Raw genomic sequence first — 41,329 nt, forward strand, 5'->3', positions numbered from 1 at the left:
ATCCAGCGATTTCGCGCGAAGGAGGGGGTCCGGTGATGCAAGGTTGATCAGATAGCTGTCGTGAGCGCACGTTTCGGCAACCAGGGTCTCGGCGAGCGCAGCGACGAAGTCCGTGCACTCACCGGGCTCACAGTCCCGCTCGGCCCAGCGATTTGCCATCTTGGTGAAAACCTGCATCGCGGTGGCGCCAACGGCGCTAGCTCGCGGAGGTGCGAGGCGGGTTCCTCCAGCGATGGATATGTGAGCGCCAAGTGGTGCCGCCGCGGCCGTGGGATCGTCTGCCTTTGAGGTGCGCCCCGCTCTGCTACCGGCTTTTCTAGCGCGAGCCACGCAACCAGGTAAGCGGATCGACCGCCGGTCCCCCGCGCCGGATTTCGAAGTGCAGATGTGGCGGGAGAGACGGATCATTGGCGCCTATCGTTCCGAGAATCTGCCCCTTGGCAATGCGTGCTCCCTTGCTGACCGCCATCCGGTTGAGCGAGCCGTAAACGGAGTAATCGCCCCCGCCATGCTCGAGGATGACCGTGTTCCCGTATGTTCCCATGACATCGGCAAGCACTACCTCCCCACTCGAAACGGATTTTACTTCCGTGCCCGTGCCCGCGGCGATGCCGATTCCATTCCACCGCGTTGTCGTGTTGTTCGCATTGACGACTCTCCCAAATCGATAGATGATCGAGCCTTCGAGCGGCCAGTCGAGACGACCCAGATCACTGGTTCGGATGGTGCTTGGAGCCGATGGCCTGGCATTCGGGCGCGATGCCGCGCGTCGGCGCGCCGCCTCGAAGCTGGCGATAACACTATTCAGTCGGGCCTCGCTGCGCGCGAGTTGGGCGAGGCGGCCCTTGGCTTTTTTCGCATCCTGCCTAACGCGCACGAGGCTTCTTTCGCGTGAGGTTTCCAATATTTCGAGACGCTCGGCCTCACGTGATTTTTCGCCCCGGTTCTGCGCGACTCCACTCTGAAGTGAAATGAGCTGGCGGCGCTGTCCGATGATCATCGTTCTCAGCTGATCGACTCGGCGCACCACCGCGCGATCGCGTTGTGCCAGGATATGCAGATACTTGTACCGCGCCACGAGATCGCCAAACGTTTTCGCCGAGAGCATCACCTCGAATGTAAAAAGCGGTCCGCGTTTGTAGATCTCCACGAGGCGTTTCTGGAGCACGGCACGCTTGAGCTGAACCTCGTCCTGCGCGCGAACAAGGTTCGCCGTCGTATTCTCCACTTCCCCATTCAGAGTGGTGAGCTGCTGATCGAGGGAACGGACGACTCGCACGGTGGCATTGTGCTGCCGATTGATGTTATCCACCTCTTCCGAGATATCGTGGGCTCTCGTCTGAAGACCCTTCATCCGGCGCTGCAGCTCGTCGCGCTCCCGCTTGATGCGCGCAAGCTCCTGTTGCTGAGTCCGGATTCTGGCATCACCCGACTCTTGAGCCGCCAGCGCCGCTCCGGCGAATAACATCATGCCGAGAACGAGCGCGCCGGATTTCAGATTCGGCGTAGGTGACTCCATACAGAAGTTGCACTTCCCGCAACACCGATCAACGCGCCGCTCAGGATTCCGAGCAGCACAAGGCGTATATCGAAGAAGACAAGCTCCATGAAGCGCTGGTCGATCGCTCGATATGCTAGCCACGTAAGCAACAGCGCGAGCAGACCCCCCACAATTCCCTTGGCGAACCCGTCGATCAGAAAGGGTGCCCGTATGAACGAGTCCGTGGCTCCCACCAATCGCATAATGGAGATCTCCCGCTCGCGCGCCAGAACTGAAACACGGATTGTCGCGCCGATGATGATGATCGAGACTGCCGCGAACGCCAGGCCCAGGCCCAGCCCCGTGCCAGCGGCGATAGTGCGAAGCTGATGCAGCTTCTCCACCCATTCCTCTCCGTATCGCACGTCGTCCACGAACTGATACGATTTGACGCGTTCCGCTACCTCCCTGACTGTGGCAGGGTCGCGCAGACCTGCGCGGAGATGCACGTCCAGAGATGCGGGAAGCATTGCTTCCTCGAACACGTCGGTGAACTCGCCGAGGTCTTCTCGCGCGCGTGCAAGTGCACCTTCCTGAGTGACATACTCTACTTTCGCCACCTCGGGAAATGCACGGATGTCGCCCATCGCAGTCGCGATGGCATCCGCTGGAGTGCCATCAGAAACAAATGCGCGAACCTCTACACGTTCCTCCACTCCGCGTAAGGCGTGACGGATATTGAGCGCGACGAGTGCGAAAAGTCCGAACGCAAACAGAGAGAAGGCGATCGTTGTGACGCCGAGCAGGCTCAGCAATGGAGCCCGGCGCGATGCATTGACGGCTTCGCGAACCGCCAGCACTTACTGTCTTGCCGCGGGAAGTGGCGGCCAGTTGCCTTCGTTCGGACCGCCGATGGCAGGCTGCCCAAGTAGCGGCGTGTACCGCGTTTCCGGCGGCGGGGTTTCCGCGGAATCGAAGACTACTCTTCCGTGATTCAACTCAATCGTTCGGCCGCCCTCGGCTTTTCGCACCATTTCGAGATCGTGAGTTGCCATGATTACCGAGGTGCCGGTGGCGTTGATCTCGCGTAGAAGCTGAAAAACGCTTCGGGTTGCACGCTCGTCGAGGTTACCCGTTGGCTCGTCAGCAAGAAGAAAATAGGGATCGTTGACGAGTGCGCGGGCGATCGCCACGCGCTGCTGCTCGCCGCCGGAAAGCTGGCGGGGACGTTGAGTCGCCTTGGACGACAGACCAACCTGCGTCAGCACCCTTCCCACGCGCGCCGGGATAGTCGACGGTGATGCACCGGTTACTTCAAGCGCAAACGCCACGTTCTGCTCGGCAGTCCTGTCTTCCAGCAGCCGAAAATCCTGGAAGATGATTCCAAGCTTCCGGCGCAGTTGCGAGATCTCGGTGCGCCGTGCGGTGTTGCCATGGACCTCGTTGACCCAGACGTCGCCGTGACTTGGCTTTTCCTCCATGTACAGCAGCTTGAGGATGGTTGTCTTTCCCGAGCCGCTGGGCCCGATGAGAAATACGAACTCTCCGCGCCGTACCTGGAAATTGACGTGGCTGAGCGCGACACGCGTGTGCGTGTACTCCTTGGCGACGTCTTCCAGTCTTATCATTATCTCTGCTACCTCTTAAGCGCCTGTTCGATATCGGCGATGATGTCATCCGCATTCTCGATGCCGATGCTGAGCCTCAGAAATCCATCCGGGATGCCGATGGCGGCGCGTTCCTCGCTCGTCATGTGGGCATGCGAGCTGTAACGCGGCTCACTCACAAGCGTGTCCACGCCGCCGAGGCTCGCGGCGTAGGTGATCATTTTTACGCTGCGAACGAAGCTGTCGGCCGCAGCGGCACCGCCGCTCAGCTCGATTGCCAACAGACCCCCGAATCCGTCCAGCATTTTTTTCGCGACACCGTGGTCCGGATGGGCGGGCAGTCCCGCGTAATGCACCTTGCTGATCTCCGGTCGCGCGGACGACCACTGCGCGACGCGCATTGCATTCTCGTTCGAGCGCCTGACGCGGACATCCAGCGTCTTGAGGCCGCGCTCGAGCAGCCAGCAGGCGAATGGGTCAGGCGCCTGGCCCCATACGATCATCTTGCGCCGGACTTCGTCTATATAGGACGCGGTGCCGGCGACGACGCCACACAGAATGTCGTGATGCCCATTGAGATATTTGGTAGCAGAATGAATGACGACCTCGGCGCCGTGCTCCATTGGCCGGGCGTTGATCGGGCTCGCGAGGGTGGAATCCACAACAAGTGCGACACCCTTGAGCTTTGCAAGGATTGCTGGCTGTGTAAGATCCAGCACACGACCTGTCGGGTTTACCGGAGATTCCACGAAAATCGCCCGCGTGTTCTGCCGGATGGTGTTTCGCCAGACCCGGCGCTCGTCGGGGTCCGCGAAGCTGACCTCGATGCCCATGGACGCAAACTCTTCCGTAAACAGCCGCCTGGTACCGCCGTAAATCCACGCGCTCGAGAGCAGGTGATCACCAGGCCGCAGGAGTGCCAGCATCGCGCAGGCGGTTGCTCCCATACCGCTCGACAAAACCAGCGCCGCTTCTGCCCCTTCCAGCATTGCGATCCGCTTCTGAACGACTGTTTCGTTGGGCGTATTACCGTATCGCGTGTAAAGCAGCCCGTCAGCAGTACCAAAAGGCTGGGCGTAGTTGACCGACTGGATGAGTGGCTGTGCAACAGGATCACCCGCAGCCCGGTGTTCCGATCCACCATGCACCGCAATCGTGGAGCGTCCTCGCACGGGAGGCTTGGCCCTGGGCGCCATCACCCTACCTGGCGATTGTTCGGGGTATCGAGATCGGGTTTGATCACGGTCACGGACTCCGATACTGCGACCCCGGCGATGTCGCGCAAAATGGCGCTGCCCTCTGCAATCGTGTCATCAATAATCAGGATCGCAAGGTCCTGTCGTCGCGGGCCGACCACCCACACCAGCTCGCCGTTGTCGATGAGACGAACTCTCGCCTCCGAAGCTCGCAGGCGAATCATCGGACCACGCTCGGCATCGCCCCGACAGGTGGATATGTATTCGACGACGTTCAGGCTGGGCCGATAGTTCCTGCCCATGCTGATCCGCACATCCGGAAGCCGAAGGTGCTTCACGAAACTTCCATCCCCCGACCGGGGGTGCCGGCAGCCGTCGCATTGAACATGGCTGCCGGAGGAACACGACCGGCGTATCCGCTTCGGATTGCGATGTACCCGCTCTCCTGCCGGATCACCAGGCGGCGCTGCCAGAGCGTCTCCAGCATCCGGGCGGCAAGCTCGTGCGGCATGCCGGTGGCATCCGCGACGTCGGATGCGTGAGCGATGCCGAGTCTTCCGATCGTGTCCCACGCTCGCCGCTGGTCACCGTCGACGTTACCGACGAGCTGCACCACGCCGCCTTCCAGCTGCGTCACCAGCGCCAGGTCGTGACGTTCGAGAACTGCCTCGATTGCATCCATGTGCGACTCGCTCATCCCGTAAAACACGAAATACACTTCGCGGCGCGGAAGGTCCAGGCTTACATACTGAAGCAGCAGTTTCGCTACGATCTCATCTGCGCATGAGAAATCGAGAAGGCCCACGTGAGAAAAATCGAGGACAGCCAGCGCCTTGTCGCCGATTTCGTCCAGATGGTGTTCGATACCGATTCTGACGGCAGCCCCGGTGGGCCGTGTAACGAGGTTCGAATAGAGATCGCAGACGCTTCGCCTGAGAACTGTGCTGACATCGATGTGGCTGATCAAGGCAGTCCTATCCTTTCAGGAATCGTAATCTGAACCTGGGCGCCGGGGAAAAATGGCAATCCTTCGCCAAGAGGCACACCCTGGCCCCACTCTGGCACAATCGCGATGCGTGCCGTGCCGCTTCGCACGCTCATCATCCCGTCCCATTTGCCGGTGAACTTGCGAACGCCTGCCAGGCCCTGTCCCCGCCCTGGATCCCGAAACCGGGTGGCTCCCTTGATCACCGTCTCCTCGAGGGCCTTGCCGTCGTCCCATACGTCGCTGGCACGCGCACCCTGAGACTGTTCCAGCGATTTCCGAAATCCCATGCCTGCGTCGCAGACGGCGATCACTACGACCCATCTGCCCAGCCGTTGCTGAAACTTGTAGGCGTGTACGGAAACCCACCCTCCGTAACCGGCATGCTCGATGACGTTCTGGCAGATTTCCGACAGCACCATCGTAAACCGCATGGTGACACTCGCCTCAAGGTTCAATTTTTCCTGGAGGATTGCCTGGGCACGATGCTGAATGTTGTCGACTACGGTGTGAACGTCCTCGGTGCCGTTGATCGGCGTAACCTCGAGCAGCACACTGTTTTCAGATTTGCTTCGCCGCGGCACCCTTCCGGAAATTTCGTAGAGGGAATCTGCATAGGTGAAAAAGCTTGCTTTCGACCAGTAGGATGCCGTGTCCTCGGCTTCCGGAACCGTCAACCCCGGCCGTTCGAGACGCGTCTGGGCCAGCGAGAGCAGTGCAGTGAAGCCGAAAGGCGACGCCCAGCGTGTACGCCTTGCGTCGAGGAGGATTTTTTCTTCAGGAGGCAGCAGTGCTACCTGAGCGAAGATCTGTTCAAATGACTGGTCGTCGAGTGACGGGGGAACGTTGATAATGGTCGTCACCTGATGCTCAGTTCTCCCCGGAGGTGTTGCGCGAGACCCGTGGCCCCGCGATGATCGACGTTACGCGCCGCGGCTGCCGACGCAGCGCCCATTGCGGCTTCGAGACTGTCGCCAGCCAGCATGCGCGAGAAATATGTCGCGCCCCACACGTCGCCGCACCCCGTTGGATCGCCGCCACCGAGATCGCGAGTGGGTGCCGCCGGGTGTAATGCAGTTCGAACTGCGCCCGACGATGTACCGAGTGAATCTCGATTCAGGTCTGCCAGAGTGTCGAAGCCGGGAGCGGCGAAATAGGCGACTCCCCTCGCACCCATCGTGACATTGAGCACGCTCACGCCAGCCCCCATTGCGATTGCCGCAAGCGCGAGCGGATCGGTGGCCATCATCTGCATCTCATCCTCGTTCACCTGAATGATGTCGAAGCATCGGCACCACGCTGCGGGATTCGGCAACGGTTGCAGCGTCCGTGCGCCGTCGGGCTGTACAGCCAGCAGAAGCGAATGCAGGTCGCAGTATATCGGACCATAAAAGTGGGCTCTGATCAACTGGGCGGTTTCCAGGTCGAGCTCAAAACCACTGATAAGGTTGATGTAGAGAGCGTCGACTCCAGCGAGCAGCGGCTTGAGTCCGAGCCAGTTCCATCCTGGAACCCCGCCCGTCAGATGCTCGCAACGCCGCTCGGCGCTCTGATAGTGCAGGGTAACCCGGTTATTCGGATGCGGCACTTCGATGGGACCCGCGTCAGCGGCAACCCGGCGCAGCCCGGTAGTGAAGTTGCGGGCCTGTGGGGCGAGGTCGTATCCGACTTTGACCATCGGGACCATTTGCCAGTCGTCACCCAGCGAAGCGTCGAAGGCACCAAGTGCATAGGTGATTCCCCCCCATTCCTCGACCGGATGCTGCATGGGATCGCGACCGTGAATGATGTCCCAGACAAAGCTGCCGATTACGCCTACACGCCGGCCCGCCATCAAAGATCGCCGAGGGTCTGGGCCTTGAATGTTGCGATTGCCCCCACGACACCTGCAGAGCCCGGCAGCGCTCCCGGCACGATGCGGCAGGCGTCGACCGCCGGCTTGAACGCGCGCCGCCTGACTTCGGCGCGGAGCGGGTCAAACAGCAGATCACCCGCCTGGGTAACACCACCCGCAACGACGAAAATGTCGGGATTGAAAATGTTGATGAGGTTGGAAATTCCAACCCCGAGGAAATGGGCCGTATCGCGCACCACCTCCTGCGCTACGGCATCGCCGCGCTTCGAGGCGTCGAACACGGTCTGGGCGGTGATGCGAGAAAGGTCTCCGTCAACCATCGAGGGGAGCACAGAGTTCTCATCTCCTTCGAGAACTTCGCGCGCACGTTCAGCGATAGCGGGCCCTGACGTGTATGCCTCCAGGCAGCCGTAGTTGCCGCACTTGCAGCGCCTCCCTGTCGAGTCGATCGTCGTATGACCAATTTCGCCGGCTGCGTCGGATGCGCCGTGATACAACCGGCCGTCCAGTATGAGCCCGCCTCCGATGCCGGTACCAATGGTGAGACCGACGACGTTGCGGCCACCTTTCGCGGCGCCGCACCACCATTCGCCGAGGGTTGCGCAATTGGCATCATTATCGAGTGTCGCGGGGAGCCCGACCCGGTTCGACACCTCATCGCGAAGCGGGAAGTCCCGCCAGCCCAGGTTGGGCGTGACAATCACCACTCCACGGGCGCGGTCGAGCGGTCCGGGCGAACCAATGCCCACGCCGAGAAAATCTCCGCGTTCGGCTCCGGTTTCCGCCCGCGTCCGGGTTATCACTTCTTCTACCAGCCCGGCGATACGATCCATCACGTCGCTGGCGCCGTTCTGAGAAAGAGTCGGTATCGTCTTCATCGCCAGCTCGCGAGTACCGTCGGTCGGCATTGCGCCGGCAACGATGTTGGTACCTCCGAGATCGACACCGATGATGAATTTTTCTCTGATCGTCACCGTCCGTTCGCTTGCGAGAGGGTTTGAGCGAGAAGCGCGAACACGCTGCCAGAGGAAAGTTCGCGCATGCATCGCCAATGTCCAAGCGGACACCGATGGGGGCCGTGGCTGTCGCAAGGCCTGCAGGCAAGGCCTTCGTGTCCGGCAGTCGACGATGCCGGACCGAGTGGGCCAAATCCGAATTCCGGCACGGTTGGGCCGAATACGGTTACAGTGGGCGTGCCCATGGCCGATGCAATGTGTTGCGGTGCCGAATCATTGGTGACGAGCGCGGCAGCGCGGCGGATCAGCTCGGCCGATGCAAGAAGACCAGTCCTGCCAGCGGCGTTGATGCCGGTACCTTTCGGGAGGCCGGCAATTATCGTCTCGCCAAGCGCCGCGTCTTCCGAGCCGCCGAGCACCACGATGTCATGGGTTTCGGCGAGCAAAGCTGCGAGATCCTGAAAATAGGGCCAGCGTTTTGTGCCCCACGCACTTCCTGGCGCGAGCGCGACGAAAGGACGCGGCGTGGCGTTGCTTAAAGTGCGAAGCAGGTCTTCAGCCGATTCGATGTCAGCCGCCGATGGGTATAGCCTCGGCATTACCTGCCACGGCTGCGGCTCATCCGCGCATTCACTCATCGACAGCCACCAGAGCCGCTCGGCATGATGACGATCCGCCCTGTAGGCGACACGCGAAGTGTAGAAAGCGCTGCCGGAAGATGTATGGAACCCAATACGATTTGAGATGCCGGCAGCGCGCACGAGTGCCGCGCTGCGGATCGAGCCTTGCGCCAGGTACGCGGCTTCGAACGTGCTCCCGGCCTCAGGAATTCCGGGTGATCGCGGCAATGTATCGAGACCGGCAGCCCGGATGCGATTGACGGTCCGTCTGAAACCGCCTACACCCCGGTCCGCGCCGCGCTTGTCGTACACGACCACGTTCCGTATGCCTGGGTTGTTGGCAAGCACAGCTGCGCTTTCCGGTGTCGTGACGACATCTACCGGGCCTCGCCGCGCCAGCTCAGCGATCAGCGGCGTAGTAAGAATGACATCGCCAAGGAAGCTCGTCTGCACAACGAGCGACGACATCGGTCAGTCTACCTGCAGAACTGCGAGGAACGCCTCCTGCGGGATTTCGACAGCACCAACCTGCTTCATCCGTTTTTTGCCTTCCTTTTGTTTCTCGAGAAGCTTGCGTTTGCGGCTGATGTCGCCCCCGTAACATTTCGCGAGAACATCCTTCCGGAGTGGCTTGACTGTCTGGCGCGCGATGATCTTCTGCCCGATCGCCGCCTGAATGGCGACCTCGAAGAGCTGTCTCGGAATCAGCTCGCGCAGCTTGTCGGCGATTTTCCGCCCCCATTCGTATGCCTTGTCCCGGTGAATGATCACCGAGAACGCATCGACCGGATCGCCGTTGATGAGCATGTCCAGCTTCACCAGATCGCTGCGGCGATATTCCAGCATCTCGTAGTCGAGAGATGCGTATCCACGGCTGATCGTTTTCAGACGGTCGAAAAAATCGAGGATGATTTCACCGAGGGGGAACTCGAAGTCGAATTCCACGCGTGCCTGGTCGAGATACGTCATGTTCCGGTAAACGCCGCGCCGCTCGGTACCCAGCGTCATGATTGGCCCGATGTATTCTGCGGGAGCCATGATCCGCGCCTTGACGTAAGGCTCTTCGACGTAGTCGATCACCGCTGCGAGCGGCATGAGTGAAGGATTCTCGATCAGCTGCATGGTTGCATCCGTCCGATAAACCTTGTATTCGACGCTCGGCACTGTAGTGACCAGCTCGAGCTCATATTCACGGGAGAGTCGCTCCTGCACGATCTCCATATGCAGCAGCCCTAGAAATCCGCAGCGAAAGCCGAAGCCAAGAGCGGTGGAAGTTTCGGGCTCATACTGCAGGGAGGCATCGTTGAGCTGCAGCTTCTCCAGTGCGTCGCGAAGCGTCTCGTACTGGGTGGTATCGGTTGGATACATTCCCGCGAATACGAAAGACCGGACTTCCTGATATCCGGGCAAGGCGGTTGAAGCTTTGTTCAGGGCGTCGAAGATCGTGTCGCCGGCACGGGTCTCCTTTACCGAGCGCACATTCGCGACGACGTAGCCGACTTCACCAGGTCCGAGCTGATCCGCCTTTACCTGGCGAAGCTGGTTATAGCCGACTTCGGCCACTTCGTAGACGGAGTCGCTTGCACCGAACGTGATTTTGGTGCCGGGGCGAAGGATTCCGTCGACGACACGAACGCTGGGCACAGCGCCCCGATACCGGTCGTAATAGGAGTCGTAGATAAGTGCCCGAAGCGGACCATCAGGATCGCCCTGGGGAGGCGGTACCTTCCTGATGATCTGTTCGAGGAGCTCGGGTATACCGAGCCCTTCCTTGGCGCTCACGAGCAGGATGTCGTCAGAATCCACCCCCAGCAGATCATGTACTTCCTGCTTGCGGCGTTCCGGCTCAGCGCCGGGAAGGTCGATTTTATTGAGGACAGGTACGATCTCCAGTCCGGCATCGAGGGCTAGAAACAGATTGGAAAGCGTTTGCGCCTGGATCCCCTGTGATGCATCGACGACGAGAACGGCACCTTCGCAGGCAGCGAGTGAGCGCGAAACTTCGTATGTGAAGTCGACGTGTCCCGGCGTATCGATGAGGTTCAGCTCATACAGATCACCGTTCCCCGCCTCGTAACTCATGCGGACAGCGTTCAGCTTGATGGTGATTCCGCGCTCCCGTTCCAGGTCGAGGGTGTCGAGAACCTGGGCTTTCATCTCGCGTTTCTGCAGCATGCCGGTTGCTTCGATCAGACGGTCCGCGAGCGTGGACTTGCCATGATCGATGTGGGCGACAATGCAGAAGTTGCGGATGTGATCGAGCTTCAAGACGCGGACCGGAATGATTGTCCCGTCGATTCGGGAACAGCCTCCAAATCTAACGGCAAGGCTGTTCTCGCATCCTACGCCTTTCTACAGGACCCTTACTGTCGTTCCCCGGGCGGATCAATACGTTGTGGCGCAGCGCGCGCCGGCGGCGGCCGGCTCTCCGCGCGTGGCTCGCTCTGCGTCTCAACTCGCGGCTCGCTTCGTGTCTCCACTCGCGGCTCGCTTCGTGTCTCCACTCGCTCAACCCGCGGCTCCGCGCGTGTCCGCATTGGCGGCTCATACCGCGGCTCAGCGCGTGTCTGTACCGGCGGCTCGTACCTGGGTTGCGCGCGGGGCTCTATCCGCGGCTCGCGATCAATCAGCCGCGGACTCTCCACACGCGTCGGAGGCTGACCCCGGTCCCGCGGAATGTCACGGATCGATGGGCGTTCGCGGCGCATTTCCTGCTCGCGTCTCGCGGCGGATCGCATCACAGCGTCGTCACTGCGTCCGTTGTCGCCAAATCGCCCCTCTGCTGGAGACGGCAGTGGTGCATCAGGCCGACGCGGATCGGGAGCGATCGGATCTGGCGTGAGAGGCCGCGGCCTCAGACCCACTCGGGGCGTTGGATTCGCCGGTCGCACCGGACTCTGAGGCCGGCTACCGACCACGGGCCCATAACCACGTCCGAAGTGACCGCCGTAATAGGCGCTTCGGCCATAATAACCGTCACGAAAGCCGTTATAGCCATCGCAGTAGTAGTAGTCGTAACGCAGCGCGAATGAAGACAGGCAGCTCTGGTAGTAATCGTCATGCGTGTAGAAGCGATAATTGCTCGCGTACCTTGTCCGGCCCCGAGAATTTCCGCTTACTTCATATGACATGTAATCGATCGAAAACTGCGACCGTGTCGATAACGTGCGGGAAATGAACTGGTCGACGATTCTGAAGGGATCCCCGTACCGTGAACCTGCCAGGCGCGCGACGCTCCATTGCGAGCCGCTGGTGTAGCTGCGAAAGTCGAAGCGCGCGTAGGAAGCAATAGCAAAGACAAATCCCGTACCGCTGGACTCATACAGTCTGAAAGCTCGATCTTCGACATAGGGAACACGTTCGTTGGCCAGGCTTCCCGTCCGGAGCGCGCGCTGCTCCAGTGGAAGCCGCGGGTAAAGCACTCTGATCTCCCCGTCGGTGGTCACCCTGACGACAGTGACATACGCACCGGGCTCCGATGCGAAGAACGGGCGGATCGGATCGCCGAAATCAAAATCCAGCCGGTCGAGCCACAGGTCCACGGCCGGCGCCTCGGCCGCGCGCTGGCGACTGTCGTATGGGCGCGCGCGACCAACGCTCTGCGCAACGGCTATCTCCGCAAATGCCGCGACCAGCGCGACCGAACCAGCTACTACTCTGGTGACCTGCATCGCTGCTCCGTTGTCGCAGTAAACACGCTACCCCGCAACCCGCAACTACTATACCTTGCTCGCAGTGTCGCTGCCAGCACTTCTGGAGGCCATTGAGGGAATCCCCGAATTCGGGCGCCTCATCTCGGTCCTCCCACCCCTGACCACTCGCGTACACGCCTCCGGCCTTCCTGGTTCCAGCGATGCCGTTGCCGTGGCCGCGCTCGCGCGCGCCACTCCGGGAAGGTTCTTCGTCGTGATCGCCGAAAGTGTCGCCGGCTCGGAACGCTGGCTGGCGGATCTCGAATCGCTCGGCGATGCACGGCAGGTCGCTTTTTATCCACCACGCGAGGGGTTCGGCGAAGCGGAGCCGCATGCAGAGGTAGCCGGAGAGCGGGTGGAAACGCTAGAGCGGATCGGGCGCGGGGAAATCCGGGTTCTGCTCACCACAGCGCGGGCGCTGCTCGAGCGCACTCAGCTTCCGCGCGCGCTTGCTTTCACGCGTCTGGAGCTGCGCAAGGGCGACACGCGCAGGCCGGAAGATCTTGCATTGCACCTCGAGTCCATTGGATTCGAGCGTGTATCGATGGTTGAAGATGTCGCTCAATTCAGCATGCGCGGCGGCATCTTCGACATCTACAGCTTTGGAATGGCCGACCCGGTCCGTCTTGAGTTCTGGGGCGACGAGATATCGGAGCTGCGGCATTTCGAGCTCGTCAGCCAGAGGTCGACCCGCGACGCCGAGCTGGCGCTGGTGCTGCCGGTTGATGGTCAACTTACCGGCGTTGCTCACGAAACCGAACGTGTTTCAGTTGTCGCGCTTCTGCCGCCAGACACGATAATCGTGGTTCCGGAAGACAGCCGGATTGGCCCCGAGCTGCGTCGAACGTGGGACGAGGCTCAGCATCATATCGACCTTGCCCGCCGAAGAGGAGAAGACACACCGGGACGGAGTGAACTCTACACCTCTCCGGAGCAGGCTATCGCCGCAATTTCCGGCTTCGGAGTAATCGAGATTTTTGCGGGGGATGCGGTTTCCCTGCACGAGGAGCTTGCACTTCCCGGTGGCGCGGCGCCCGCAGCGGTGCGTTTCCCCCTTGTTCCGCCCGAGCCGATTCAGCGTGACATGAGGCGGCTCCGGGAAGTGGTCGATGATGGCGTGCCCACGATCGTCCTGTGCGACAATGCCGGGCAGGCGGAGCGTCTGGAAGAACTGCTTGCAGAGGGCGGGCGCGTCACGCGGGCGGCGCTCGCGATTGGCGTGCTGAACGGCGGATTCATTATTCCGCCGTGGGGGATGCAGTCAGCCGGTCTGCGCGTTCTCACCGACCATGAGATCTTCAGGCGGGAGCGCCGCATCCGCCGCGCCCGCCGCTACACCACCGGCACATCCATCGAGACCCTCACCGCTCTCACGCCGGGTGACTACGTCGTGCATCTCGAGCACGGGGTGGGGATATACCGCGGGATCGAAAAGGTGTTTTTTCGGGAAGCGACCGTCGAAGTCGCGGTAATCGAGTACGAAGGAGGCTCACGGCTCAATGTGCCGCTGTATCGGATCGACCAGATTGAACGGTACCGGTCGGCATCGGACATAACCGCCGAGTCGGCCCCACCGAGGTTACACACGCTCGGTGGCAAGCGGTGGGGTCAGCAGCGCGATCGCACCCGCGCTGCAATTCAGGAGATGACGGTTGAGCTGCTCGATCTCTACGCACGCCGAAGGGTAGCGACCCGGCCTCCGCATGTCCCCGATACTCCATGGCAACGCCAGCTCGAATCGTCGTTTCTGTTCGAAGACACGCCTGACCAGCGAACGGCAACGACTGATGTAAAAGGTGACATGGAAAAATCCCGGCCGATGGACCGGCTGCTGGTTGGCGATGTCGGCTATGGCAAGACGGAGATTGCAGTCAGAGCTGCGTTCAAGGCGGTGCAGTCCGGGCGGCAGGTTGCGGTGCTCGTCCCGACGACGATCCTCGCCGACCAGCATGCTCGCACATTCGGCGACCGGCTTGCGGACTTCCCGGTGACGATCCGCACCCTGAGCCGCTTCCAGACTCTAAAGGAACAAGCTGAAATCATCGTCGATCTTGCGGCGGGTAAAATAGACGTCGTGATCGGAACTCACCGCCTGCTGAGCAAGGATGTCGTATTCAGGAATCTCGGCGTCATAGTCGTTGACGAAGAGCACCGCTTTGGAGTGAAGCACAAGGAGCGATTGAAGCAGCTCAAGCTCGACACCGATGTATTGACGCTGACCGCGACGCCGATTCCGCGCACGCTGCATCTGTCGCTTGCTGGCCTGAGGGACATGACACTGATGCAGACACCGCCACGTGACAGATCGCCCGTGCTCACTTTTGTCGAGCCTTGGGACCCGGGCCTTATCGAAGAAGGCATTACGCGGGAACTCGACCGCGGCGGACAGGTCTTTTTCGTACACAACCGGGTTGAGACTATCAACGCGATCGCCGATTCCATCCGCCGTCTCGTTCCGCGTGCCCGTGTTGGTGTCGGGCACGGCCAAATGGGAGAGCGGGATCTCGAACAGGTCATGCGGGACTTCGTCGATGGCGAGACCGATGTGCTGGTCTCGACAATGATCGTGGAATCGGGCCTCGACGTTCCAAACGCAAACACGATGTTCGTGAATTACGCACACCACTTCGGGCTGGCGCAGCTGTACCAGCTTCGCGGGCGCGTGGGACGGTCGCACCGGCGCGCCAACTGCTACCTGCTGGTTCCGGATACTGATATCGACGAGGATGCGAATCGCCGCCTGAGGATTCTCGAGCACCACACCGAGCTTGGCGCGGGATATCGCATTGCCCTCAAGGACCTCGAGCTCCGCGGCGCGGGCAATCTCCTCGGCTCGGAGCAGTCAGGCTTCGTGCACGCGGTCGGCTTCGACATGTACATGCGGATGCTCGATGAGACCGTCACCCGGGTCATGAGAGGTGATGCCGCGCCCAGGCTTCAGCCCGCCGACGTATCTGTCGATCTGCCGTCATACATCCCGGATGATTACGTCGCCAGCCAGGACGCAAAGCTCGATATCTACCGGCGCCTTACACACATGATCGATCCGGCGGACGTCGAGGCACTTCGGTCGGAAGTCCGGGACAGATTCGGGCCGGTGCCCGCCCCGGCCATGACTTTTTTCGCGGTCGCCCTCCTCAGGATTCTCGGCGGCGCTTCGCAAATAGAATCGATGCTGCTGCGCGGAAACGAGGCACGTATTACTTTTCGCGAGCACGCCGTTCCCCGCATGAAGGGGATCTCGGCGGCATTTCACGAGGTACAGTTCCAAGCGGAGGTGCGGCGCGCGCATCCGCTTTCGCTCAAACTGACCCGGCTTGGCGGCGCGGAGCTGCTCGATGGCCTGGTTCGCGCCCTCGCTACGCTGCGAGCCTGATACCGGCTTCAGGCACACACCGACTTACTTGAAACCATGAAAAAATCTCTCCTTGCCGTACTCGCGGCATCAATTGCGCTCACCGGCTGCGATTCCCTGAAAGACGCGATGTCAGCGCATGTGGATGTTGTTGCCAAGGCGGCCGATCAGGAATTGACGGTCACCCGGATGTCCACCCTCCTCGGCAATTCCAAGGCGCCACTGCGCAAGGATGTGGCTAATGCCGTTGTCGACGCGTGGGTCAATTATCATCTCGTGGCCGAAGCTGCCGTCAAGAACGATTCGCTGAGCGACGTCGCCGGTATCGACAAGGCCATGTGGGCGGTTCTAGCCAACGTAAAGGCGAAGAAGTGGTATGATCAGGTCTCGAAGACATGGAAGGCGCCAGACCCATCCACTGCCGATTTGCGATATAACAATGGAGAGGTACTCGCAGCGAGTCACATTCTCCTGCTCACGCAGGATACTGCTCCCGCGGCGAAGGCCGCAGTAAAAAAGAAAGCCGACGCACTCCGGACTCGTGTCACTACCGCCAATTTTGCGGAGCTCGCGCGGACCAACAGTCAGGACCCGGGTTCGGCTCCGGCAGGCGGCTCGCTTGGAGTATTTGCCTCCAAGGCAATGGTTCCGCAGTTCGAGCAGGCCTTGAAAGCCCTCAAGCCGGGTGACATCTCGCCTGTAATCGAGACTCAGTATGGGTATCACATTATCCGCCGGCCGTTGCTTGACGAGGTTCGCACCCAGGTAATTCAGGCCAGCCAAGCGGGCGGGATGCAGGCCGCCGAAAGCACATATCTGGCGACGCTCGAGTCGTCGTCGAGGCTCGAGGTCAAGCCGGGAATCGCCGCCACGGTTCGCGCGGTGGTCGAAAGTCCCAACGCGCATTTGAAGGACAAGACCGTTCTCGCGACATCGACCCTTGGAAAGTTCACCTCGGCCGACCTCTCGCGATGGATGGAAACATTCCCTCCTCAGGCGGGCATCGCGGAACGGCTGAAGTCGGCACCGGATTCGATGATCCCTCTCTTCGTAAAGAACTTCGTGCGGAATGAGCTGGTTCTTCACGCCGCGGACAGCGCCAAGCTCGGCCCCGATGCGAAACAGCTTGCCGAAATTCGCAAACTGTTCACGACCGGGCTGACAGGAGCCTGGACGGCGTTGAACCTCGACCCCAAAGCGCTTTCCACAGCTGCGAAATCCACCGGCGAGCGTGAGAAGCTGGCGGCGCAAAGGGTAGAAGAATACGTCACGAAGCTGCTTGCACAGCAGGCTCAGTACGTGGACGTAACCCAGCCGGTTCAGAATGTTCTGCGAACCAAGTACGACTACACCATCAATGCAGAGGCGGTCGACCGCGTTCTGCTCGAGGCGGCAAAGGTCCGTCTGGCAAGCGACTCGACGACGACCGCGAAGCAACCGTCAAGCGTAGTCCCGGTGCCGAATCAGTCGGCGCCAGGCCAGGATACCACGAAGCGCTGAAACGAACCGCGACCGCCGGTCAGGGGTAGGATCAGTAATGCGCAAAGCAATCTTCTATGTACTGATGGGAGCGTCGCCGGTGGCGATGCTGGCACAGGCGCCGGTGCCGCCCGCCGTGCCGCTCCGTGCCGCCTCGGCTCCGGCGACAATCCCGGTGGACAGGGTTGTCGCCGTCGTCGGCGATCAGGTGATACTCCAGAGCGACCTGCTCAACTCGATCAATCAGCAGCGGGCAAGCGGCCTCAAGATGCCTGCTGATTCTGCCGGACAGGCAGAGATTGCGCGTGAGGCACTCAACGCACTCGTCGACGAGGAAATCCTCGTCCAGAGGGCGCGCGAGCTGAAGATAGAGATCACGCCCGAGGAAGTGAACCGGTCGGTGGATGAACAAGCCAAACGGGTCCGCCAGCAGTTTCAGACCGACGATGAGTACAAGAACGAGCTGGTGAGTGCTGGTTTCGGAACGCCGGATGAATATCGCAGAACGCTTTATGAACAGTTCTATCGCCGCGCGCTTCAGCAACGCGCGTTCGAAGAGTTGCGGAAGACGGCGGTAGGGCGCAACGTGGGCGAGGCTGAAGTCACGGAAGCATTCGAGAAGAACCGCGAAGCCTTGAGCCGACAGCCGGCAACCGTCACTTTTCGACAGGTTGTCGTCGCACCAAAAGCTTCGGCCGCCGCAAAACTCCGTGCGCGAGCCAAGGCGGATTCGCTGCTCGCGGAGATCCGCCGCGGCGGGGACTTCGAGCAGATAGCGCGGCGCGAATCGATGGACCCATCGTCAAAGCCGACGGGCGGCGACCTCGGCTGGAACCGCCGTGGAGCGATGGTTCCCGAATTCGAGCGTGCGATGTTCTCGCTTGCTCCTGGCCAGATCGGACCAGTCGTCGAGACAGCATTCGGATTTCACATCATCCGGGTGGACCGGGTTCAGGCAGCAGAGGTCAAGTCCCACCACATTCTGATCAGTCCAGTCGTGGATTCGGCTGACATCGCGGCGGCACGGCGTGAAGCCGACACGGTGGCGATGCAATTCCGGCATGGCGCGGCATTCGATTCGGTTGTCGCCAGACATCACGATCCCGCCGAAGAAAAGGGGATTCTCCAGCCGTTCGTGCGTGACTCGCTGCCGGCTTCCTACACGGCCGCTTTGGCCGGGAAGAAAGCAGGCGAAGTTACCCAGCCGTTCGAGCTGGCGAATCAGCGTGGCGTCGCCAAATTCGCCGTGGTGCAACTGGTGACGGTGAACGAGGCCGGTCAGTTTGTCGAGAACGAGGTGCGCGATCGAATTCGACAGCAGTTAATCGCCGAGCGTGCAACGCGGAGCCTGCTGGACGAACTGCGGAAGCAGACATACGTGGCACTACGGCTATAAACGTTGCAGGCTCGCCTTGCTGTCACTACGGGTGACCCGCGTGGCATAGGGGCGGAGGTAATCATGAAAGCGCTCGCGGACCCCAGGGTCGACGGGCGTTCTGGTTTGGTCATAGTCGGTGCCGGCGGTTGCGGACTGACAGTCGATGAATGCGTTGGCGAATGGCATCCCGGCGGAGGCGCCGAACTTGCCGGCGAGCTGAGCGGGCTGGCCATCACGCGCGCCGTCGACATGGCGATGCACGGCGAAGTGCAGGGCATTGTGACTGCGCCAATCGACAAGTCGGCGCTTCTTGCGGGCGGTTACGACTTTCCGGGTCATACCGAGATGCTGGCGTCTCTGACCGGCTCCCGCGTCGCGATGATGCTGGCCTCGACGCAGGATACCGCTTCGGGTAGTGTAAACCCGCTTCGCGTGGTGCTGGCAACCACTCATCTTCCGCTTCGTGAGGTCGCGGCCGCCTTGACGCGTGAGGCAATTATCAGTGCGGCCTCGATCACCCTGGAATATCTCAGCCTGTGGTTCGGCATCACTGAGCCGCGTGTGGCACTGTGCGCGCTCAATCCGCATGCCGGTGACGGCGGGCGGTTTGGCGACGAAGACGACAAGCTGCTCGCGCCTGCCGCGCGCGACGCGGGGATAGCAGGGCCATTTCCGGCCGATACTGTTTTCGTCCGCGCGATGAGAGGCGAGTTCGATGCGGTGATCGCTCCCTATCATGATGTCGGGATGACGGCGATCAAGGTTGCATCGTTTGGAAGCGCGGTGAACGTGACCCTGGGACTTCCGTTTCCACGCACGTCTCCAGACCACGGGACCGCGCTGGACATCGCGGGAGGTGGCGTCGCCAGCCCGTCCAGTTTTATTGAAGCGGTGCTTCTGTGCCGGCGGTTTGTGAAACGCGTTCGCCTGAACGGCGATCACCCGCGGAATGCAGGTCAACCGCCAGCGAGTCGACTCTCCGGCCCTCCATTGCCCTGACGGTAAAGATTGCCCCTCCGGCGATCACGCGGTCTCCGGCCAGTGGAAGCCTTCCAAGCATCGCAAACACAAAGCCGCCGATAGTAGTGGAATTTTCATCGCTGACGCTCAGCGAAAACCGATCGTTGAGCTCTCTGATGTTCGTGCCGCCCGTGACGAGAGTTTCGCCGGCGCGGGTGAGCACCGGCTCCTGACCATCCTCCGGCGTATCGTACTCATCGAGAATCTGGCCGACGATCTCCTCGAGCAGATCCTCCATCGTGATCACGCCTGCCGTTCCACCGTACTCGTCGAGCACGATCGCCATGTGCTCTTTGAGCCGTTTGAAGTCGGCAAGGACATCTTCCACCTCGCGCGATCCGGGAATCACGTGCACCGGGCGCATCAGAGAGGCCAGTGAGAAAGGAGGCAGCCCCTCCCCGTTGAGGCCAAGGGTGAGTCCGCCACCGCCGCCATCGGCGACGGGAATCAGTGCTTTCAACAGGTCTTTTGCGAGCACTATCCCCACTATATCATCTATCGACTCATCATAGACAGGGTATCTCGACACCCCGCTTTCCTCGACAATCTTGAGTACTTCAGACAGGCTTGCGTCGAGAGGGAACGAGATGATCTCGGTGCGAGGTGTCATTACCTCGCGGGCGTTTTTTTCGGAGAACTCGAATACTGCATCGATCAGATCGGCGTCACCCTGATGCAGAGTACCCCCCTCTCCCGCCTGCTCGACGAGGAGCCTGATTTCCTCCGGTGAATGAACGCTGTCTTCACTCGAGGGATTGGGCTGGCCAAGCAGCCGAAGCAGAGCGGCCGCCGATTTGCCCAACACCCAGATGAAGGGCGTCATCAACCATGCGAAAAGAAGGAGCGGGCCAGCAGCGAAGCGGGCGATCTGCTCCGGCTTGTTCAGGGCGGCTGCCTTGGGGGTCAGCTCTCCAAGGACAACGTGGAGGTAGGTCAGAACGGTATATGCGAAGACTCCGGCAACGGTGATGCGAAGCGGAAGGCCGATGGCGAGCGGAATTCTGGCGAAAAGGTCTTCGAAGATGTGTGCAAGGGTGCTCTCCGCGATCCATCCAAGGCCGAGGCTCGCCAGAGTAATGCCCAGCTGACTTGCGGAAAGAACTCGCGACATATTGGAGGTCGCTCTCAACGCAATGCGCGCGAGTTTGTCTCCATTTCGAACCATCGCTTCCAGTCGCGACTTTCGCGACCTCACCAGTGCGAACTCGGCGCCAACAAAAAAGCCGTTGAGGAGCACGAGCCCGAGAATGGCCAATAGGCGTAGTGTCACTCCGAAAAATATCACAATGGAGGCCTGGCAGCGCATTCGTCGTGAACGTGTGATCGTCTATGTATGGCAGACTGCAGCATGGGGAAGAAATGAGCGCGTGATGCAGGCCTCCTTCATTTGTCAATAGAGACATGCCCAGAATTGATCCGCTCCTGACCGCACCGATGAGCAATCGTGCGGACGCCGTGAGCCTGAGCGATGGTGACATCGCGCACCTCACCAAAGGTGGCGCACGGCACCCGCTGACTCGCCAGCCGCTGGGCGAGGGACAACTGCTATTGCTTCTGCGGGAAATGTGTCCGGCTGATGTCGCGGCCCGGCTGGAGGCCGATGAAGCTCTGGATTTCGTATACGCCAATGCCGACGGGCGATTTCTGGCGAGTGTACCGCAACCAGACAGAGTTCCGCGAGACGAATGACACCGACTTCGCCCACGCAATCGATGGCGTTGCGCGTTTTCGCGGCAACGCGTTTCGCGATCACCACGGCGCCGGTGCAGTGTTCCGGGTAGTGCCGGCCACCGTCGTCACAGCAGAGCAGCTTGGCATTTCGCCTGAGGTGCAGAATCTCTGTTATCTCACCAAAGGATTGGTGCTGGTAACCGGGCCGACCGGCTGCGGTAAATCGACTACGCTTGGGGGCCCTTATCGACCTCATCAACAGGACCCGGAATGATCACGTAATCACTATCGAAGATCCGATTGAATTCGTGCGCCAGAGCAAGCGATGCCTCATCACTCAGCGGACGCTATGCAGGAAAGTCTGGGGCGGCCGTGTCGCGGCAATGGAGATTCTGTTGTCGCTGCCGTCGGTGTCGAACCTCATTCGGGAAGGAAAAGCATTCCAGATTCCATCCGTGATGCAGACATCGCGGAAGCTGGGGATGATCCTTCTTTCGGATGTGCTCATCGATCTCGTCGATCGCGGGATCGTCGAGCCCAGGGAGGCGTACATCAAGGCCACCGACAAGGGGACATTGCTCAATCTCCTCAAGAGCCGGGGGCACGAGCTGTCGTCGCTCGGAGCGGCGTAGCGACAGGCCGCGCACACAATCGTGTAAGGTCTGACAGAGGGCGCACCGCACTGTCCCGAACAGGGCGTCGGGGCTGCAATCGCGGCAGTGGTTCGGATAACTTTCAATGCTATGCCGAACCCGCAGGATATCCGCAATATCGCCATCATCGCGCATGTCGATCATGGCAAGACGACACTGGTCGACAAGATGCTCCGGCAGGCCGGGGCCTTTCGCGAAAATCAGGTGGTGATGGATCGGGTCATGGATTCGAACCCGCTGGAGCGCGAGCGCGGCATCACGATTCTGGCCAAGAACACGTCAGTGCGCTGGCATGGCACCAAGATCAACATCATCGATACGCCCGGCCACTCCGATTTCGGCGGTGAAGTCGAGCGTACCCTGCGAATGGTCAACGGGGTGCTGCTGGTTGTGGACGCCTTCGACGGCCCGATGCCGCAGACGCGATTCGTGTTACGCAAAGCGCTCGCGCTTGGCCGCACTCCCATCGTCGTCATCAACAAGATCGACAGGCCCGGTGCGGACCCAATGAGGGTGCACGACGAGGTGCTCGATCTTTTCATCGAGCTGGAAGCCGACGAGGGTCAGCTGGACGCCGCCGTTGTCTACGCATCCGCCCGGGAGGGGGTTGCGACGATGGACATGGAAACGACTCCCGTGGATCTGACGCCGTTGTTCGAGGCGATAATCCGATACGTTCCTGCTCCGCCTACGGACGCAAGCGGACCATTCCAGATGCTCGTATCGACCATCGATTACTCCCCGTACCTCGGCCGGCTCGGCATCGGCCGCATCGAGCGGGGACGCGTGAAGGTCGGAGAGCAGGTGGCGCTGCTGCCGCTCGACACGACGATGAAAACGGAGCAGGCGCGCGTTACGAAGCTGTTCGGATACGAGGGATTGGAGCGGATCGAGCTCGATGAGGCTCAGGCTGGTGAGATAGTGGCGCTCGCGGGCCTGGAGGGTGTCGAAATCGGGTTGACGGTCACGAACGTCGAACACCCCGAGCGGCTGGCCGGTATCTCAGTGGAAGAGCCGACCATCTCGGTCGATTTTCTCGTCAACAATTCTCCGTTCGCCGGCAGGGACGGGAAGTTCGTCACGTCCAGGCAACTGCGGGAACGTCTGTACAGGGAGCTGGAGCGGAATGTTGCCCTGCGGGTGAGCGATACTGATTCCACGGACACATGGACGGTGTCAGGACGAGGTGAGCTGCATCTTACAATTCTGATGGAGACCATGCGCCGGGAAGGTTTCGAGTTTCAGGTGTCACGTCCCCGGGTAATCACCCGCTCGGGCGAGGACGGCGAGCGTCTCGAGCCTTACGAGGAACTGGCTATCGATGTTCCCGAGGAGTTTCTGGGGGCGGTGATCGAGAAGCTCGGTCCTCGCCGCGCGGAGATGATCGAGATGAAGAATCCTGGCCAGGGAATGGTACGTCTTCTTTACAGAATTCCGGCTCGCGGACTCTTCGGCTACAGGTCAGAATTCATGACTGACACGCGCGGTACCGGAATCATGCATCACCGGTATCTGGAATACGGAGGGTGGGCAGGACCACTCGCCGGGCGAACGAGAGGGACGCTGGTTTCAATGGAACCGGGTGTGATTGTTGCGTTTGCACTGGCCAACCTTGCTGAGCGGGCGACACTGTTCGTGGCTCCCGGCGACAAGGTTTATGAGGGAATGCTGGTGGGAGAGAATTCGCGTCCCGGCGACATGGATGTCAACCCGACGAAAGAAAAAAAACTGACGAACATGAGGAGCAAATCGAGTGACGAGAACATCCAGCTCGAGCCGCCGCGGGAATTGACGCTGGAAGGGGCGTTGGAGTATATCGAGGAAGACGAGCTGATCGAAGTGACTCCGGAATCCATCCGGTTGCGAAAGCGTTTTCTTGCGGCAAACGACCGAAAGAAGTTGTCTCGCGAAGCGAAGCGCGAGCGCCAGCTTCTCTAACCCGGAGGCAGTGATTGTATGCTGGACGAATTCGAGTCACCGGCTGAACTCACGGAAACAGGTGACACGAGGCATCTGAAGGACGGCACTGTCGGCGGGGCAGCGGGCCCGACGCAGAGCGATGATCCCGAAGACGAAATCGTGGAAGACGACAACCTCGATGACGATGACGATGACGATCTCGACGAGCTTGGCTTCGATGATGAAGACGACGATGACGCCGATGATGAAGATGACGACGATGACGATGATGAGGATGATCTCGACGACGACGATCTGGATGATGATCTCGACGACGATCTCGTTGATCTGGACGATGAGTACGACACCGAGGATGAAGACAGGAAGAAAGGTCCCGGCCATATGAGGCGGTACCAGGACTGAAGAGCATGCCCCGGCAGGAGGCTGTGAAGCTTCTTTTTCGTGGCCGAAGGCGTCAACTTGGGAAGCATGAAACTCTATTTAATCGCTTCGGTGGCAGCAGCAGCACTTGTATTCACCGATCGCGCGGCAGCTCAGGGTCAGGATCATTTTGCTTTCGGCGTGTCGGGCGGCGTGGCCGTTGCGACGGACCACCTGAGAGATCTTCACACAAATGGCCCGACCGGGATGCTGAGCCTGGCCATCGGCGCGGTCGATACGCCTGTGGGCATTCGGTTCGACTTCATGTACAGCGCGTTCGGGGAAAGAGCGGGGAGCGGTGCCTTTCCGCGTCAGGGCAAAGCCAGAATAATTGGGCTTACAGGCAACCTCGTCCTTCCCGTTCTTGGGCAGAGCAACCGGCTGTACGCTATTGCCGGTGTCGGGGGGTACGGATACCGGCCCGACGCGACTGGCCCGGAGAATGGTACGAATTTTGGTTTGAATGCCGGTCTCGGAGTCTGGATTCCGAGAGTGAGTGGTTTTGTGGAAGGGCGTTTTCACAATGTCTACCGTGCGTTGCCCGATCGCGTTGATGCCACTCGGAACGCGCGGTCCGCCCGATATTATCCCATAACATTCGGGTTGCTTTTCTAGGGGTCGATTCGTGCTGCGTCGTCACCTCTGTAGCGCGATCTGGACGACGGCAACTCTGCGGGGTGGGCGAGCCTGCATGTTTTGATTGACTCGATTCTCGGCGCCCGATACGTTTACAAACCTTTCTCGCGCGAATCGGCGCACGAAAAAGGGCCTGTAGCTCAGTTGGTTAGAGCGCACGCCTGATAAGCGTGAGGTCAGAGGTTCAACTCCTCTCAGGCCCATTTCAAAAAGCAACGCCCTGACACACTTGCCTCTACGTGTCAGGGCTTTTCTGCATGCTGAAAGGAACTGCTTGACATCCTCCGGGCCCGAGCCTATTCTCGCGGTAAGTCATCCGATGACCTGATGACCAAAGGTGTACCGTCCCCTGACGCAAAAAGATGCAAACCCAGTTCCGCTCGGTAATGAGACAAAGCCTTTCGGATGAAGTCGCGGACCGGATCACCAGCATGATCGGCACTGGCGGCTTCGCGGCGACAGATCGTCTGCCCGCGATTACCGAGATGGCCCGTCAATTCGGTGTAGGTCCAGCCACGCTGCGCGAAGCGCTGAAGAAGCTCGAGACTGTCGGTGTGGTGGACATCCGCCATGGCTCAGGTGTTTACGTGGGGAAAGCGCCTGATTCATTCCTTATCACCAACCCGGTGTTCGGCGGGACAGCGTCGAAGAAAGGGCTTGTGGATCTGATCGATGCCAGAATGCCGGTGGAGTTGCGCACAGTCGCACTCGCCTCGACGAACGCGACCCAGGAACACCTCGACGAGATGAAGCACCTGCTTTCGCGCGCTGGCGAGAGCCTCGACGATGGAGAGTTGCTGAATCATGTAAACCTCGCCTTCCACCGTCAGATTGCCCTCGCGTCCGGCAATCCGGTGATGCACCAGATACTGGACGTACTTTCGACGCTGTTCCTGAAAGAGCAGCGGATGATCCTCGACATTTACAGCAATCGCGCCAGTGATCATGCCGAGCACGTCGCGATTTACGAGGCACTGCGGGAGCGTAATTCCGAGCTTGCGACGGAACGGATGCGAATGCATCTCGAGCGCGTTCGTGAAGTTCTGGTGGGTTGGGATTCGACGCTGGAGCTTTCGGCCTGATGTCGAGCCTCCGGACACTAAGCCGCCTGGCTGCGATCACAAGCGTGCTGGGGATATCGTCATTGACGCCATCCGTGTCCGCCGCGCAGGCCGCGCCCGCGCTGATCATTCGCAATAACCACGAGATTCGGTACGCCGGTGCGATCCACACGGCGGTCAACCTCCCGGATGGGGATTACCGAAACGCTTCCACTCACGCGGTGGTCAGCAATGGGATGCTGCGCACCTACGTCTCGCTCGGGCCGGCGAGCGAAGTGCGGTTGGCGCGGCAAGAAGCAACAACGGGGCGCCCGTTGAATAACAACGGATTCACAGTGCGACCGCATGCCAGCCGTCTTTCGCTGCAACTCGGCGCCGTACCAATCGGCGAGGTCGAGTTCGGCCTCGTCGTTATTCCACAGACCGCCGGGACGATCGACTCCGTCGCGAGCCGCTTCTCGCCGCTAACGATCTCGTGGGTACCCGCCCTCGACGGAACGCTCGAAGGAAGCGCTGTCACCAGCGGTTACACGGTCGGCCTGTCCGCCTTCGTTTCCAGCCAGGGATCAGTCGACTTCCGGGTGCGCGTGATTCGCTCCCTCGGCAACACCGAGCTGGCGTATGTCGCTCTTGTTCGCAGAGTCACGACCCCGGGGGCGCGCGACGCGCGGTCCCGCTTCAATGGACGCGAGCTCGACGGCGGCGACTCGCCGGAGACATGGGATCGAGACTTCTGGTATACGCACGGAGTGGATTGGACCACATGGCGCGCCGGGAATCTCACCCTGCTGTCGGTGAACGGGTTCACGCCAGTGCCGACAATTCAAGCGGCCAGTGGATGGGTAGAAGGCAGCCATTTCTATGTGTGGGAGCGAACGCGACAGCGCGGCGACACGATGTACCTGGTATCAGAGATAGCCGGCCCGAATGTCGAGCAGGCCAAGTCCCGGTACATGCCCGTCACACAGTACTCTGCGATCCGACAGGGAGACACGGTTTCTCTGAAGTCGCGACTCGCAGTCGCATCGAATCCGGATAGTGGGTGGGCCGAAAGTCAGCTACGCGGCTTTGCCGGTTATCGGACGGTCGAACGCCGGGGCAGCGACGTTCTGGTCAGTATCGGTGTGCCGAGCGTCAAGTTCGGTACGAGCTATTTCCCGTATTCGACGCTGGCAGAAAACTTCGATTATTACAGAACGCCGGGAATGACATCAGAGGGCTTCTGGCCGATGTCGCCGGTAATGTGGGCCCAGTGGCGCAAGTGGGTGCCGCGAATGCGCACCGATCTGCATATCGTACGGTCGATGGGTTTCGAGAGCGTGAGACTGCACCACCTCGAGCTGCTTCGCACGATGAAACATAACGAAGCTTTCGCGTTCCTCGATTTCTTCACGGGTGAGGCGCGCAGCCTCGGGCTGGAAGTCTTCATCGACACCGAAGGGCCGGCGGAGTGGGTGACGGCGCTGCTGACCCGTTATCGAAGCATTGTGACTCGCGTCGAGCTGGAAAATGAAGTGCTGATCGCCGGCATCAAGCCTGCCGACCCTTCACGCTGGACATCCCTCTACAAAGCAGCCAAAGCCGTAGCGCCCGATGCACAGGTCTTTCTCACCTCTGCGGGCAATCACGCGATGTTCGACCGTATCCGGTCGATGGGAGTGCCGTTCGACCGAGTTGGTCTTCACCTGTACAAACACGGACCTCGGTGGAAGGAGTCGTTCAGCTCGCACGTCCTGGGCAGTGCCGGGTACGCGAGCGACATTGGCAAGCCGATCACGATTGGAGAATTCAACTGGAAGGATCTGACGCGTATGTCGCCCGAGACGAGGCGCCGCGAGTTTGCCGCCATCTACGAGATGGTGCTCGCTCCGCGTCAGATTCCGGAGGTGCAGCAGTTCCAGTTCCACGAAACGCTCACATTCAATCCCGCTGTCGCCGGAAGTGCGAGCCGGCATTACGAGCCGCTGTCTCTGGACCGTCGTCCAAAGCCCGAGGCGTTCGAGTTGATGAGGCTCATTCGCAAGTACGGGCCGGAAGACGCACCAGTGCGCGAGCTGTCGATCGTCGCTGGTGAGGCTCGTATCGTCAGCGACCGCGGTTCCGCAGACTTCACCATCACCAACAAAACAAATCGAACAGTCACGATTGGTCTGACAGCAATCGGGTTCGACGGCATACGCTCGAAGCTCGCTACCCCGGCCAACGTCACGTTACGCGCGGGCGCCACCGCGCAGGCACGCGTCACGCTGGAGCTTACAGACGCCGGGCAAATCGGCACGTACCACCATTTCATCCGCGCGTCCTACGGAACACGGAACGCGCTCGGCTGGGGTGTCGCCGCGAAAAGTGGTGCCCCGGAGTTTTCGGCACCGCCACTGCCAGCCGGCAAGGTGCATTACCCGCAGGGTGCGGCGATCGTGTCGCAGATTGACTGGCGGCGTCCGCTCGGCGTTGCTTTCGGAGCGACCGCCAGCGTACTTGAGCTTGAAAGCGCATACCAGCTCGCGCACACACTCCAGTCCGCAACGGGGAAGAGAGTCAGGCTGTCGGCGATTGCCGACGTTCCCGATTCGATGCTGCGAGCGGGTACGTTGATTCTCGTTGGAACAGCGGCGTCGAACTCACATGTTGCTTCGAGCGGAACAATCGTGCATGCTCAGTCGAAGCCGGGCGTGGGGATAGTGTGGCTCAAGCACGAGACCGCGCACGACCTGTTGGTATTGACGGGTTCCGACGCGAAAGCAGTCCAGGCGGCGGTGGTAGACTTCCAGCTTCGTTACTGGCCGAATGCAAAAGACGCCGCAATTCGCATCACCGGAATGGAGCGCGGCGCAGCGCTCGGGAACCGCGCGGGCGGTGCGACGGTCGATCCACCATGAGAACGTCCCCTGAACATTGGACAGTTTGGTCACAGGGCCGGCAGCGAAGCCGCCGGTTTGCAGTTCACCTTTATATGTCGAGAGATCGTATGCAAAGATCACGTGTCTGGAGCTACATCCCGCTCGTTGCAGGTATTCTCGCTATCACCAGCGCCGGGCTCGAGGCGCAGGAGGCCGTCGTCAGCGGCACGGTCGTCGCCGCGGAGGGTGGCCAGCCTATTCCCTCTGTGGCCGTCGTCGTGCAGGGCACTTCGACCGGCACGCAGACAAACGAGCTTGGCCAGTTCACCTTGAGGCCGCAGACGCTGACAGTGAATCTGATAGTGTCCCGAATCGGATATGTGCGACAGGTTGTTCCGCTCGCCGGCCGTTCGACAATCGAGATTCGAATGGTGCGCACCACTGTTGCGCTCTCCGATGTGGTCGTGGTGGGTTACGGCACCCAGGCTCGCAGCGACATCACCGGGTCGGTCACCAGTGTCGGTACCGAGCGTCTGGAGGAGAAGCCGAACACCAACTTTGCGCAGGCCATCGAGGGAGCTGTGCCGGGAGTGACAGTGACTACCGGCACAGCGGGTTCGGAGCCGAACATCGACATCCAGGTGCGCGGGCGAAATTCGATCTCCGCCAGTACAGCGCCGCTCGTCGTGGTTGACGGCATACCGTACTACGGCACGCTCGCGGAGCTGAACCAGAACGACATCGCGTCGCTCGAGATTCTCAAGGACGCGTCGGCGACAGCCATATATGGCACGCGTGGTTCCAACGGCGTCGTGCTTGTCACGTCCAAAAAGGGCGCTACCGGCAAGCCCCGTCTCACGTACACAGGCTACACGGGAACGCAACGAATTTCGAATCTCCCGGTGCTCATGAATGCACAGCAGTTCGCCGATTTCAAATGCGTGCGCACCCGCGCTACCCCCACCACCCCGTGCATGAACACTCTCACCGCGACTGAGCAGCGAGGGCTTGCCGCAGGAGTCGACACGGATTGGGCACGCGTCGGAACGCAGGACGGACGGCAGATGCAGCACGACGTCTCGGTGTCGGGCGGAAACGACGATACCCGCTATTATCTCGGCGGATCGATCCTGGACGTGAAGGGTGTGGCGACGAACGACAACTTCGACCGCGCAACGGTGCGGTTCAACCTCGATCAGAAGATCAAGTCGTGGCTGAGCATCGGCACCAGCACGCAGGGCTCGAGGACGAAGCGAGACGGGGTGCCGACGGATTTTTCGTCAGCGTTCTTCTCCAATCCGCTCATATCCCCGTATGACACTGCCGGAAACTTTCTGCTCGTTCCGTGGCCCGAGGATCCAATCACCAACAACCCGCTGGAAAATCTTCGCGCCATAGATTCAGACGTCAGCAAGCGCGTATTCTCCAGCAACTACATCCAGCTCGGCATCCCCAGATTCAAGAGCCTGTCCTACCGGCTCAATGCCGGTTTCGACGTCGCTGACCGGAACAGCAACCGTTATTACGGCCGGAACACCCAGACGGGGCTTTCCGTTGGCGGCCTGGGCACCGTCAGCAACACGAGGCGAAACGACTGGACGCTCGAGAACATTTTCCGCTTCGCCAGAACGTATGGCCGCCAGAATGTCGATCTTACAGGAGTGCTGAGCGAGCAATCGTTTGACCTCCAGCGGAACGGACTTCGTGGCCAGGGCTACCCCAACGATGTGCTGGACAGTCATTCGACTCTCCCGCTGCTGGCGGTGCCGGTTGATTCGGTAACGCAATCCCGGCTGCTGTCTCAGGTTGCGCGCCTCAATTATCAGTTTGATGATCGTTACCTGCTGACTCTTACTGCGCGCCGTGATGGTTACTCCGGATTCGGCGCGAACAACAAGTACGGAGTGTTCCCCTCGTTGGCCCTTGGATGGAACCTGTCAAACGAGAAGTTTTTTCCGTGGACTGAGCGCGTTGACGGATTGAAGTTGCGCGCTTCCTACGGCAGAACCGGCAATCAGGCGATTCGTCCATACCAGACTCTCTCGCAACTCGACGATCGCTCGTACCTGAACGGCGAGACGTCGGCTCCGGGTTACATACCGGTTTCGCTGGGCAACCCCAACCTCAAGTGGGAATCAACTCTGGCTCGTAACGTTGGCGTGGATTTGAGCATGCTGCGCGAGCGGCTTACGCTGACGATGGATGCGTACTCATCGAGCACGAGTGATCTGCTCCTCCGCAGGTCGATATCGCCGGTGCACGGCATCAACTCGATTCTTCAGAACATCGGTAAGACAGCAAACAAGGGATTCGAGATGGATCTTGGCGCGGTGCCGATCGACCGTGGCGGGTTCAGGTGGCGAACGCAGTTCAATGTGTCCGTGAACAGAAACAAGATCGTCGATCTTTACGGCGACACGACTGACGATATCGCCAGCGGCTGGTTCATCGGCCAGCCGATTGACGTCAACTACGGCTACAGGTTTGACGGCATATGGCAGGTAGACGACAGCGCGTCGGGACGAATTGCATCGAGCGCGCAGCCGACAGCAAGGCCTGGGTACGTCCGCGTTCAGGACCTGAACGGTGACGGCAAGATCGATCCTACGGATCGCACATTCATCGGCAGCCTCGAGCCGAAGTACACAGCTGGTATCACCAACACGTTCAAACTGAACCGGCTCACCTTCAGCGCTTTTTTCAACACGGTGCAGGGAGTCACGCGGTCGAACGCCCTGCTTGGCACGAACCTCGTGTTCACAGACGTGCGGCGCAACGCACCATTGCGTGTCTACTGGACTCCCGAGACGCCGATCAACACCTATCCGTCCAACAGCAACGGCAGCAATCCGCTCGGCGTTCCATTCTACGAAGATGCGAGCTTCGTTCGGCTCAAGGACCTGACGCTGTCATACGATGTCCCGGTTTCTGCTGCAAGAAGACTCGGCAGCGAAACCCTGCGAATTTATGTCAACGGTAGAAATCTATGGACGAGCACTGAATGGACCGGTCTCGATCCGGAGCTGAACAACCAGCGCGCGATCCCGCTGGAGCGAGTGATCACGGGCGGCCTTACGGTTCGTTTCTGAGACAATGACGATGACACCCAATATCAATCAGGTATCCTCGATGAAAAGACTCACGAGTGCAGCGTTCGTGGGAATCGCGCTACTCGCCGCTGGCCCCATGGCGTGCAGCAGCGACGATATTCTCACTGAACGCCCCAAGGACATCATCGCCGCCGACAATCTCTACAGGAACCTCAGTGGTTTCGAGGCGGGACTCAACGCGCTCTACGCCAACGTGAGACGCGAGCGATATGGCGATGCCAACGGCGATAACAACATCATCGCCACGGTCTACTCCATCGGGGTGGACAACGGCTTCGGCAATTATCTCTCGCCGCCGGAGCGTCCGTTCCAGGAATTCGGCGTGGTGAATAACTCGCAGGTTACCATCACCAACCAGTTCTTCAGCCTGCTTTACCAGACGGTCAACGCCGCGAACACGATCATCGTTCGTGCAGAGAATCCGGAAGTGCAGTGGAGCGCGGCCGACAAGGCGCGTGTCGTGGCGGAGGCGCGGCTGATCCGCGCGTGGGCGTACCGTCATCTCACGTATCTCTGGGGAGATGTTCCACTGAACCTGCAGGAATCTTCGGGCGAGAACATCAAGACCGATTGGGAGAGAACTTCGCGCGATTCGGTTCGAGGTGTGATCATCAGCGATCTGTTGTTCGCCGAGGCGAATCTTCCAGCGGTCGCGACGGTTCAGGGGAGGGTGTCCAAGGCGGTGGCACAGCACTATCTCGCCGAGATGTATCTCGCGCGTAACGATCCGGCGAAAGCCGCCGAGAAGGCTAGCGCGGTCATCAACAGTGGATCGTACCGGTTGATTACCGCGCGATATGGCGTGCGCGCCGCTCAGCCGGGTGTCGCGTTCATGGACCAGTTCGTGGACGGCAACGTGAACCGGAGCCAGGGAAACACAGAGGCGCTCTGGACGTTGCAGTACGCGCAAAATGTCAACGGCGGCGGCGCGAACATCATGCGCCGAAGCTGGGTGACACGCTACGAGAGCAACCGTGGACTGATGATTTCCCCGGAGTACGGCGGCCGCGGGATTGGACGGCTCGCTATCACGCGATACGCGTTGAACCTGTACGAAGCCCAGGACACCCGCGGAGGACCCTTTGCGATTCGTCGCTTCTATATTCTCAACAACCCCGCGACGCTGCTTGCGCCCGCAAAGCTCGGGGACACGCTGCGCACCAGAACGACCCCCGAGCGGCTTGGCATAGCTGCAGGCCCTACAGACCCACTCTGGCCAAGTACGCGAAAGTGGGACTGGACGGACCCGGTCGATCCGACAGGCCCGGCCCAGTATGGAGATCAGCCGTACATCCGCGTTGCGGAAACGTATCTGCTGCTCGCCGAGGCCGAGCTCAAGCGTGGAAACAGCGCGGCGGCAGCGGCCGCGGTAAACGTGTTGCGTGCGCGGGCAGGCGCCACACTGGCAACTGCGGGGCAGATGACGATGGACTATATCCTCGATGAGCGGTCGCGTGAACTGGTCACTGAGGAGCAGCGCCGGTACACGCTCGTGCGGATGAGCGTGTGGCTGGATCGCACGAAGAGATACAATCCACTTGCCGCCCGGACCGCGGCCGCGCGCGATTCGCTGCTGCCGATTCCGCAGTCGGTAATAGACGCGAATCTCACGAAGCCGATGCCGCAGAATCCGGGCTACTGACATAGTGGCTCTGGCGAAGCGGTACGCGCCGCGGGTTTTCCTCGCGGCGCTCCTCTCGGCTACCGTGCAGGCGCAAAGTGCGCCGGTCGGGGTTGCGAGTGGGGCGCCGCGCACGCGGGTGAACATCAACGACGGGTGGAAGTACCGGCCGGATGGGCTGAACCTGGCCGAGCGTCCAGCGATGCCGGACTCCGACTGGCAAGGCGTGAATCTGCCTCATACGTGGAATGTCACTGACCCCTTTGATGACTCTCCGAGTTACAGGCGTGGGATTGGCTGGTATCGGAAGCGCCTCACCCTGGACGAGAAACTCAGGGGCAAGCGGATTTTCCTTCACTTTGAGGGAGTAAATCAGGTTGCCGAAGTTTTCGTCAACGGTGCATTTGCTGGGGGGCACAAGGGTGGGTATTCGGCGTTTACTGTCGATATAACCGATGAAGTGAAATACGGCGGCGGCTCGAACGAGAATGTCGTCGCGATAAAAGTAGACAACAGCCATAGCCCGTTCATCGCGCCGCTCTCGGTGGGGTTTGCGCTCTACGGCGGGATCTACAGGGATGTGTGGCTGATTGCGACCGACCCCGTGCACATCACGATGATGGATCACGGGTCGAGCGGTGTTTTCCTGACCACACCCGGCGTGTCTGCCATGAGTGGCCCGGTGCGTGCGCGCGGCTCGATCGTTAACGAGTCGGCCTCTCCCCGACAATTGCGAATAGTCAACACGTTACTCGACGTGCGCAGGAAGCCGGTTGCAGGGCAGTCCTCGACATTTCTGGCTCCGGCGGGAAGGGAAACGAGCTGGGAGCAGTTGCTGCCCTCCGTGCGCGCGCCGCGCCTCTGGTCACCTGGTGACCCATACCTGTATACAGTCCGCACAGAGGTTTACGAAGGCTCTGTGCTTCGCGACCGTGTCGAAAACAGAATCGGCTTTCGGTGGTTTGCTTTTGACGCGCAACGGGGATTCTCGCTCAACGGGAAAAAGCTCACGCTGCGTGGCACCAACCGCCATCAGGATCGGGATGGGTTGGGATCGGCGCTGAGCAATGAGCAACATCTGCACGACCTGCGATCGATCAAGGAAATGGGCGCGAATTTTCTGCGGCTGGCGCACTATCCGCAGGATCCGGCAGTGCTTGCCGCGGCAGACAGTCTTGGATTGTTGATCTGGGAAGAAATTCCAGTCGTGAACTACATCACGCCTGCCGCCGACTTCACGCACAACTCGGAGGTCATGCTTCGGGAGATGATTCGCCAGCACTACAATCATCCGAGCGTAGTGATGTGGGGAACGATGAACGAGGTGTTCCTGTGGAGTCCGCAGGGGTTCAGAATCCGGAACCAGATCGACACCTCATATATGTCGCGGACGCGCGAGTATGCGCTGCACCTCGACAGTGTCGCGCGCAAGGAAGATCCGGCGCGGGTGACGACGATGGCCGTTCATGGTAGCGGCGACTATGACGGATCAGGTGTCGCGCGGGTGTCGCAGGTTGTGGGTCAGAACATTTACAGCGGCTGGTATGGCGGAGTATTCGACGATCTGGGCAAGCAGCTCGACCGGCGTCACACCGCGAATCCTGCCGAGGTCGTCTTCGTGAGTGAGTATGGCGCTGAAGACGATTACCGCGTCGAGTCGCTCGAGCCCGAGCGGTTTGATTTCAGTGGAACCTGGATGCGGCGCTTTCACGAATCATACATTCGTCAGTTCAACGCGCGGCCATGGCTCGCGGGGACGGCGATCTGGAGCCAGTTCGATTTTTCGCAACCAGAGACGGGCGGATCAATCCCGTACATGAACCAGAAGGGGATGGAACGGTGGAACCGGGTACGGAAGGATGTTTTCTATCTGTATAAAGCGAACTGGAATCCAGCGCCCATGACTTACATCGCGAGCCGTGGGTGGCCCCGTCGAACAGGGACACCTGCAGCAAGCAGCACGGGAATGGTGAGCCCTGTGGTGCACCAGCCGGTCGACGTCTACTCGAATCTCGAACGCATCGAGCTCTTTGTGAACGGACGCTCACTCGGCGTAAAAACGCCCGATGACGTCCGGCGTGTCACGTGGGATGTCCCATTCGTGGATGGACGGAACCGGCTGGAAGTACGCGGACTGGGTGTACAGCGAAAGATTACCGATACCATGAGCGTCGAGTTTCTCTACCGCCCGTTGCGACTTTCGGACGCGTCCGTTCCGTTTCGCGAGCTCGCTGTTAATGCCGGCGGGCGCACCCAGTATGCGGAGCCGAACGGGCCGATCTGGGAGAGCGATCGAGAGTACACCACTGGCAGCTTCGGCCATATTGGCGGCACCCGAAAAATCTTCGACAAGGATCTCGCCATCCGCGGGTCGGACGACACTCCACTGTTCTTCAACTATCTACTGGCAGTCGATAGCTATCGGTTCGATGTTCCTGACGGTGAATATGATATCGAATTGTTGTTCGCCGAGCCCGACGCGAAGCCCGGTGAGCGTGTATTCGGTTTCTCGATCAACGGTAAGACTGTTGTCGACGCCCTCGACCTTTCGAAGCAGCATGGAGTGGGGAAGGCAGCGACGATGAAGGCGACTGTCACTGCGACCGGAGGATCTGGACTGACGGTGAAGTTTATCCCGGTGAAAGGGAAAACAATCCTCAACGCCTTGCGAGTGAGGAAGCGCTGACGTGATGCAAGGAATGATGGTGGCAGCGCTTGCCGCGATTATGGTTCTGACCCCGGCAGCAGGCGTTGCGCAGGCCGATTCGGCAACGCTTTATGTGTTCAGTGACACCACGGGTGCCCGGATCGAGTTGTCGGTGCCCGCCGCCCGGCGACTTGCTGGCGCGACAGTTCGCGGAACCGTGACAGACGCGAGCGATTCGACTACGCTATGGTCGGGCAACCTTGGAACGCTAGGCGTGGGCCGCGACGGTCAGGGAACTCTCAAGGGGCGCGTGAGTGGTGTCAAGCCCAAACTCTGGAGCCCACAATCACCGGCCCTTTATCATCTGATCGTCAGCGCTGGAACGGGGGAACAGCGTTTCACGCAGCGCGTTCGTTTCGGATTCCGGACGATGAGCACGCGGGAGGGCCGACTGTTGCTCAATGGCCGGCCCGTGTATCTGCGTGGCAACGCTATCAATCCGCCCGAGCGAAACGTCCCTGACTCGCTCGAGGAAAATCGCCGTTTCGTGGAGCCGTATGTCAGGTACCTCAAAAGCATCGGGGTGAACATTATCCGGCTTACACGGCATTCCCAGGTGTGGTTCGATGTCGCCGACGAGCTGGGGATGATGCTGTTTCAGGGAAACTATGGAACTCCACAGGGTGGCAAGCCAACGGCGGCGCCGCCGCGTCCGTTCCGGCAGAGCCTGGAGTGGTACAAGCGCGACGTGATCGGTCCGCTGGTGAATCATCCCAGCGCGGCGATCTATGTGCTCACCAACGAGCAGGCTGACGCAGAAATTCCCTACCTCAAGGACGGCGCGGCGGGGATCAATGCGTTCCTGACGATGGCGTACGATTCGCTGCGCGCATGGGATGATACGCGGCTGTACATCGCAAACGCCGGCTACGGCTTCGGGCGGGCAGGCGACATCTGCGATCTGCACCGTTACTGGGGCTGGTACTACAACAGCTTCCTCAGTTTCTACACAATGCGGGACCCGAATGTCTGTTGGCGGTCGAAAAAGGTGCAGCCGATGACGATGACCGAGCTGGTTGGGAACTACACCGGCGTTGACGGTCGGTACAATCTCGTGCCCAACACCAAACAGCCGGACTCGCAACTCAACTGGACGGGGCACGCGCCGAGCGAACAACAGGCGCCGCGGGCGCTGGGTTATCAGGCGTGGATGGCCAAGCAGGCGATCGAGATCATGCGTCGCACTCGCCAACAGAACCCCAATCTCGCCGGCGTCACGCCATTCACGATTCTGTTTCACAACTGGTGGGGAATCAGCCGCTTCGAGGACATGAAGCCAAAACCGATAGCGCGCCAGTATGCAGTGTCGTTTCAGCCAGTGCTGCTGAGCTGGGAGCTTTGGACGCAGCAGGTCTATGCGGGCAGCACGATACGGCCGGTCGTTCATGTCGTAAATGATGCCGATGACGGAGCCGATCTCGCGGGCCTTAGTCTCGAATACACGATTACTGGCCCCGACAGCGTAATCCGGTTTCGTGGGCGTGTCGCGTTACCAGACGTTGCTTACTACGCCGCCCGCAGCACGCCGCTTCCGATAACGCTACCCGGCCAGCTTCCAACGGCGACCTACCAGCTGTCGGGCCGGTTGATCAGCGGAGCGGATACGATCTCGCGAAACGACGTTCCGATTTTCATCGCGGCGCGGTTGTGGTCGCGTGGTTCGAACATGAAAACCCGTCACATTGCGATGTACGATCCGGCGGGCCTCTCGGCGAGAGCATTCGAAAAAGCCGGCTTCGCTGTGCGGCGGGTGCAGTCGATCTCACAGCTTTCGTTCCGCGATTTGTTCGTTGTCGGAGCAGACGCGTGGGATGAGACGCTCCGCCGCGACACTGCCGGCATTCGCAGGTTCGTCTCCGGGGGCGGGAGAGCTCTGATTCTTCACCAGAAAGCCGAACGCTTCGATGGCTCGTGGTTGCCGGCGCCAGTGCGCGTGCAGGCCGGGCAACTCGACCATTCGCTCGTTTTCCCGGGAGGCCGCCCTTTTCGCGAGGGAATGGCTGTTAATCCGGAACGACCGGGACACCAGATCTTCGCGGGGATCGATCGGGATCGACTTTTCCTCTGGTCCGATTTCACCAGTTGGAACGAAACGCGACCCGGGGTGCCGCAGGTCTACCCGGTAACGCGCGGATTCGTGCTCACCGACCCAAAGTCGATCAGTAGAGCAGCTATCCTCGCAAATTACGATCACGGTCTCGAGGGGGTCGCGCTGGCCGAGTTGTTCGATGGGCGCGGTTCGGTATTGATGACCGGTTTTGATATTGTAAATCGGCTCGGGCTCGATCCAGTCGCTGACAGGATGCTGAGCAACATCGTGACGCACATGACATCGGCGCAGGGACACGACGCGGTGCCTCGTATCGACACGAAAATCGTATGGGGCGACTACGCCTCCGAACGTGGCATTTTGACGGGGATTTACAGCGGGCTGCTCCTGAATACTGTTCCTGTCGTTCCGAAGGAGCTCGCCTCGCGGTATCCCCTCACCCTGGATGCGGAAGGCAATACACTGGCCGGAGGCGCCGGCGGCTGGAATACGAAGCCGGCAATTCAATATGTGCCCAGGGGCCGGCGTGTTTTTGGGCCGTACACATTCACCTCCGGCGGGTCGGTGCAACTGCCAAAAGGCTCGTCACCCAGAGGCGAAGGACGTTTCTGGATTCGCGTACCCGCCAGCCGCAGAACAATGCTCACGACCGTGTCGAATCCCGCGGACAAGGCCCTTCAGATGGAGATCGAAGCAAATGGATCCGCGCGAGCATCAACGATTCCGCCAGGTGGAACAGCACTCATCGAGACACCGATTACCGGTGGCGTTACGCCGATAGCGCTGGTCTTCCGCGGCGACCGGAAACTCGTGCTGCTCGAGACAGACTTCCGTTGAAGTCTACCTCGTTCGATCTCACCGGGCGGGTTGCTGTGGTCACCGGCGGCTATGGTGTTCTCGGAGGATCCATGGCCGATGCAATGGCGGAGGCGGGGGCGAAGGTCGCGGTTCTCGGGCGGCGCAGTGATGAGGCCGGGAAGAAGGTCGAAGCGCTGAAAGCTTCCGGTGCGGAAGCAATGGTGCTCGAGGCGAACGTGCTCGACGTGGACGGGCTCCGCGCCGCTCGCGACCGGGTTGTGAAGGCGTGGGGGTCGGTTGATATCCTGATCAATGCGGCCGGGGGCAACGTGCCGCGCTCGCGCACGGACACGGTTTCTGTGTTCGACGTTCCGGTCGATGCGTTCGATGAAGTTCTCGCGCTCAACCTCCACGGGACTGTAAATCCATCGCTCGTGTTCGGCGAAACGATGAGCAGACAGAAACGAGGTGTGATTATCAACATTTCATCAATGGCTGCCCAGCGGGCGATGAGTGGGGTGCCTGGATATTCTATCGCCAAAGCCGGGGTTGAGAACTTCACTCGCTGGATGGCGATGGAAATGGCGAGGAAGTACGGCGATGGAATCAGAGTGAACGCAATCGCGCCGGGATTCTTCATCACCACGCAGAATCGCAGCGTGCTGCTACATCCCGATGGTACTCCAACACCTCGCGCGAAAGCCGTGCTCGCGCAGACTCCGATGGGACGCTTCGGAAATCCCGGCGAGCTCAACGGCGCAGTTCAATGGCTTTGTAGCGATGCGGCATCCTTTGTAACCGGGACTGTAATGCCGGTCGATGGTGGCTTCAGCATCTTCAGCGGCATCTGAGCGGCGCCGCCGGAAACCTTTCTCAACTCACGTCATGAATCTCGGGCTTGGACTTTACCGAAGTCTGCTTACGGAAAGCAATTTCCAGTTCGCCAAACAGGCAGGTGTCACGCATCTCGTGGTGCACCTGGTCGATTACTTCAAAGGTGCCAGTCCGACGCTGACGAGTGGCGAACCGAACATGGGCTGGGGCGTCACGCAGAACCAGCATCGTCCGTGGACGTACGATGAGCTGATCGCGTTGAGAAAGGTGATCGAATCGAACGGGCTCAAATGTGAAGCAATCGAGAATTTCGATCCCTCGCACTGGCACGATGTTCTGCTGGATGGTCCCCGGAAACTGGTGCAGATGGAGCAGCTCAAGCGGACCATCCAGGCGGTGGGCCGTGCAGGCATTCCGATAATGGGATACAACTTCAGTATTGCCGGAGTGTGGGGCTGGACCAAGGCCCCTGTCGGACGCGGGAATGCGATGGCGATCTGCTACGACGAATCGCAGATCGATAAGCAGACGCCGATTCCCAATGGTATGGCGTGGAACATGGTGTATGACCCGGAGGCGGGGGCGGGAAGCGTGGCGCCAGTGTCGTCGGAAGAACTGTGGCAGCGCTTCGAATGGTTCCTCTCGGAGATCATTCCTGTTGCGGAGGAATGCGGGGTGAGGCTCGCGCTGCATCCTGACGATCCACCGGCCGATGCGTTGAGAGGCGCAGCAAGGCTCGTCAACGAACCCGACAAGTATCAACGCGTGATCGATCTGGTGCCGAGCCCCTCCAACAACCTCGAGTTCTGTCTTGGGTCGCTGCAGGAAATGCGGAGTGGGGATGTCTACGACAGCATCAATCGGTACGGCCGACAGGGTAAAATCGCATACGTGCACTTCAGAAATGTTCGCGGCAAGGTTCCGCACTACCAGGAAGTGTTTGTTGACGAAGGAGATCTAGATATGATCCGCGTCGTGCAATGCCTGAGGACGGTCGGGTACGACGGCGTCATCATTCCCGATCACACGCCGGAGATGAGTTGTGGTGCGCCGTGGCACGCCGGCATGGCTTACGCCCTGGGCTACATGCGTGCAGCGCTTCAGGCCGCCGACCGGTTTGCCCGAGAGGGATATGGCGTCAGTTGATGTAACTGCGACGCTCGAGTGCCTGCGCATCGTGCCGGTGATTACCATTTATGACCCGGGCCATGCTTCGCCACTCGCGGCCGCGCTTGAAGAAGGCGGTTTGCCCTGCGCCGAGATAACGCTCCGAACGCCGAAAGCGGTGGAGGCGTTGCGGCGCATTACTGGCGAGCACCCCGGGGTGCTCGCGGGTGCGGGCACGGTGCTCAACGTGCGTCAGGCGCGGGAGGCGTGCGATGCAG

The 41,329-nt window shown here is 60.4% G+C and carries 32 protein-coding genes and 1 tRNA gene (1 of these 33 running past the window's edge); 19 read left to right on the plus strand and 14 right to left on the minus strand.

Translation table 11 applies throughout. From position 1 onward, the window contains the following. The 13 genes from WKF55_09710 to WKF55_09770 all read right to left on the minus strand — a co-directional run. On the minus strand, positions 1 to 408 hold the 5' end (the start) of the coding sequence (locus WKF55_09710; protein ID MEJ7759848.1) for a deoxyribonuclease IV. It extends 585 nt beyond the left edge of the window; the window shows 408 of its 993 coding nt (coding positions 1-408); the start codon lies at positions 406 to 408; its stop codon lies beyond the left edge, outside the window. Then, positions 317 to 1,519, minus strand: a complete 1,203-nt coding sequence (locus tag WKF55_09715) for a peptidoglycan DD-metalloendopeptidase family protein (protein ID MEJ7759849.1) — start codon at positions 1,517 to 1,519, stop codon at positions 317 to 319. Before WKF55_09715 ends, WKF55_09710 begins: the two co-directional genes overlap by 92 nt. Further along, entirely contained in the window at positions 1,495 to 2,340 is an 846-nt protein-coding gene (locus WKF55_09720) for a permease-like cell division protein FtsX (GenBank protein MEJ7759850.1), read from the minus strand. Before WKF55_09720 ends, WKF55_09715 begins: the two co-directional genes overlap by 25 nt. Beyond that, positions 2,341 to 3,108 carry a cell division ATP-binding protein FtsE gene (ftsE, locus tag WKF55_09725; protein MEJ7759851.1) on the minus strand — a complete coding sequence of 256 codons (768 nt, stop codon included), beginning with the start codon at positions 3,106 to 3,108 and terminating at the stop codon, positions 2,341 to 2,343. 8 nt (positions 3,109 to 3,116) lie between these two features. Continuing rightward, positions 3,117 to 4,259: an aminotransferase class I/II-fold pyridoxal phosphate-dependent enzyme gene (locus WKF55_09730; GenBank protein MEJ7759852.1), complete on the minus strand. Its 1,143-nt coding sequence runs from the start codon at positions 4,257 to 4,259 to the stop codon at positions 3,117 to 3,119. A gap of 23 nt (positions 4,260 to 4,282) precedes the next feature. Then, on the minus strand, positions 4,283 to 4,621 hold the full coding sequence (locus tag WKF55_09735) for a hypothetical protein (GenBank protein MEJ7759853.1): 339 nt from the start codon (positions 4,619 to 4,621) through the stop codon (positions 4,283 to 4,285). After that, positions 4,618 to 5,250, minus strand: coding sequence for a hypothetical protein (locus tag WKF55_09740; GenBank protein ID MEJ7759854.1), 633 nt, complete (start codon positions 5,248 to 5,250; stop codon positions 4,618 to 4,620). The genes WKF55_09735 and WKF55_09740 overlap by 4 nt, the downstream gene beginning before the upstream one ends. After that, positions 5,247 to 6,131, minus strand: coding sequence for an ATP-binding protein (locus tag WKF55_09745; GenBank protein ID MEJ7759855.1), 885 nt, complete (start codon positions 6,129 to 6,131; stop codon positions 5,247 to 5,249). Before WKF55_09745 ends, WKF55_09740 begins: the two co-directional genes overlap by 4 nt. Then, positions 6,128 to 7,102 (minus strand): carbohydrate kinase family protein, encoded by a 975-nt coding sequence (locus WKF55_09750; GenBank protein ID MEJ7759856.1) that lies wholly within the window; start codon positions 7,100 to 7,102, stop codon positions 6,128 to 6,130. The genes WKF55_09745 and WKF55_09750 overlap by 4 nt, the downstream gene beginning before the upstream one ends. After that, positions 7,102 to 8,097 (minus strand): ROK family protein, encoded by a 996-nt coding sequence (locus tag WKF55_09755; protein ID MEJ7759857.1) that lies wholly within the window; start codon positions 8,095 to 8,097, stop codon positions 7,102 to 7,104. The genes WKF55_09750 and WKF55_09755 overlap by 1 nt, the downstream gene beginning before the upstream one ends. Continuing rightward, entirely contained in the window at positions 8,094 to 9,167 is a 1,074-nt protein-coding gene (locus WKF55_09760; protein MEJ7759858.1) for a glycosyltransferase family 9 protein, read from the minus strand. Before WKF55_09760 ends, WKF55_09755 begins: the two co-directional genes overlap by 4 nt. A 3-nt stretch (positions 9,168 to 9,170) precedes the next feature. Next, positions 9,171 to 10,967, minus strand: a complete 1,797-nt coding sequence (gene lepA, locus WKF55_09765; protein MEJ7759859.1) for a translation elongation factor 4 — start codon at positions 10,965 to 10,967, stop codon at positions 9,171 to 9,173. A 95-nt stretch (positions 10,968 to 11,062) separates the two neighbouring features. Next, a complete protein-coding gene (locus tag WKF55_09770) occupies positions 11,063 to 12,370 on the minus strand; it encodes a hypothetical protein (GenBank protein ID MEJ7759860.1) in 1,308 nt (435 codons plus the stop codon). Between the two features lie 64 nt (positions 12,371 to 12,434). Between WKF55_09770 and mfd the strand changes: the two genes are divergently transcribed. The 4 genes from mfd to WKF55_09790 all read left to right on the plus strand — a co-directional run bounded on the left by mfd (position 12,435) and on the right by WKF55_09790 (position 19,602). Beyond that, positions 12,435 to 15,767, plus strand: a complete 3,333-nt coding sequence (gene mfd / locus WKF55_09775) for a transcription-repair coupling factor (GenBank protein MEJ7759861.1) — start codon at positions 12,435 to 12,437, stop codon at positions 15,765 to 15,767. Between the two features lie 36 nt (positions 15,768 to 15,803). Further along, positions 15,804 to 17,246, plus strand: coding sequence for a peptidylprolyl isomerase (locus WKF55_09780; protein MEJ7759862.1), 1,443 nt, complete (start codon positions 15,804 to 15,806; stop codon positions 17,244 to 17,246). A 37-nt stretch (positions 17,247 to 17,283) separates the two neighbouring features. Beyond that, positions 17,284 to 18,621: a peptidylprolyl isomerase gene (locus WKF55_09785; protein MEJ7759863.1), complete on the plus strand. Its 1,338-nt coding sequence runs from the start codon at positions 17,284 to 17,286 to the stop codon at positions 18,619 to 18,621. A gap of 63 nt (positions 18,622 to 18,684) precedes the next feature. After that, complete coding sequence (locus tag WKF55_09790; protein MEJ7759864.1) at positions 18,685 to 19,602, plus strand: 4-hydroxythreonine-4-phosphate dehydrogenase PdxA; 918 nt, start codon at positions 18,685 to 18,687, stop codon at positions 19,600 to 19,602. On the opposite strand, the gene WKF55_09795 is transcribed toward WKF55_09790, so the two are convergent. Further along, positions 19,484 to 20,893 (minus strand): hemolysin family protein, encoded by a 1,410-nt coding sequence (locus WKF55_09795; GenBank protein ID MEJ7759865.1) that lies wholly within the window; start codon positions 20,891 to 20,893, stop codon positions 19,484 to 19,486. The genes WKF55_09790 and WKF55_09795 overlap by 119 nt on opposite strands. Positions 20,894 to 21,223: 330 nt before the next feature. On the opposite strand from WKF55_09795, the gene WKF55_09800 reads away from it, so the two are divergent. From WKF55_09800 to WKF55_09870, 15 genes are all read left to right on the plus strand, one after another. Further along, positions 21,224 to 21,568, plus strand: a complete 345-nt coding sequence (locus WKF55_09800; GenBank protein ID MEJ7759866.1) for a hypothetical protein — start codon at positions 21,224 to 21,226, stop codon at positions 21,566 to 21,568. 34 nt (positions 21,569 to 21,602) lie between these two features. Then, complete coding sequence (locus tag WKF55_09805; protein ID MEJ7759867.1) at positions 21,603 to 21,926, plus strand: hypothetical protein; 324 nt, start codon at positions 21,603 to 21,605, stop codon at positions 21,924 to 21,926. 111 nt (positions 21,927 to 22,037) lie between these two features. Further along, the gene (gene typA, locus WKF55_09810) at positions 22,038 to 23,885 is read left to right on the plus strand and encodes a translational GTPase TypA (protein ID MEJ7759868.1); all 1,848 of its coding nucleotides are present in this window, start codon (positions 22,038 to 22,040) and stop codon (positions 23,883 to 23,885) included. A gap of 18 nt (positions 23,886 to 23,903) precedes the next feature. Continuing rightward, positions 23,904 to 24,269 carry a hypothetical protein gene (locus tag WKF55_09815; protein ID MEJ7759869.1) on the plus strand — a complete coding sequence of 122 codons (366 nt, stop codon included), beginning with the start codon at positions 23,904 to 23,906 and terminating at the stop codon, positions 24,267 to 24,269. 66 nt (positions 24,270 to 24,335) lie between these two features. Next, on the plus strand, positions 24,336 to 24,902 hold the full coding sequence (locus WKF55_09820) for a hypothetical protein (GenBank protein ID MEJ7759870.1): 567 nt from the start codon (positions 24,336 to 24,338) through the stop codon (positions 24,900 to 24,902). 150 nt (positions 24,903 to 25,052) lie between these two features. Next, a tRNA-Ile gene (locus tag WKF55_09825) sits at positions 25,053 to 25,126 on the plus strand. 183 nt (positions 25,127 to 25,309) lie between these two features. Beyond that, entirely contained in the window at positions 25,310 to 26,005 is a 696-nt protein-coding gene (locus WKF55_09830; protein MEJ7759871.1) for a FadR/GntR family transcriptional regulator, read from the plus strand. Between the two features lie 62 nt (positions 26,006 to 26,067). Beyond that, the gene (locus WKF55_09835; protein MEJ7759872.1) at positions 26,068 to 28,863 is read left to right on the plus strand and encodes a hypothetical protein; all 2,796 of its coding nucleotides are present in this window, start codon (positions 26,068 to 26,070) and stop codon (positions 28,861 to 28,863) included. Positions 28,864 to 28,952: 89 nt separating this feature from the next. Then, positions 28,953 to 31,913, plus strand: coding sequence for a TonB-dependent receptor (locus tag WKF55_09840; protein ID MEJ7759873.1), 2,961 nt, complete (start codon positions 28,953 to 28,955; stop codon positions 31,911 to 31,913). A gap of 4 nt (positions 31,914 to 31,917) precedes the next feature. Next, positions 31,918 to 33,576 (plus strand): RagB/SusD family nutrient uptake outer membrane protein, encoded by a 1,659-nt coding sequence (locus WKF55_09845; GenBank protein MEJ7759874.1) that lies wholly within the window; start codon positions 31,918 to 31,920, stop codon positions 33,574 to 33,576. Between the two features lie 4 nt (positions 33,577 to 33,580). After that, on the plus strand, positions 33,581 to 36,241 hold the full coding sequence (locus WKF55_09850; GenBank protein MEJ7759875.1) for a glycoside hydrolase family 2 TIM barrel-domain containing protein: 2,661 nt from the start codon (positions 33,581 to 33,583) through the stop codon (positions 36,239 to 36,241). 4 nt (positions 36,242 to 36,245) lie between these two features. Then, positions 36,246 to 39,149 (plus strand): hypothetical protein, encoded by a 2,904-nt coding sequence (locus WKF55_09855; protein ID MEJ7759876.1) that lies wholly within the window; start codon positions 36,246 to 36,248, stop codon positions 39,147 to 39,149. Further along, entirely contained in the window at positions 39,146 to 39,961 is an 816-nt protein-coding gene (locus WKF55_09860; protein MEJ7759877.1) for an SDR family oxidoreductase, read from the plus strand. Before WKF55_09855 ends, WKF55_09860 begins: the two co-directional genes overlap by 4 nt. Positions 39,962 to 39,995: 34 nt before the next feature. Next, entirely contained in the window at positions 39,996 to 41,090 is a 1,095-nt protein-coding gene (locus WKF55_09865) for a mannonate dehydratase (GenBank protein ID MEJ7759878.1), read from the plus strand. Next, a partial coding sequence (locus WKF55_09870) for a hypothetical protein (GenBank protein ID MEJ7759879.1) occupies positions 41,077 to 41,329 on the plus strand: 253 nt, incomplete at its 3' end. The genes WKF55_09865 and WKF55_09870, both read left to right, overlap by 14 nt.

The organism is Gemmatimonadaceae bacterium (genome assembly GCA_037721215.1).
Lineage (GTDB): Bacteria > Gemmatimonadota > Gemmatimonadetes > Gemmatimonadales > Gemmatimonadaceae > UBA4720.

What these genes read in the sequence shown, in the direction of transcription:
- WKF55_09760 (MEJ7759858.1), bottom strand. Translation starts at nt 9,167, where the DNA reads ATGTCGTCGCTCGTTGTGCAGACGAGCTTCCTTGGCGATGTCATTCTT.
- WKF55_09855 (MEJ7759876.1), top strand. Translation starts at nt 36,246, where the DNA reads ATGCAAGGAATGATGGTGGCAGCGCTTGCCGCGATTATGGTTCTGACC.
- WKF55_09815 (MEJ7759869.1), top strand. Translation starts at nt 23,904, where the DNA reads ATGCTGGACGAATTCGAGTCACCGGCTGAACTCACGGAAACAGGTGAC.
- ftsE (MEJ7759851.1), bottom strand. Translation starts at nt 3,108, where the DNA reads ATGATAAGACTGGAAGACGTCGCCAAGGAGTACACGCACACGCGTGTC.
- WKF55_09780 (MEJ7759862.1), top strand. Translation starts at nt 15,804, where the DNA reads ATGAAAAAATCTCTCCTTGCCGTACTCGCGGCATCAATTGCGCTCACC.
- WKF55_09845 (MEJ7759874.1), top strand. Translation starts at nt 31,918, where the DNA reads ATGACGATGACACCCAATATCAATCAGGTATCCTCGATGAAAAGACTC.
- WKF55_09840 (MEJ7759873.1), top strand. Translation starts at nt 28,953, where the DNA reads ATGCAAAGATCACGTGTCTGGAGCTACATCCCGCTCGTTGCAGGTATT.
- WKF55_09830 (MEJ7759871.1), top strand. Translation starts at nt 25,310, where the DNA reads ATGAGACAAAGCCTTTCGGATGAAGTCGCGGACCGGATCACCAGCATG.
- WKF55_09750 (MEJ7759856.1), bottom strand. Translation starts at nt 7,102, where the DNA reads ATGGCGGGCCGGCGTGTAGGCGTAATCGGCAGCTTTGTCTGGGACATC.
- WKF55_09770 (MEJ7759860.1), bottom strand. Translation starts at nt 12,370, where the DNA reads ATGCAGGTCACCAGAGTAGTAGCTGGTTCGGTCGCGCTGGTCGCGGCA.
- WKF55_09820 (MEJ7759870.1), top strand. Translation starts at nt 24,336, where the DNA reads ATGAAACTCTATTTAATCGCTTCGGTGGCAGCAGCAGCACTTGTATTC.
- WKF55_09865 (MEJ7759878.1), top strand. Translation starts at nt 39,996, where the DNA reads ATGAATCTCGGGCTTGGACTTTACCGAAGTCTGCTTACGGAAAGCAAT.
- WKF55_09790 (MEJ7759864.1), top strand. Translation starts at nt 18,685, where the DNA reads ATGAAAGCGCTCGCGGACCCCAGGGTCGACGGGCGTTCTGGTTTGGTC.
- typA (MEJ7759868.1), top strand. Translation starts at nt 22,038, where the DNA reads ATGCCGAACCCGCAGGATATCCGCAATATCGCCATCATCGCGCATGTC.
- WKF55_09715 (MEJ7759849.1), bottom strand. Translation starts at nt 1,519, where the DNA reads ATGGAGTCACCTACGCCGAATCTGAAATCCGGCGCGCTCGTTCTCGGC.
- WKF55_09800 (MEJ7759866.1), top strand. Translation starts at nt 21,224, where the DNA reads ATGAAGCTCTGGATTTCGTATACGCCAATGCCGACGGGCGATTTCTGG.
- WKF55_09785 (MEJ7759863.1), top strand. Translation starts at nt 17,284, where the DNA reads ATGCGCAAAGCAATCTTCTATGTACTGATGGGAGCGTCGCCGGTGGCG.